This window comes from Cupriavidus sp. KK10 (assembly GCF_018223725.1).
Classification (GTDB): domain Bacteria; phylum Pseudomonadota; class Gammaproteobacteria; order Burkholderiales; family Burkholderiaceae; genus Cupriavidus; species Cupriavidus necator.
Window position 1 is genome coordinate 1 of sequence record NZ_CP073677.1, and the last position, 57,671, is coordinate 57,671.

The following is a 57,671-nucleotide window of genomic DNA, read 5'->3' on the forward strand; positions in this document are numbered from 1 at the left end:
ATGCAAGATTTCTGGCAGGCGGCAGCAGCGCAATTAGAGCGCGAGTTGACGCCGCAACAGTTCAAAACGTGGATCAAGCCGCTGGCGCCCGTTGCGTTCGATGAAGAAACGCACGCGCTGCGCATTGCCGCGCCCAACCGTTTCAAGCTGGACTGGGTCAAGAGCCAGTTTTCGGGGCGCATCACCGCACTTGCCTGCGAGTACTGGGAAGCGCAGGTCAGCGTCCAGTTCGTGCTGGATCCCGCCGCGTCGGGCCGTGCCGCTGCCTATATGCAGCCGGCCCAGCCCGGCATGGGCCCGGGCGGCATGGACGGCCACGCAGCACCGGGTACGGGCATGGCCGGCTATCCCGGCGCCCAGCCGATGGGCGGCCAGGCCCCGTTTGCCATGCCCGGCCAGCCTGGCTATGGCGAGTACCCCACCCCAGCCGCGTACGGCATGGGCCAGCCGCAGTACGGCAATCCGGTCGGCATGCCCTCCGCAGCCCCGGTCCCGGCCGGCGCGCGTGCGCAGGCCCCAGGCATGGGCGGCCAGCACCCCGGCCAGCATCACCCGCAGCACGGCGCCGACATGGGCGAGATCGACGTGGTCCACATGGACCCCGCCGAGGCCAGCGCCCGCTCCTACCGCGTGCAGCCGCAGCAACCCCAGCAGCCGCACCCGTCCCATCAGCCCCACCAGCAGATGGGCGGCGCCACGCCGATGCCCGGCCACCAGCCCAGCGACACGGTGCATGAGCGCTCGCGCCTGAACCCGATCCTGACCTTTGACAACTTCGTCACTGGTAAAGCCAACCAGCTGGCTCGTGCCGCGGCCATCCAGGTGGCCAACAACCCGGGCAAGTCGTACAACCCGCTGTATCTCTATGGCGGCGTGGGCCTGGGCAAGACTCACCTGATCCACGCCATCGGCAACTACATGCTGCTGGAGAACCCGCGCGCGCGCATCCGCTACATCCACGCCGAGCAGTACGTCTCCGACGTGGTCAAGGCGTACCAGCGCAAGGCGTTCGACGAGTTCAAACGCTACTACCACTCGCTGGACCTGCTGCTGATCGACGATATCCAGTTCTTCTCCGGCAAGAACCGCACGCAGGAAGAGTTCTTCTATGCCTTCGAGGCCCTGATTGCCAACCGGGCGCAGGTGATCATCACCAGCGATACCTACCCCAAGGAAATCAGCGGCATCGACGACCGCCTGATCTCGCGCTTTGACTCGGGCCTGACCGTGGCCATCGAGCCGCCCGAGCTGGAAATGCGCGTGGCCATCCTGATGAAGAAGGCCGCCGCGGAAAGCGTCAACGTGCCCGAAGAGGTTGCCTTCTTCGTCGCCAAGCACCTGCGCTCAAACGTGCGCGAGCTGGAAGGTGCGCTGCGCAAGATCCTGGCGTTCAGCAACTTCCACGGCAAGGACATCACCATCGAGGTGACGCGCGAAGCGCTCAAGGACCTGCTGACCGTGCAGAACCGCCAGATCTCTGTGGAGAACATCCAGAAGACCTGCGCGGATTTCTACAACATCAAGGTCGCTGACATGTACTCGAAAAAGCGGCCTGCCAATATTGCACGGCCGCGCCAGATTGCGATGTACCTGGCCAAGGAGCTGACGCAGAAGAGCCTGCCCGAAATCGGCGAGCTCTTTGGCGGCCGCGACCACACCACCGTGCTGCACGCCGTGCGCAAGATCGCCGACGAACGCAGCAAGGACGCGCAGCTGAACCACGAGTTACACGTGCTGGAGCAAACGCTCAAGGGCTGATGCATGGCCGATGCCCGGGGTACCCCCGGGAAGGCGTTTTGAAGGGTCGGCCCCTCGGGGCTGGCATACTGTAGGGTGCGCGCCACGGACATCCCGTGGCGCCTGGGGAATTAACGTCAGCGTCGCCGGGGCAAGTGTCCGGAAAATGGCCACTGATAAGGCTTTGCGGTGAGTCGGGACGGGATGGCAAGTGCGGTTTGCGCCAGCGTGGCTTTTTGTGCACAGCTGGCCCGCCGGCCGGTCCCGCCCCGCTTCACCGCAGCGGCTTATCCTTGGTACAATGGCACATTAACTCCTTGATTCCTAAGTGAATTTGGAGTTGTTTGCGTTCTGCGGTCGCCGATTACAAACGACGAAGGATAAATTCAATGCAATTGGTCAAAACCTCGCGAGACAATCTGCTGCGTCCGCTGCAAATCGTGAGCGGCATCGTGGAGCGCCGCCACACCCTCCCGATCCTGGCCAATCTGCTGATTCGCAAGTCCGGGTCCAACGTATCCTTCCTCTCGACCGACATCGAGATCCAGATCACCACGCACGCCGAATGCGGCGTTGGCAGCGACGGCGTTGCCACCACCGTGGCCGCGCGCAAGCTGCTGGACATCCTGCGCGCCATGCCTGACGGCGACGTGGCCCTGTCGCTCAACGACAAGCGCATGACCGTGCAATCCGGCAAGAGCCGCTTCGCACTGCAGACGCTGGCCGCAGAGGAATTCCCGACCGTTGCCGAAGCCAGCGAATTCAACGCCAGCGTCAGCCTGCCGCAGAAGACCTTCAAGCACCTGCTGGCAATGGTCCACTTCGCCATGGCGCAGCAGGACATCCGCTACTACCTGAACGGCATGCTGCTGGTGGTGGAAGGCAAGAAAGTCATGGCAGTCGCCACCGACGGCCACCGCCTGGCGTACTGCGGCGTTGAGCTGGAAACCGAAGCCGTCGGCGTGGGCGCGCGCCAGGAAGTCATCATCCCGCGCAAGACCATCCTGGAACTGCAGCGCCTGCTGGAAGACAACGACGATCCGGTGCAGGTGCAGTTGGCCGCCAACCAGGTCAAGTTCACGTTCGCCAATATCGAACTGATCTCAAAGCTGGTGGAAGGCAAGTTCCCCGACTTCCAGCGCGTGATCCCCAAGGGCTACAAGAACGCCTTCGCCATCGACCGCGTGCGGCTGCAGCAGGCGCTGCAACGCACCGCGATCCTGACGACCGACAAATTCAAGGGCGTGCGCTGCATCCTCGACACGCACATGCTCAAGATCAGCTCCACCAACGCCGACCAGGAAGAGGCGCAGGAAGAGCTGGAACTCGATTACTCGGGCGACGCGCTCGATATCGGCTTCAACGTGACCTACCTGCTTGACGTGCTTGCCAACCTGAAGAGCGAGCAGGTGCAGGTCAGCCTCGGCGACTCGAATTCGAGTGCGCTGATTACCGTGCCGGAAGACGACAACTTCAAGTACGTCGTCATGCCGATGCGCATCTGATGATCCGGTAACAGGACCAGACCAGACAAGAACCGGAGCAGCAAACGGCACGCAACGACACCTGGCCCAGGCCGGGACGTCCTGGGGATGACCATCCCGCAGCGGGGGCAGGATCGAAACGACGATCCGCCCCTTTTGCCGTTTTTAGTAACCCGCCATGCGGACCCTTTCGCGCCCCGCCGCTATGCCGGCCCGGCCCGAATTCCGCCATTGCCGTGAGTAGAAAGACATGACCGAACAGCAGAACCCGCAGCAGGAAAACACCTACGGAGCCTCTTCGATCCAGATCCTGGAAGGCCTGGAGGCGGTACGCAAGCGCCCGGGCATGTATATCGGTGATACCTCCGACGGCACCGGCCTGCACCACCTTGTCTTCGAGGTGCTGGACAACTCCATCGACGAAGCGCTGGCCGGCTACTGCACCGAGATCCAGGTCACCATCCACAGCGACAACTCGATCTCCATCGTCGACAACGGCCGCGGCATCCCGCCCCTGGTCAAGTTCGACGACAAGCACGAACCCAAGCGCAGCGCGGCGGAAATCGCCATGACCGAGCTGCACGCCGGCGGCAAGTTCAACCAGAACAGCTACAAGGTGTCCGGCGGCCTGCACGGCGTGGGCGTGTCCTGCGTGAACGCCCTGTCCAAGTGGCTGCGCCTGACCGTGCGCCGCGACGGCCAGGTCCACCTGATCGAATTCGCCAAGGGCGACGTACAGAACCGCATCGTCGAGACCGTGACCGGCCCCGACGGCCAGCCCGTTGAAGTCTCGCCGATGAAGATCATCGGCGCCACCGACAAGCGCGGCACCGAAGTGCACTTCCTGGCCGACGAAGAAATCTTCACCAACGTCGAGTTCCACTACGAGATCCTCTCCAAGCGCATCCGCGAGCTCTCGTTCCTGAACAACGGCGTGCACATCAAGCTGGTCGACCAGCGCACCGGCAAGGAGGAAGACTTTGCCTTCTCCGGCGGCGTGAAGGGTTTTGTCGAGTACATCAACCGCTCCAAGAGCGTGCTGCACCCTACCATCTTCTACGCCAACACCGAAAAAGACGGTATTGCCGTGGAAGTGGCCATGCAGTGGAACGACGGCTACAACGAGCAGGTGCTCTGCTTCACCAACAACATCCCGCAGCGGGATGGCGGCACCCACCTGACCGGCCTGCGCGCCGCGATGACCCGCGTCATCAACAAGTACATCGAAGAGAATGAAGTCGCCAAGAAAGCCAAGGTGGAAACCACCGGCGACGACATGCGCGAAGGACTGTCCTGCGTGCTCTCCGTCAAGGTGCCCGAGCCCAAGTTCAGCTCGCAGACCAAGGACAAGCTGGTCTCGTCCGAAGTGCGCCTGCCCGTGGAAGAACTCGTCGGCAAGGCCCTGAGCGACTTCCTGCTGGAAACCCCGGGCGACGCCAAGATCATCTGCAGCAAGATCGTAGACGCCGCCCGCGCCCGCGAAGCCGCCCGCAAGGCCCGCGAAATGACCCGCCGCAAGGGCCTGATGGACGGCATGGGCCTGCCCGGCAAGCTGGCCGACTGCCAGGAAAAAGACCCCGCCCTGTCAGAACTCTTCCTGGTGGAGGGCGACTCCGCAGGCGGCTCCGCCAAGCAAGGCCGCGACCGTAAGTTCCAGGCCATCCTGCCCCTGAAGGGCAAGATCCTGAACGTAGAGCGCGCCCGCTTCGACAAGATGCTGTCCAGCCAGGAAGTGCTGACGCTGATCACCGCACTGGGCACCGGCATCGGCAAGGACGACTACAACCTGGACAAGCTGCGCTACCACCGCATCATCATCATGACCGATGCTGACGTGGACGGCTCGCACATCCGCACCCTGCTGCTGACGTTCTTCTACCGTCAGATGCCCGACATCATCGAGCGCGGCTATGTCTATATCGCGCAGCCGCCGCTGTACAAAATCAAGCACGGCAAGGAAGAGCGCTATATCAAGGACGATGTCGAGCTCAATGCCTACCTGCTGAAGCTGGCGATGGAGAAGGCTGTGCTGGTGCGGCCGGATGGTACGGAGATCAATGGGGATGCGCTGACTGAGTTGGCGCGGCAGTATCAGCTGACTGAAGGCGTGATCTCTCGCCTGTCACGTGTGGTTGATACCGATGCCCTGCGCGCGATTGCTGATGGGGTGGCGCTGGATCTCGATAGCGCTGCTGCCGCTGAGGCGTCTGCCGTGGCGCTGAAGGCTAAGCTGGCTGAGATGCATGCCAAGACGTTGATTGGGGCTGCCGTGAATGACGACGGTACCGCTGACGTCTATGCGCAGTTTGATGAGAAGACGGATAAGCATCGGTTGATGATTGCGCGGCGCCATCATGGCAACGTGCGGCTGTCGCATCTGGATGCGGACTTTGTTCATGGTGCTGATTACGCCGCGCTTTCCAATGCTGCTAAGACTTTCCAAGGGCTGACTCCGGAAGGGACTAAGGTGCAGCGGGGTGAAGGCGAAAAGCTGCGCGATCAGACTGTCAACGACTTCCACGGGGCCATGCAATGGCTGCTTGCCGAAGCTGAGCGTGGCGTTTCGCGTCAGCGCTATAAGGGTCTTGGTGAGATGAACCCTGAGCAGCTGTTTGAGACTACGCTTGATGTTACCCAACGCCGTTTGCTGAAGGTGCAGATTGAGGATGCTATTGCGGCTGACCAGATCTTTACCACCCTTATGGGGGATGAGGTGGAGCCGCGGCGGAATTTCATCGAATCTAATGCGTTGGTGGCGCGGAATATTGATGTTTGAACTGCCTGTAGATAGACGCATAACCTGAAAAAAAAAGACCCATAAGATTAGAAACTTATGGGTCTTTTTTATTGATAGTTCGGATATATGGCGGTTCGTCCCGCCGCCTTCCGCGGATTCCCGCGAGCACGTGCACAATCTGAACTCAAAAACCAAATCGACGCTATCTGGAACGCTTTCTGGTCTGGAGGCATTTCCACCCGACGGAGGTGCTGGAACAAATCACCTACCTGTTGTTCATTCGCCGCCTCGACGACGCCCACACGCTCGAAGAGAACAAGGCGGCTAACCGTCCGACGGGTGCGGGCATCGAAGGCCGGCTACCGAACGGCGGCCATACCTTACGAATTCAAAGGAGAGTTGAAACTGGCACAGCATGTTGACTGCAGACAATTCCAATCTGCGCCCTGAAGCGAACGTCCGACACGACCTGAGCATCGCCCGGAGCAATAGAAGGGGCCGGTATAAGTGTAGCTGGCACTAGCACAATCGATGCTGTCGCAGACGCCACATCAAACGCTTGCCACTCGGTCGACTCAGCGTCGTCGCCCAAGGTCTCGATAACCAGTTGCCACAGCTTTGCTTGCCCCGCGTCTGAGAGTTGCGGCGAGATGCGTCGGGCAAGGTCTAGGACCGATAAACCGTCTGCGCTGCTGCGAAGAACAACACTGGCTATGAAGTCATCGGGCCGTTCGGACCGGACCTGCCGCAGCGAAAATTCGTGCTCTCGAAGTGTGCCGGTCGTCGATTTCACCTCAATCCGGAAACCGTCAGTGGCGAAATCGAAATCGTCGGTTGGCGCGACATGCCACGCGTCCACCATCCTTTGTGGTGACGACGAGGCATTGATGAGAAGCAACTCTCCCCAGAGCCGCGTCATGGATGCCCGTGAGGGCGTCGCCATTTTTCGGAACAGTTCCATCAGCGCCTCGACGGCCTCATCAACCGCTGAGTCATCGAGTTGACCTGGAAGAGAGTTTGCTGTCGCCGCAAGTAGTTCGACAAAGTAGCCATGCAACGACGCGCTGCCGGCATCACACGCGACCTTGCAAAACCATTCGCTCGACGATTTCCCGGTGTCAGTGGCGGTCACCTCGTAGCGAGCATCAAACTGGATGCTGACGTGCTTAAGCCTGATAGGCGCCCTGGGCGAGCGCCTTTGTGCAGTCGCGAGCAAAAGAATCGGTTCGTCACGCTCGCCTTTCAGCAGGAGATGCCGTTGTCCGGCACCGCACCGGATTGTCCTCGATGCCTCTCCCTCATTAGATTTTCCAAGCGCCTGAAACTGTTGCCACAGAGAAGCCTGCACTTACACGCCCTCCGCTTGTATCAGCAGTCGCTTCTTGAGCGATTCCGGCACGTGCATGGCGAACCATGGCACGCCCTGCTCCTCCGGCGTCTTCGTCTTTGCGTTCAGCAGATTGAAAGCGCGAAGATGCAACGAAATGCGGCTTGCCGATGCAAAGTCTCGGTCACCGCTATACAGCAACTGTGAGCGGTCCGTAGTGTCGGGATTCTTGCCCTGGAAAACCTGGTTAATAGCGCCAGCCTTCGTCTTACTACGAGTTTGCGCCACGAGTTCGCCGATAATAAAGACATCAGCGTGAGTCTGTCCGTCCTTTATGAGTTGTCGCAATGCGAGAACGCAGCCCACCCTCAGCACGGCGTCATCTCCGTCGCCCATTCGCAGCCGCTCAAGCAGTCCATCGATGACTGTCTCAATAGGCACATTTTCGAACAGGATGTTCTTCTTGCCTGAGCGCTTGTCGATGTAGCGGTCGGGGTCTACATCGTTGGCGGCCGCTCCGTTGTCGAGACCGCCAAGCTGCGATCTTATCCGTCTTCACGCGGGCTTCAGCGATCAGGCGGACTTGCAAGGGGTTGGCGACAAATCACCTTGCCGACATGACCTGTCAGCACGTTCGCGATGGCGATCGTGTTGCCGGTCGCCTCGGCGGCCAACTACTAACACGAGCTCGCAGCTCAACGTATATGAACGGCCTGCCCACCCGAAGTGCTCCCCGGTGCCCCTTGTCCCGGATGGTCGAACCATACACCAAGTTACGCGGTGAGGAGAGGACGGGCACCGGTTCCTATCATGCCGGTTACTAACGCCATCGAGAGCATGCACATGCAGCTGCGCAAGATCGTCAAGAACCGGGGCCACTTCCCCAGCGACGAAGCCGCCAGCAAGCTGCTGTACCTGGCCTTGCGCAACATCGAGAAAGATTGGAAGATGCCGCCCATCACCTGGAAACAAGCGGCCAACCAGTTCGCCATTCTCTTCGGTGACCGCTTCACCAACGCCCTACGCTGAGATTTATTTAACCGACCTCAGCACACAGAATTCCTGACACCTCCCTCGCGTCGCAAATGCCCCGCACGGCCTCGCGACTGAAGAACTAACACCGCGCCGGTGATTTAACGCTGCAACGGTGCACGGGACGAAGCTATCAGTAGTATCCTTTCGTCCGTGCGCCATGCGCCCTCTTCGGGCGGGCCTTGGCGGGGGAGCTCTCGCGGAGGCCGTCACCCTAGAGGGCCGCATCCTCGAAGCCACTGACGACATCCTGCGCGTCACCGCCGGCCTTCAGTCCTTCCTGACCTTGCTGGAGCTGCAGAGCGACATCAAGCATCGGCCTCCACGCCCTGCTTTTGCCGCTCAGGCAACAGCTGGTCGACACCGCCGACCGCCTGCAGGCATTGGTCTGACGAGGGAGAGCCTGCTTACCCGCCCAACGGATGAGCAGCGCTGAAAAGCAAACGGCGCGAGTCAACTGGTCTCGCGCCGTTTGTATCCTGGTACGGTGGCGTTCCATAAGCCCGGAGCTTCACTCGAATAGGGCGAGTCCGATACGGCGCCGGCGCGTCATTGTGTTTACTTGCCGCAGGGCATTCGTTGTTCCTACCTAGCGACGAACACAGCCCCAGCAGGTCCATTCCCCATCGTCATACACCCCGTCGCCAGGCGCCATTGGCTGGCTGCAGCGTGTACATCGCAGGCCCGATCTTGATCCTAGTGTGACGGGCCGAAACCTGATTACTGATTTTGCTCGTGCGCCGCTATCGCGTAGTGTGCTCGACGGCAACTGTCGCTGATCTGGCGGTGAGGCAAAGCGGCCGCAGTACGTACACCATCTGCCGCCGTGATGTTCGATCGTGCTTGCGCGTTTGCACTTAGGGCAAACGGTTCGTTCCGGATCTGCAGGGGATGGTGATGTGTCTTTGGTTGGGGGTATCGCGAGTTCATCAAGACTGCTGATCCGCCGGCAACTGAGGCCATTCTGGTTGAGGTAGCTCAGCAGCGGGTCATAGCCTTTGTCGTTTGAGAGCACGAAGCACACCCTGTCACGTGCGGTCTCAAAAGTCCGGCCCAAATGAAATGCAATATGGAAGTCCAGCGCATTGCGACCGCTCCCTTCGATCTTCTGAAAGTCGATTCGGCAGAATTTCCCATTTTGTCTGGTGAGCCGTTTTGGTGGCTGCTGCTTGTTTCCTACGAAGATCAAAGTCTCGTAGCTATCGTCGAGCGGAGATAGGTCGAGTTTCGATACATTCTCGAAATCGACGAGGAGCAGATGTTTCGCCATGGCCTCTGCCAGTATCAACGAAGGGGGTGAGGGGATCGTATCTGAAGTGTACGACGAATCGCACGTGGTCCATCACACCCCACTCCAGTTGGATTGCAAATAGGCGGTCCTTCACTTCGCCCTCAAGGCGGGTGGTGAATATCGTGGCGGATAAGCTCGCCTGCTACGCAGAAAAGCGACTGGCCCAGTATACTTCCGCGAAAGCAGTCGTCGATGTCGAACGGTCCGCCCCCAGGGGTGCCACGTTAGTGATCTCGAATTACCGGCAGTACACAACAATAATTCTGTGCCCCCAAATGAACGAGCCAATAGAATCTCGCAATGCGCAATGGGATGCATTTCTCAACCGGTGGCCTCTGGAAGAACTCTCCAGTATGAGCTTGCAGCAGTACAGCGAAGCAGGAAACCAAGACTGCTTTGTTTACTGGCTTGAGGCGAAAACCGAAGCGCTGGGATCGGTGTGGGGAGGGTCCGCATTCAAGTTTGGGATCTACTCACGAAAGAAGCCTGGCGAGGCAAAACGAGACGGGGACCGATACTACGGGGAACAATACGCGTGGTACGCCAAGTATGGCGATACGCCTGAGGCAGCTTTTGCTCAGGTCCTCAGCAAAGTTGTTCAGGTTGCCAACGCCGCCAGCACAGGTAATCTCGAGGCAATCGATGAAGTTGACCTTGGGCAGGTCGTCAAATGGAAGCTCGCCTTCCTTTATCAGGATCGACAGCATCCGACCATTTTGCCCGTGCTAAAGCTGGAGTACCTGCAGGCTGCAGTGGGAAGTAAGCAGAAGAAGGTCTCCACGCTCCAGCGGGAACTCATGGAGCATGACAACGGCTGGGGCATCTTCGAGTACGGTGATTCGGTGTGGGCGAATGTCCAAGACAAGCTTAGCACCGAGCTCACCACTGACGAGGCCAAGGCATTTCTGGATCAGTCTGACCGTTTTACGCCGGTCAAGCCAGCAACCCAGAAGATGGCTGGATATTCGACGTCCAGTGGGCGTCAAATCGCCCTCGCGCTCGATAACAAGAAGACAACGATCTATCTCGGTGCCGGCTCCTGGCTTGCTTCAATTCGGTCGCAACTACGGGACGTGGAATCCTATTCGGAGACTAGAACGCGGAGCAGCAATATTGCCGCTAACGCGCCGACGCTTGCTGTGGGCAGCGCCATGGTTAAGGTCGTGGTGCCCGACATGGAGGCCCTCTTGGCTCTATGCGATGCGTATGACAGTACAGACGAAGCGGATGTAGTCGAACACTCAGCGGATACACACAAGAATATGAATCAATCGCTCCCGCTCAACCAGATACTTTTCGGTCCTCCAGGTACAGGAAAGACGTACGAAACGATCAACACGGCGTTGGAGATTCTTGCCCCGGAATTTCTCGCTGCGAATCGCTCCGACCGCGCTGCCATCAAGCGACACTTCGATTCGCTGGTCGAGGCTGGGCACGTGCGGTTCGTCACTTTTCATCAGAGCTTCAGTTACGAAGACTTTGTGGAAGGCATACGTGCAGAGAATACTGAAGACGGGCAGCTAAGCTACTCGATCGTGGATGGCGTCTTCAAAAGTCTCTGTGAGGCGGCAGCCGCGAAGGTGACAAAGGCAGCAGAGGCGCCTCTTGATCTCAAGGGCCGAAGGGTATGGAAGATGTCCTTAGGCAACACGCTGGGAAGCGATGCGTACATTTTCGATGAGTGCATCGACAAGGGCTATGCCCTGCATGGTTACGGTGGGACGATCGACTTTGGCGGGAGCAAGACGCGAGACGACATCATCAGGTGCTTCCAGGAAGCCGGTACCGTCCTCGCTGAGGATGCCTACGCAATTACCGCCGTCTCCACATTCGTACTCAAGATGAAGATCGGAGACCTAGTCGTGGTAACGGACGGCAATACTAAGTTCCGCGCGATTGGCGAGATTACCGGGAACTACCAACGCCTGAAGCGCGACGAGCAAGGTGACAATTACGGGCAGTGCCGTGCAGTCCGGTGGTTGCGCGTCTATAAGCCGTCGTTGCCGCTGGATCAATTGATGGCAAATCAGTTTAGTCAGATGACACTGTATGAGCTTCGTCCGGGCGCAATTGAAATGGAGAAGCTGGAAGCGCTGCTTCAGACGAAGCCAGCTAGTGGTGTGCGTGTACCTAGCGGTGCACCATACCACGTGGGTGAGGTGTTTGGACGCGCCTACAGCGTCACGAACGCATCGGCAGACGTCCTGGAGTTGAAGAAGCCAAACGGAAATGAGTTGGCATTCAGCATGCGGATGCTCAAGATGCTTGCGGACTATGTGCGCCGGGGTGAGCTAACCATCGAAGACATCAAGGAAAAGCGGGTGTTCGAGAAGGTGTCCGAGTCATCTCTGGAGCCTTACCTAGTCAATGGCTACAACAACATACTCCCTGCGCTGGTCGAACGCCTAACCCGTGCTCGGTCGACTTACCCCGCCGACGATGAAGGTCCGGCGCCGCGAGATGCCAAAGTCCTGATCATCGATGAGATCAACCGCGGCAACGTATCACGTGTCCTAGGCGAGCTAATCACGCTGATCGAGCCTTCGAAACGTGCAGGTAATGCGGAAGCCCTTGAGGTGATCTTGCCCTACTCTAAGGAGCGCTTCAGCGTACCAGCGAACCTTTACTTGATCGGCACGATGAACACGGCGGACCGCTCACTGGCTGGGTTGGATCTTGCGTTGCGGCGCCGCTTCAGCTTCCGCGAGATGCCGCCGAGACCGGAACTGCTGGATGCGGTGGAGATTTCCGGCGTGAATGTGGGTGCGATGCTGCGCGTCATGAACGAACGGATTGAGCTCTTGCTTGACCGCGACCATTGCATTGGCCACGCATACTTCATGTCTCTGGTCGACACACCGACGATAGAGGCTCTGGGTGAAGTGTTTCAGTCGAAGCTCATCCCATTGCTTCAGGAATATTTCTTCGAGGATTGGCAGCGTATCCAATGGGTCCTCAACGATCATCGGAAGGTGGCAGCACACCGGTTCATTCAGAAGCCTGCAAGTAACGTAGCGCAGCTCTTTGGCGAGGGCGTAAGCGTCACGGATCAGAACCAGCGCTGGATGATCAATGAGGCTGCGTTCTTGCTCGCTGAAGCGTATGCGGGGGTCATTGAGCATGGCGGAGTCATGGCTGAGTGACCACTTTTGTCACGGTGCGGGAGTACGCCAGGCTGACGATGGCGCCTCTTGCGGCAAACTCTCTGGATCGGGCTCAGGTATCTGCCACTGCCTTTGAGTGGCTATGCCGCTTGAATGCGGAACTGAGTCCATCAGGCTCGTCGCTGCTGCAAGTTGAGGATCGTCGCTGGTTAAGGCTCGACAACTACGTCGGCGTTGTCGAGACGCCCTGCGGCACCCGAGTGGAGATTCTTCCCAAGCATGACGATGGAACCTGCGACGTCGGCAAGAGCCGGGCGCTGTTGCGCCGAATGATTGCAGGCGCGATGGACCTTCCCGTTCGCGAGGTAGGTGAGACTTCACTTCAACGGTTTGATTCCCCGTTGACGGAGTGGGTGATCGCACAATTCTTGTCCGCGTTGGACCATCTAGTGAAACGCGGTGTGCGGTCTGACTATTTGCGCGTTGAGGCGGAGGAGCGCCATCTACGCGGCCAGTTGGATGCCGTTCGACAGATGCGTCAGCCTCTGGGGCGCCAGCACATTTTCCAGACACGTCACGACGTCTTCTCGCCAGATCGCGCGGAGAACCGCCTGCTGAAGCAGGCCGTTGAGTTCATCTGTCAGCAAACGCAAAACCCAACAAGTTGGCGGCTTGCGCAGGAGTTGCGAGCACTATTTCAGGACGTTCCTAGAAGCGCGAGCATTGACGAAGATTTCAAGCGCTGGCGGACAGACCGCCTGATGGCGCACTATCAGGCGGTTAAGCCATGGTGCGAACTGGTGCTGTCGCGCCAGATGCCATTCTCTGTCGTTGGAAAGTCGTACGGCATCAGCTTGCTGTTCCCGATGGAAAAGCTGTTCGAGCGATATGTTGCGGCGCGACTCCAACTTGACTTGGCAGCGGGGGCGCGGCTTACTGCCCAGGCCTCCCGCCAATCACTATGCGAGCACGATGGCGCGACCATGTTCCAACTGCGCCCGGACTTGCTGATAGAGCATGAGGGGGAGCGTTGGGTGCTGGATACGAAGTGGAAGTTGCTGGATGCCGGGAATAAGGCAGGTGCCTACGGCCTGAGCCAGGCGGACTTCTATCAGCTCTATGCCTACGGTCAAAAGTACCTCGCGGGGAAAGGAGAGTTGGCGCTTATCTATCCTCGCCGCCAGGCCTTTCAACATCCATTGCCGGCCTTTCGGTTCAGTGCTGACCTTAGTCTTTGGGTGCTGCCCTTCGACCTCGAGTTGGCGCGCCTGGTTGATGGAGGGGTGACTGGGCTTCCGTTGAGAGCAGCTCCTAGCTACATAGGATTCAATACTCCTTCAACACCCATCCACTGATCGCAGCGAAATACTCACGGAGCCAGGCGAAAGGCCACCAGCGAGATCCTGACAAACGGCCTTAGCGCCGCGCTAAAGCTGGTGGCTGGTACCGGCGTGTCGGCAGGCTTCTCCGTGGTCATTGCCGCCTATTCGACGCTTCAGCTGCTTTCCGTAGCAACGGGCATCCGCGTGCAGAGCCTGCCGGCGCCGATAGCGTCTGCGATTCTGCCCGTCGTTACGAAGGTCTGCGCCACGGCAAAGGGGCTCTTCCGCAGGGCCGTCGACGCAGTCAAAAGCACTTCTCCCGCGTGTTGGAGATCGCCTACAAGAACTCGCGGCTGGAGACGCAAGCACGAAGCTCAGACGAGCCCCGACCAAGGCACCGAAGGACGCCGCCCGCCTCAAGTCACGGCGCTCACGTAGGCCTCGAACGCGCTGGCCTCCACCGGCGGACAGAAGTAGTGGCCTTGCCCGTAGTCGCAGCCGGCAGCCACCAGGATGTCGCGCTGCGACTCGGTCTCGACGCCCTCGGCAATCACGCGGATGCGCAGCGCATGCGCCATGCTGATGATGGCGCGGCACAAGGCCACGTCGTCCGGGCCCCGCGTCAGCGAGCGGACGAAGGACTGGTCGATCTTGATGTAGTCAATGTCCAGGCGCCGCAGGTACGACAAGGACGAGTAGCCAGTGCCGAAGTCGTCGAGCGCGATCTCGATGCCGGCCGCCTGGAAGCGGGAGAGCTGGTCCATGACATCGGCGTTCTGCTCCATCAGCGAGCCTTCGGTGATCTCGATGACGAGGCTGCCCACCGGCACGTTCCTGCGCTCGATCATGCTGGACCAGGACTCGGGCCCGCTCGCAGGCGCGCAGAACTCCACTGGTGATTTGTTGACCGAGATCTGGAAGCCCTTGCCCAGCAGCACCTGCCAGCGCGCAAGCTGGTCCAGCGCTTCGGTCAGCACCCAGCGGCCGATGTCGATGATGAGGCCGGATTCCTCCGCAACGGCAATGAAATCGGCCGGGTGGATCGGCCCGCGCGCCGGATGGTCCCAGCGGATCAGGGCCTCGGCCTTGCAGACCTTGCCCGTGCGCAGATCGACAATGGGCTGGTAGTGCAGCGCGAACTGGCCGGACGCCAGCGCCGTGCGCAGGTCCTGCGTGATGCGCAGGCGCTCCCTCTCCGCCTGCAGCAGCGCCTGGGTGAAGACCTTCCAGCGATTGCGGCCCTCCTCCTTGGCGGCAAACATCGCTTGGTCGGCGCACACCAGCAGGTCCTCGGCGTTGTCGGCGTCCTTGGGGTAGGTCGCCACGCCGATGCTGGCCGACACCACCACCAGCTCGCCGGCCAGGTGGTAAGGCGCGGCAATCCGCTCCAGGATGGCCTCGGCAATGCCCCCGGCAACGCCGGCATCGCCCACAGCGGACAGGATCACGGTGAACTCGTCGCCGGCCAGCCGCGCCACGGTATCCGACGCGCGCACCGATGCCGCAATACGCCGCGCCGCCTCCAGCAGCAACAGGTCGCCCTGGTCGTGGCCGAGGGTATCGTTCACCTCCTTGAAGCGATCCAGGTCGATGAACAGCAGCGCCAGCACATCCTGCGTGCCGCGCGAACGCTCGATCTCCTGCCTCAGCCGGTCGAAGAACAGGCGGCGGTTGGGCAGATCCGTGAGCGCATCGAAATTCGCCTGGTGCCGGATGACTTCCTCCGCCTGGCGTTTCTCGGTCATGTCATGGATCAGCGCAACGCGGCGGCGCTCGCCATACGCGTGGGCCAGGTAGGTATCCACGGTCAGGTAGGCGGGAAACTCGCTGCCGTCCTTGCGGCGGATCGAGAATTCGCCGCTCCATCTGCCCTTGGCTGCCACGGTGGCCCGCAGGCGCTCGACCAGCCCTGCCACATTGCCTGCCCCGCTGACGATATAGCCCGGGCGGCCCTTGACCTCCTTGGCTGTATAGCCGGTGGCGGCGGCAAAGGCCGGATTCACGTCGATGATGGTGCCATCGAGCGACGTCACCACCATGGCCTCGCTGCTGGACGAATAGACCAGCGAAGCCAGCCGCATCTCCTCCATATGGCGCTGTCGCTCCCCCATGGAGCGGCGCAGGCTGTAGTACAACAGGCCAAGCAGCAGCGTGGAAGCAATGGCACCGGCCAGGGCAACGCGGCGATAGACCTCGTAGGGCGCCAGCACCAGGCCGACCGACTCGCCCACCACGAAATTGAGCCCGAACTCCGGCAAACGGTAATAGCCGAAGACCCGCTCCACGCCTTCGGAGCCCGACACCGCCCGATAACTACCAGACTGGGGCGACCCGCTGGCGAGGTACGGCCTGTTGCTGACCGCCCTGGCCAGCGTGCCCTCCATGGCCGGCACGCGCGCAAGGACCTGGCCGGAAGTCTTGATGACCGACGCCACTTCGCCATCGCGGTTTGTGAACGACTGCGCAAAGCTGGCGAACTGCTCCGGACTGACCGAGACCACGATGACCCCGTCGAAGCTGCCCGCGCGCAGGATGGGGCGCGTGAACTGGATCGACCATTTGCGCGAGACCTTGCCCTTCACCGGGTCGCTGATGAACAGCATGTCGCGCCCGCCCGCGTTCTGATGGACCCGGAAATGCTCGCGCCCGCTCAGGTCGACCTTCTGGCCGGGCGCGGGCGGGGCGATGGACGAGTAGATGAGCAGGCCATGCTTGTCGATCACCGACACCTGGAACGACAGGTCCACCACCAAGTTCTCCCGCTCACGCACCATGTCGATGAATCCCGGCTGGCCGACCAGCCAACTGGCCCGCAGGTCGAGGAGGAACTCGGACAGCCGCAGGATGCTGGATCTCGAGTACGCGCCGAACGCCTGGGCCTGCGCCTGGGTACGCTCCGCGGCGTCGTGCAGCAAGCGGTCCCGCTCGCTCACGAGCTGAAACGCCGCGAACGCCCATGTTGCAATCAGCCACGCCGCCGCCGCCAGGTTCAACGGGGAAAAGACCTGGTGCAGGCGCTGCAGCGCCTTGCCATATCGGGTGGTCGAGCGTTCTGGCATCAAATGGGTATCGCAGCGCAGCGAAGAATCGACATCGATAGCAGGCTAGTCGAGGTCAGCGAACCCGACAAGCAGCAGCACTCCAGTCCCGTGCTCACCGCGCGGAGCCGGGCCGGCGTGTGCCGAAAGCGGCACGTCGTGATCATGCCCCGCTCGACTCGTGGGCACGTGGGCGACTATGTGCCATTCTGGCCTGATTGACGCCCCCCAAAAGGGGGCTAAGGCATTTTCGCCACAGACATTTCGGCGCCGCTGTCGGAGCCAGGGCGCATACGGCGATAGCCTGATGTCGCTGGCAGACGTGTTGCGCCAGAGGCTCGCTGGACCGCACGCGGCGCAAGTGGTCGAACTGTCGGAACTGGCGATTGCCGGCGCGGAAAAAAGTCTCGAGCAGATTGACGATTCCGGCGGCGGGGTGATGCCTGCCATCCTCGCGCTGGCGTCTGTCCATCTCGACGCATGCAAACAGACCGGCCCCGATCCGATGAAGCTCGCGGAGCGACTCTTCCGGCTGCAGGCAGAGGGAGGATGGGACACCTTCTAGGATGTCCTGCCAGCGTATGCAGAACCTCTGGGCGAGAGCGGGTTGCGTCGCTATCGTCAACTGGCTATCAGCAGCTACTGCCCGTCGCTGTAGATAGCGGTGCACGCAACGCGCGCTATGACGAAGCACTTGAAATCGTACGCGCTATCGGCAGTCTGCGGATAAAGCTGAGGGAGCGAGCGGAATTCAGCCGCGAGCTGGAGCGCGAGACCTATCGCGCAAAACGCAACTTCAACAAGTTGCTCGCCACATTGTCTTGAGGGCCGGGCTGCGCAGGAGTCAATACTCCCTCAACACCCATCCACTAATAGCCGCGAAGTACTCACGGAGCCAGGCGTTATACCGAAGGTAGAGTGGTGTTCCAGCCCCGGCTCCGGCGACCTCCCCGAATCCTGCCTTCCGGGCAATCCGCACCGCCCGCTGTACATGGAAATCGCTGGTCACCACCACAATGGGATCGGTGGCGGCGACGCCCTGCTCTTCAAGCAAGTGCCGGCTGAACATCAGGTTCTCCTCCGTGCTGGTACTGCGCCCTTCCCGGATGACCCTGTCTGCTGCGACACCGCGGGCGATCAGATACTCAGCCATGATGTCCGCTTCCCGGCACCGCAGCCCGAAATCCTGCCCGCCACTGACCGCGACCTTCGCCTGCGGCCACTGCTGAGCGTGCTTCAAGCCCTGATCCAGCCGCGCAACCAGCGTTGGCGAGGCGACGCAGTTTGGTGTGCCGGAGCCGAGGATGATGATGGCTTTTACGGGGGAGTTTCCTGGGATGGCGACTTCGGTGTTGTGGTGGATGTTGTAGAAGAAGACGGCCACTGTCGCCAGCCATAGGGCGAACGCGATCCATGCTGCTTGCCATAGTTGCTGGCGCCTGTGGCTGGCTGCTCGCCAGTGGGCTACGAGGGGCCACTGCCATGCAAGGAGCAGGAATGACGCGCCGATGCAACCTGGCAGGACGATGCCGAAGTTGAACAGGCCTATGGTCATTAAGGCGATGGCGTCGGCGAGAAGGACGGCGCCGAATAGCGCCAGGGCGATGCGGCGCCAGCGCGCGCTTGTGTTCATTTCCTGCATTGCAGTCATTGAGTCGTTGGGAGAGCGCCGTGACGCGAAGCGATGCATGTGCTGACCTCGCGCGGCGACCAGCAACATGCGGCGCAAATTGTACCGGCGTCCGTGTGCGGAAGAAGGGCAACTTTAAGGATTGCCTTAGGGACGCGCGCACAAGAGTTCGATACATCTTGGTACTTGCCAGAGCTGTGCGTGGCGTCGGACTGGAGACCATGATGAGGCATTTCATCGCGATCGGAGTACTGTTTTTCACAGCTACGTCGGCCAATGCATGCCGACCGCCCTACCTGGAGTTCAGCACTGTATTCGAGCCCGGCTCAGCCACGCTATCCGGTGCGGAGGTGAAGCGCCTTGCCGACTGGCGCATCAATTCCCGTCGGGCCTTTCCGGCCGGGTACACCGTCTACATGTACCTGCGTCAGAACGAAATCCTCGGTATTCCACGCCAGCTTGCCGAAGCGCGGCGCGTTCAATGACAGGCTTACTTGAACACCTCGGAATCAACAAGAAGGACATCGAGAGGCCAGAGGTACGTTCCACCGCGAGTGGGCATGTCGCTTCTGAAGTGGAGGGAAGGTTCTTCAATGAAGCAGGCATCTCAATCAACCCCCGTTGCCCGCACGTCTGCTGTGAGAGCTAAGGCTATGCAAAGGACTCTGACCTCGCGTTCACGCATCAAGTGGGTGGCGTGCGGCGTGCTTCTAGCGGTAACGGCAATCATCGCGATTGACGCCTGGCAGGCATGGAATTCACCCCAGCACTATCCATTTGGTGCAGAGGGGCCGGTGGCAAATCTCTGGGCGTACCAGACGCAGCGACACTACCTGATTGCAGCAGGACTTGCGCTAGCTGCCTGCTGCCTCGCGATAATGGGAATCTGGTTGCGCTACGCGTCGAGACGGCTTCGTTGGCTATGTGTTGCACCACTTCTCGCCATGGCGATGCTTACGGTCTATGAGTGGCTCATCGCGTTCGACTGAAAACTCCGACCACCGCATATATCACCAAGTAGAGCGAAGCCGTGCCTGCATGGAGTGAGCCCCAGCAATTGGATCCCACATAGGCTTCGCATTGAGTTCATTCCAACCCCACCGAAGCATGGCCCGAGGAGGGTTGGCACAAGCCAGGCCGATCACTACCATTGGCCGCCGGGTCACCGCCCTTCCCATGTTCTCGGATAACGCACCCGTCGCGTTCGCAGGTGCATCCGCCCCTAAAGTTTCCGCAATCGCTGCCGATACTGGTGTGGCGTGCCATTGCGCCTGTCGTTGGACATGGCCGGGCGCTTCAGGAAACACAGGTCGATGCACAACGAGAATAAGACAACGGTCGGCGCGTCACGACGCGCAATAGGGAAGGCAGCGAGGCCTGCTGCAAGCGGCGTGTGGCGATGGACCAGCCTTGCGGTTGCATGTTCGATGGTCACCGGATGTGCCACCGCTCCAGGCGCGTATCTGAAGGAAACGTTCGCCAGTGACGATCCTTGCTCAAACAATGCCCGCAATATCGGGATCGCAGCGGGTGTCATCGCCGGCGCGGTCCTGGGCAATGTCGTGTCTAGCAACAAGAAGGTCGGTACGCTGCTCGGCGCGGGTGTGGGTGCGGCGCTTGGCGGGCTGATCGGGGCGGACATGGACCGCCGCCGTTGCGAGTTGTCGCGCATTGCAAAGAAGCACGGGTTGGATGTCACTGTGGTCGACATCGCCGCGGACGGCAGTGCGTTGGCGCCTGCAACACGCGACCGCGAACAGGGCGGCCTCGGCATGTCTGTGTCGGTACGAGACGCTGGCACTGGCGGCAGTTCTCAGTTTGCTTCCGGATCCAGCGTGTTGGCGCCGGACGCCCGTGTCGCCTTCACGGAGATCGCCCAGCAGTACGCTTATGCGGCGCAGGCCAGGATGCTTGGCCCGAAATCCACGACACAAGAACGGCAGGCCGTTGAGGCACTGAAGTCGCGGCGCATCCTGCTGATCGGGCATACCGACGATACAGGCAGCTCCAGGCTGAACGCAGAGCTGTCGGAGCAGCGTGCGCGTGCCGTCGCTGCACTGTTCCGCGATGCGGGCGTGACGGAGTCGCAGCTCTACTATCAGGGCGCGGGTGAAACGATGCCGCTGGCGGACAACCGCGACGAGACGGGGCGGGCGAAGAATCGTCGTGTCGAGATCGTGGATGTGACCGACGAATCGGCCTTTGCAAAGTATCTTGCCGCTCGCAGACCCAACGTGGCGTTCTATCGCGAGTCTGCCGCTGACAGGACGCAATCCGGCAGGGACAGCGGTGAGGCGAATGGCGCCGCGCAGAAGAAATCGGCAACGACCGCCCGTGCCGGTGACCGGCCTAAAACACAGTCGCCCGTGCGTACCGCTTCCGCAGCGTCGCCGCGCCAAGGCGACGCGCGCAGCGATGCAGTGAAGGTACCGGCTGGCGACCGACCAGTCACGTCCGCTTCCGCTACTGCCTCGCCTGCCCCGGCGCAGAAGCAAGGCCCCGTGACACAGACACGTATCGTCAGCGCCCCGTCGATCGACTTCGGTGGCACGCCTTCCGGGCGCAGCGTGATGGTGCCAGATCTCGGCAAGCTTGATCGGCCCACTGGCTTTGCCTTGATCTCGTCCGCTGTAGCGGACACGCCGCTGGCCCGTTGCGACCAGGACCGGCCGCGTGAGGCGCGTGCCGTGAAATCGCTAAGCGACGACAAGGCCTATCGGACAGCCGATTACATGCCTGGCCTGTACAACACAATCTGGACCGATACCGTCAACGGCCATCTCGTGGCACTGAAAGGTGTAGCGGTGTTGCGCGATGGCGGTGCGCCGGCGCGCAGCCCTGAAGTGCTTGTATATCGCGACTACCACGATGCCGGGCAAGTCGCCGACTTGCGCACCGAGGCACAGGTGAATACCTATCGTGGCGACAAGGGCCTGCTCTACCGCGTCTTTGTCAACAAGGCGCCGCTGCAATGCCTCGATATCGTGATCCCGCACGCCACGCCGGACCAGGCGCGGGGGTCGTGGCTGCGCTACGACAAGGACGGCAATAGCTACTCTGCTGCATTCAGCCCGCGGATGGCAGGCGGCGGCAAGATCTGATCAACAACGAGAAAAGAATAATACGATGAGTCACTGGATCAACGAGAACCTTGCGGCGCTGAATTCTGCGCTCGCGCTTGCCGTGTTGCTGATTGTGTATCTCGGCAACAAGTTTCGGATCGACTTTGCATTGATGAACCTTTGGTACAGCTTGCCGTTGATCGGCAAGATCGCACGGCTGTCCCGCGACACCACACGCTTTGCCAAAGACAAGTCCTGGACGTTGTCCGAGCGCACGCTGTGCGATGACTACAAGCAGTTCATCCATTTCACCACTGAGGACGAGTTCAACAAGCGGCTAACCTATCTATCCAAGGCGCACGACCTGGGGCGCTCGCCGACGCCAGGATGGATGATGGGTCTGCTTTGCGTGCTGGTGCTTGCCGAAGGCCTGGGCTTCTCATACATGCTGGGCACGTGGATGGCAGGCGAAGGCGGCAGCGAAAACGCGCGCCAGTTGCTGATGTGGGCAATCGTGTTCGTACTGTGCGTCATCTTCGTGTTCGTGATGCACAGTGCCGGCCACCAGCTCTATCGCAGCAACCTGATCGCCAAGGCGGACTCGGAGTGGCGCGGCGAGGGGCAGCCGGGCAAGTTTGCCAGCCACAACATCAAGCTGAATGACCCGCAAGACAAGGATGACGCTGAGCCCGAGTACAAGCAAAGCGTGAATCGTGTCGGAACCAGCCGCAGCTATTTCATGGTGGGGGTGGCGGTGGTCATTATCGTGTTTGTGTCGATCGTTTCGACAGTGATGCGCGTCAAGCACCTGGAGACGGAGCGTACTGCACAAACCGCGTTGGTTGCGGAAGGGCCAGGTGCCGGCAATCCGTTTGACAAGCTTGGCCAGGCGCTGCCCGCGGAGCTTGCCCAGGAGCAACAGAAGGCAGACGACAAGGCCAAGGCCGACGGCCACGCCGCCTATGCCGATGAAGGCCTCGCGGCCTTCCTGATGCTGGCCTTCATCTTTGCCATCACGCAGCTGGTCGGTATTGCCGGCGGCTACAAGTGGGGGTTCGCCGGGAAGGAAAGCAAGGCCGCTTATCGCGGTACGCGTGGGTTCTCTACCTATGACGACTACCTGGCCTTCTTTACGCCGCTGATGCAGGTGGCTCAGTCGAAGCTGCAGACCCTGCAGCAAAAGATGAGCGAACGGCGCGCCAATGACGGGCTCCGGCTGGAACACGCCTTTGACGACTACCTGATGGAGGCGAGGGAGTCGCGCACGCGCGTAGCGGCTGCCCGCAATGTTTCGCAGGCAGACATCGCCGCGGCTGTGGAGAGCCTGCCCGCGACCGACACCGCGAGCGTGCTTGCACGTATCGATGCGATGACGGCTGCCGGCCGAAAGGCGGATGCCGTTGCACTGCTGCAGAGCCTGCCGGACAGTGTGCGCAATGACGTCACGGCGCAGCTTGCCGAGCGCAAGGCAGCGCAGGAAGCAGCGCGGCTTGCCGCGGAACAAGCCCGCAAGGCCGAGGAAGAACAGGACAAGGAGGCTGAACGTGCGCGCCTGGAAGCCCTGCTCTGATATGGCAAGTACGCCTGCCGGCCGGCCCGTGTCAGACTGGCGAGCCGCCGGTTTCGGCAAGCGCTGCGCAGCGTGGTTGGCTGTGGCCACCACAATGCTCTGCGGGCCCGCGTTCGCCGCACCGGAAATACCCAGCTGCTACGTCGCCAATCAGCTCGGCTCGCCGACAGCGGCGCAGCGCGCGCTGTTTCTGATGATCGACCAGACCACGGTGCTGGACGACAAACTGGTTTCGGAGCTGGGCCGGCATCTGCAGGGCTTGCTGCGGCCGGGCACAACATTCCGCGTATACAGCTTCTCGGCCTATGCACAAGGGCGCTACTTGCAGCAGCGGGCCGCCGGAACGCTGGAGGCACCGCTGGTCGACCAGTCGCTGCGCGATGCCACTGCGGTCAAGACGCTGAAGAACTTCGATGCATGCCTGAAGTCGCAATATGCGTATGGCACGAAGCTGGTGGCTGAATCGGTGCGGGAAGCCCTTCAGGGCAGCAGCGAAGCGTTGGCCCGCTCCGACGTATTGGCAAGCATTGCTGCTGTATCCCAGGCGGTACGAGATACAGCAGCGCAGCAGAAGACGGTGCTAATCGTGTCGGACATGCTGGAGAACTCGTCGATCTCGAGTTTCTATAGCCAGGAACGTATGCGGCAGATCGACGCCGCGCAAGAGTTGCGCAAAGTCGAGAAGGCGAATGTGCGTGCTGACTTTGGTGGGGCTTCAGTCTATGTGATGGGCGCTGGGATTGTTCCGGAACCGAAGGGGGCGCGGAGTGCTGCTGCCTCGTATCGTTCGCCACAGAGCATCGAGGCCCTTAGAACGTTCTGGGATGGGTTCTTTGAGCGCAGCAATGCGAGGCTGGTTGGGTTCGGAGCGCCTGCGTTGCTTACACCAATACGTTAGTCCTCGTCCCAGGCCCGTCGTTCACGGCGGCCGCCGACAACTGGAGCGCTTCAACGCGGCAGGCGTTCTTCAAGATGTTGAACAGCGTCTCTGTTTCCCAGTGCGCCCGGTTCCAGTCGATCAGTTGGATCGCATCGTCCAGACTGGCTGCGCTGCGATTTGTCAGCATGCGCCACCCGATTGGCTTGACGCCGGCAGGCGCATCAAACTCGCGACCGTCTTGCCCTTACCTGATCGGCAGATCAACCCGTTGCACCCAGAGTTGCTGACATACGGTGCGGGGCATCCCGCACGCTGAGCGCATCTGCTCTCTCACAACCGTTCTCAACCGGCAAGGTGGGACGGCGAGACGCCCCGCTGGCCGAGGGGATGCGCTGACCCAAAGGCTGACCCGGCCTAGAGGGCCCTTTACCACTTGCCCCTTCCGGGGTGGAGCCGTAGGCACATTGCCCCTTCTGCGTGGCGTGATTGGACTTTTGAACAGTTCCATTGGCACGTTCACCTTAATCCGGCTGGGGCACCGCTACTTGCCAATAGACACCGAACGCTTGCGGCCCGGCTTCAGCGGTACCACCGGCTCCGTCGGTTCCACGAACAATTCCCCAACCGCCACGCCAAGCGCGCTAGCAAGCAGGACCAAGTTGTCGAGAGAGACATTAACGATTTCGCGCTCCACCTGACTGATGTAGGTGCGATGCAAGCCTGCGCGGCTGGCCAGAGCCTCCTGCGATACCCCCTGCTTGCCGCGTAAGGCTTTCACATTAGCAGCCAAGTGCGCCCGTATTGTGCGCTGGGCAGAATTGATGGTCTCGTCCATGGAGCGAGAGCATCACCTTAAGAATCTGATGAATCTACAGAGATAGAATCTACAGTTTATAAATCTACAGACTTTACATCTCTAAAATATGCTTCTACACTGATCTCTCGATGAGAAATGACGTCAGTGCGGTGAAGTTGCTCGTCGGCGGCGGCCGCTGCTCGGATGCATCTCGCTGCGCCAACGGATCATGCGCCGAGGCGCAGTGAGCTTTGCGACGCAGCGAGTTCGCCAAACGCTGCGCGGGCGCCCGCCATTTTTCGCGGCGACCTGCTATGGCTTCCCAAGGCGAGCTCTTCGGATGTGAATGCTTACAGTGCAGCACCTACTTGAGTGCACGGACGCGGCTTGGTGCTCCCGCGCGCGCCCGACAGGGCTCTTCCTTTTCCTCGGATTCGTGCACGGCCACGACGATTTACGCCCCTGCGGAAAAGTGCTCAACGCTAGCGCACGCCGCTAGCCGTCAACCCCGGCCCGCTCCCGCTCCGGACGGGGCCGGCGTGTGGACACCGGGCTTTGGGCGTGCGCCCAATATCGTCTCGCTCTGCCGTGGAGTGAACCTTTCAGGAGGCAACGAACATGATCCAACCTCTCATCACCGCCGAACAACGCGAGCAGCTGCTCGCAAACGGCCACGCATATGCAACCGGAAAGGCCAGGGATCCACTGCCCGTGGTGCGGCTGTTTACCCCCGATGCGCATGCGACCTGGCTACTGGCCGCGCTCGACCCGGCCGACGGTGACACCGCCTACGGTCTGTGCGACGTGGGTATCGGCATGCCCGAACTGGGCCATGTGAAGCTGTCCGACCTGGCATCCATCGTTGGGCCGCTCAAGAGGCCGATTCTTCGTGACCGGTACTTCCGGCCAACGCGGTCGTTAGGCGAGTACGCCCGGCTGGCACAGTCCAGTGGCTCGATCGTCGATTGATCGAGTGGGCAATCTGCAGAACCCCGTTGTTCGCGTCAATGCGATGCGGCATGCCGCATTTGGGGTCAGACGACCGCGGCTTGCTGGAACGCCAGCGGCGGTCAATTTCCATGTCATAGGAGCACCAGCGTAGCGGCTCATATAGGTCGCGCTTCACCTAGGAGAGAGACATGAACCCGTCAGGGAAAGGGCTGAGCCATGGACTCAAGGCGCGTCACGTCACGATGGTTTCGATTGCAGGCGTCATCGGCGCCGGACTGTTTGTAGGCTCCGGGCGAGCTATCGCCGAGGCCGGCCCGGTCGCGCTGCTGGCCTATGCCATGTCCGGGCTGCTGGTGGTGCTGGTCATGCGCATGCTGGGCGAGATGGCTGTGGCACAGCCGGATACCGGATCGTTTTCGACCTACGCGGACGGCGCCATCGGACATTGGGCCGGTTTCACGATTGGCTGGCTGTACTGGTGGTTCTGGGTCCTCGTGATCCCGATTGAAGCGACTGCGGCGGCGGCCATTCTGAGTGCCTGGTTGCCCGCCATACCCCAGTGGACGTTTGCGCTGGCGATCACGCTCGCGCTGACCGGCACCAATCTGTTCTCGGTCAGGAACTATGGTGAGTTCGAATTCTGGTTCGCGCTCATCAAGGTGGTCGCCATCGTGGCGTTCATTGCCGTAGGCGGTCTGGCGGTGCTGGGTTTGCTTCCGGGGGCTCAGGTATCGGGCGTGGCGCGGCTGGTTGACTATGGCGGGTTCATGCCGAATGGCGCACATGCTGTCATCGCTGTCGTCCTGACAACGATGTTCGCCTTCATGGGGGCGGAGATCGTCACCATTGCGGCGGCCGAAGCGGAACACCCGGCCCGGCAAATCGTGCGCGCGACGCGCTCGGTGGTGTGGCGCATTTCGCTGTTCTACCTGGGCTCGATCTTCATTGTTGTTGCACTGGTGCCGTGGAATGACCCGCTGCTCGTCACCCATGGGGCGTACCAGCGCGCGCTGGAGATCCTCGGCGTGCCGCACGCCAAGGCGATCGTCGACGTCATCGTTCTGACAGCGGTAATGAGCTGCCTGAACTCGGCGCTCTACACCGCCTCACGCATGCTGTTCTCGCTGTCGACGCGGGGCGATGCCCCGAGCGGCCTAAGCCGGACTGCTGCGTGTGGCACACCGCGCGCCGCGGTACTGGTGTCCACCGCATTCGCTTTCGTGTGCGTGCTGGCGAACTACCTTATGCCAGAACGCGTCTTCGTCTTCCTGCTGGCTACCTCTGGCGCCGTGGCGCTTCTGGTCTACCTCGTGATCGCAGTATCGCAGCTGCGCATGCGCGCAGTACTGGAACGACGCGCGGCAGAGCTGCCGCTGCGTATGTGGGGCTACCCGTGGTTGACGTGGTCGGTCGTCGTGGTGATTCTCGGTGTCCTCGCGGCGATGGTCTGGCATCCCGCCCATCGCATGGAAATTCTCGCGACAGCGATGCTGCTTGCCGGCGTGCTGGCTGGTGCCTGGCTAAATTCGCGTAACCGAAGCGCAGACGGGCAAGCACTGGCGATGGATGACCTGTGAACAGGTACGTTCGGCCCACGCGGTGGTTACGTGAGTACACAAGTCTGGCGTGGGTCAATGGCTCGAAAGTCGACTGAGCGGACCGCTGAGCGAACCGGCTCGCCCATTGTGGCGGGCCCGCCAGACCCACACGAAGCCGGGCTCTGACCGACGGTGTACATACCACTATGCAAAGAAACCTGAACATGAATCCACAACAGGAACCCCATGTGAATCCCCTGAGCGTACCGGGCGGCGTCTTGCCCGTTCCGGCACGCACGCTGGCTGCTCGCGACTACAAGACCTTGGGTCTTGCCGCCCTCGGCGGCACGCTCGAGTTCTACGACTTCGTCATCTACGTCTTCTTCGTCACGGTGCTGGGCGCGCTATTCTTCCCACCCAACATGCCTGATTGGCTGCGACAACTGCAGACGTTCGGCATTTTCGCCGCCGGCTATCTGGCACGCCCGCTGGGCGGCATCGTGATCGCCCACTTTGGTGACCGGCTTGGCCGCAAGCGCATGTTCACGCTGTCGATCTTGCTGATGGCAGCGCCCACGCTGATGATCGGCCTGCTGCCAACCTACGCCAGCATCGGCGTCGCGGCGCCACTGTTGCTGCTGGCGATGCGCGTGCTGCAGGGCGCGGCCATTGGGGGCGAGATGCCCGGTGCCTGGGTGTTTGTCGGCGAACACGTGCCGAGCCGGCACTACGGTCTCGGCATCGGGACGCTGACCTCGGGCATCACGGGCGGCATCCTCCTGGGTTCGCTCGTTGCGGTCGCCATCAATCGACACTACACGCCTGAACAGGTGAGCGATTTCGCCTGGCGCATTCCCTTCCTTCTGGGCGGCGTGTTCGGACTGGTGTCGGTGTACCTGCGCCGGTTTCTGCACGAGACCCCCGTGTTCCGCGAGCTGGCTGACCGCAGCAATCTGGCGCGCGAACTGCCGATCCGCACCGTGCTGCGCGAGCACCGCTCGGCCAGTCTGTTCGTCGCACTGCTGACCTGGGTACTTTCGACCTCCATCGTCGTGGTGGTGCTTTACACCCCAGCCTACCTGCAGAAGATCCACCACATACCCGCTGCGCTCGCGCTCGAGACCAATGCGTTCGCCACCCTCACGCTGACCATCGGCTGCGTGATTGTCGGGTGGGCATGCGACCGCATCGGCACCCGTGCCGTCATGCTGATCGGCTGGGGCGGACTTCTCATGACCGCCTACCTCTTTTACGGCAGCGTGCCCGGCACGCCTGGCACGCTGTTCTGGCACTACGGACTGCTGGGTCTGTTCGTCGGCACCATCGCCACCGTGCCGATTGCCGGCGTGCGCGCCTTTCCGGCACCAGTGCGGTTCACCGGTCTCTCGTTCGCCTACAACATGTCTTACGCAGTTTTTGGCGGCCTCACGCCGATGATTCTCACGCTGTGGCTGCAGCACGACGCAATGGCGCCGGCTCACTATGTGGCAGTGCTGGCCGCTGTCGGATTCTTGCTTGCGTTCTGGCCCCTCGCCAGGTGCGGCCATGCCATGCGCAATGGCGTGGCCAGCACGGCTGGCCACGTCAGTCGATAACGAAGGAGCAACGAAATGAATACGACGGAAAACACGCCACCAGTACGCCTGCTGACCCCCGCCGAGCTGGCTGTCTGCATCAAGGTGTTCCGCGACGCCCGGCAATGGACTCAGGAGCAGTTGGCCGTGATCGCCGGGCTCAACGTGCGAACCGTTCAGCGCGTCGAGCGAGGCTGGCCGGCCGACGCCGACACCTGCCGGGCGCTGGCCAGCGCGTTCGATTTCCTGGACATCGACACGCTTAACAAGCCGTTCGCGATTCCACCAGAAGACGAACTCAAGGCAGCGCAGGAACAGTTCAACCTCGAGCACGTCACCTTCGCGGCGATTCGGCTGACCACGGGTAAGCAGTTGGCGGAGCTGGCGCAGACCAGCACAATGGACATGTCGGAGCTGGCCTTCGAAATGGGCGGCGAAGCGGACAAACGCTTCGCCGCACTGATGGAATATTTCCGCAACTACCGCGATGCCCTGGACGCCTATACCGAAGCAGAGAAGCGCGAGGCGTCGGACACGATGCAAGCCAACATCGATGTGCTCAAGACCCTTGGCGTTTCGCTCTGCTATGCCGAGCGCCAAGTGCTGCTGAAGGGAAGCTCGGACCCGGACAGGCCAATGCCAGCTAACGTCCTGTACGTGATCGGGTTTCCGCTCGGCAAGGAACCCAAGCTGTTCGCCACGCCAACTTCCGTTGATATCCGTCTGTAGGCTAAAGGGGGCGTTGTTGCATAAATCCGGGCGTCTTGTCGACCGTGATGGTGGACTCGATGGCATCCAGCTTGTGCCTGGCGGCCAGTTTCCGGCGGCCACCGTCCAGCACCCGGTCGACCACGGCAATCGCGGGCCGCGGCCAGGTTCGTTCGAGCAGTGGCAGCACGGCCTGGCCGATGCAGCCAAGGCCGACGATGACGATTTGTTCGATCACGCAGACCCTTCCGCCCGTAAGCGGCGACGGGCGCCCCGGGGGCGCGGCAAGGCGGCCGCGCCAGCGCAGGACTGCCCTCGCATCGCTTTATCAATTCTGATCAGAATCGCTCAGTCTAGCGAAGGCAATACTATCGCCGGGCGCCGCGGTTGCCAACTGCGGAGCGGGGGGGGACGTGACCTGCTGGTCAGCCGAACAGGCGCCAGGCCAGGCGCGCCGCCACGCGCGCGCCCTGGTGGTCGCGGTCGTACTGCGGGTTGTACTCGGCCAGGTCGGCCACGCGCAGCTTGCCGCTGCGGCGGGCAAGCAAGGCCACTTCCTCCACCACCGGCAACGGCACGCCGTAGGCGGCGGGTGCCGACACGCCCGGCATTACGGCCGCGGGAAGCGCGTCGAGGTCGATGGTCAGGTACAAGTGGTCCGTGGCATCGATGCGTGCCGCCAGTTCCGCGAGGCGCGATGCCAGGTGACGCTCCTGCATGTCCACGTCTTCCACGTAGCAGACACCCAGCGCATCGGCGCGGCCGAACAGCGCCGGCGTGTTGCTGAGGCGGCTGACGCCCAGGCAGATATAGTCGAACGGCTGCCCGCGCTCGGCGCAGGCATTGGCGATCTGGTCGAACGGCGTGCCGGAGCTGGCGGGCCGGCTGGTGCGCAGGTCGAAGTGGGCGTCGATATTGATGATCAGCACGCGTCCGCCATCGTCCTGCGCATCCAGGTGCGCGCGCAGGCCTTGCCACGTGCCCCAAGCCACTTCATGGCCGCCGCCCAGCACCAGCGGCAGCCCGCCGCGCGCCAGCACGCCGCGCACGGTGCCCGCCAGCGCCAGCTGGGCGGACTCCAGGTCGCCGTCGTCACAGCTGACATTGCCGGAGTCGTATAACGCGGCCAGCCCGTGCGCCGGCACGTTGGCCAGCGCCTGGCGGATGGCGTCGGGGCCGTGCGCGGCGCCGGGACGGCCCTGGTTGCGCAGCACGCCGGCGTCGCAATTGAAGCCGAGCAACACCGGCGCGCCGTTGAGGGGCGTCACGTCTGCCGCTTCCAGCGCATGCACGATGCGGAACAGGCGCGTGGTGTCGCCACGCTCACCGTCGTCGACGCGGCCCTGCCAGAGGTTCTGGGTCCCAGCCATCGTCACGCCCGCGTCAGCACGGCCTGCAGGAAGCCGCGCGTGCGTTCCTGCGTCGGCGCCGAGAAGATGACCGACGGCGGCCCGGCCTCGATGATGCCGCCACCATCCATGACGACGACCACATCGGCCACTTCGCGGGCGAAGCCCATTTCATGGGTGACCACGACCATGGTCATGCCTTCGGCGGCCAGCACCTTCATCACCTGCAGCACTTCGCCCACCAGCTCGGGGTCGAGCGCGGAGGTCGGCTCGTCGAACAGCATCACGCGCGGCTCCATGGCCAGCGCACGGGCAATGGCCACGCGCTGCTTCTGGCCGCCGGACAGGCTGGCGGGCATGGCGTGGGCCTTGTGCGCAAGGCCGACTTTCTCAAGCAGGCCCATCGCCTTGCGCTCGGCTTCCTCGCGCGAGGCGCCGCGCAACATGCGGGGACCGACCGTGACGTTGTGCAGCACCGACAGGTGCGGGAACAGGTTGAACGACTGGAACACCATGCCCACTTCGGTGCGCAGCTGGTTCAGCTCGTGCTCGCCGATCAGCTGGCCGTCGGTCACCAGGCGCTTGCCGACGATGTCGATGGTGCCGGCCTCGGGTTGTTCCAGGCCGTTGCAGCAGCGCAGGAAGGTGCTCTTGCCCGAGCCGCTGGGGCCGATCACAACCACGACCTGCGACGGCTCCACATCGAAGTCGATGCCGCGCAAGACGGTATGGCCGCCGAACGATTTGCCCAGGTTCCGGATCCGGATGATTGCGGAATCGCTCATTGCACCATGCCTCCCATGCGCAGCCGTTGTTCGGCGCGCCGCAGGATCAGCCCAGCCGCGCTCGTCAGGATCAGATAAACCAGCGCGATCGCCAGATAGACTTCCAGCGACCGGTACGACACGCTGATGATCTTCTGGCCCTCGTGCATCAGGTCGGCAATGGTCAGTAGCGACACCAGTGCCGAGTTCTTGATGAGGGCGATGAACTCGTTGCCCAGCGGCGGAATCATCCGCACGATGGCCTGCGGCAGGATCACCGCGCGCATGGCCTGGCCGGAAGACATGCCGATCGAGCGGGCGGCTTCCATCTGGCCCTTGTCCACGGACTGGATGGCGCCGCGCACGATCTCCGACACATACGCGCCGGAATAGATGCCCAGCCCGATCACGCCGCACACAAAGGCGGGCAGCAGGATGTTGAACTGCGGCAGCCCGAAGAACAGCAGGAACAGCTGCACGAGCAGCGGCGTGCCGCGGATGAAGGTCACGTAGGCCGTGCAGATGCTGTAGATGACGCGGCGATTCGGGTCCAGCCGGCCGATGCCGACCAAGAGGCCCATGACGCAGCCCAGCACCAGCGCGCAGGCCGTCACCTCCACGGTGATGACGGCGCCGTGGAGGATGTCATGCCAGCCGGCAAAGACAGGAGAAAAATCCAATTCCATGATGATGATCCGCGCGGCTTACTTGGCGGCCGTGCCGAACCATTTCTGGGTCAGCTTGGCATAGGTGCCATCGGCCTTTACCTTGGCGAGTGCGGCATTGAGGGCACGGGTCAGCTCGGGCGTGTCCTTGCGCACGGCCATGCCGTATTCCTCGGTGGTCAGCGGCTGCTCCACCATGCGCAGGCCGCCGCGCGTCTTGACGTATTGCATCGCGGCCGGCTTGCCGGTCACGGCGGCATCGGCGCGGCCGATCTCGACCAGGTTGAACATTTCCTGGTTCTTCTCGACTTCCACACGCTGCACCTGCGGGTACGTGTCACGCAGGAAGCTAACCGACTTGGTGCCCACCTGCACGCTGACCTTCTTGCCGTTCAGGTCGGCCGGGGCGTGGACGGTGGTGTTGCCGCTCTTGACCAGCGCCACCAGGCCGCCGGTGTAGTACGGCTCGGTGAAGTCCACCACCTTGCTGCGCTCGGGGGTGATGTAGATGCCGGACACTGCCATGTCGAAGCGGCGCGAGACCAGCCCCGGGATCAGGCCCTTGAAGTCGATGTCGGTCCATTCGACCCGCTTGCCCATTGTCTTGGCCATGGCCTCCACCAGCTCCACGTCAAAGCCGGTGCGCTTGCCGTTCTCGATAAATTCCATCGGCGGGAAGGTGGCGTCGGTGGCCACGCGCAGCACGGCATTGTCCTGCGCGTGCGCGGCGGTGCCGAGGGTCAGGGCGGTCAGGGTTGCCAGGCCGGCCATCAGGCATTTGCGACGAAGGTTCATGGAAGTCTCCTATTCTCGGGAACGAGGGATCTGCCGTCGCATGGGTGTGCCGACGGCGGCGGTAACGATTTGCTTGGTATTCAGTAAGACTGCAGCCGGGCGGAAATCCGCATCGCCGCTGCCACGGTCATGTCGATCAGCGCGGTCTCGCGCCCTTGCCGCCGCGTGGCCGGCACCATCAGCGTGATGGAGCCCAGCGCATAGGCCTTGCTGCGCCGCGAGAAGAGCGGCGCGCTCACGCCCCACACGCCCGGATCCACCTCGCCCTCACTGACGGCGTAGCCGGTCTCGCGAATGGCGGTCAGCTCGGCCAGCAGCCGTTCGGCTTCGCCTGGCTCGCACTGGGCCCGGACCAGGCGCTCGCGCGCTTCATCGCGCATGAATGCAAGCAGCGACTTGGCCGACGCACCGGCGCGCAGCGGCACGCCGCGGCCTTTCTCGAATGAGCAGCGCAGCGACTGGCGGCTCTCCACCATCTCCAGGCACACCGCGTGATCCTTGACGGCGACGACCAGGCCTACGCTTTCATCGGACTGCTGCGCCAGCAGCTGCATGTCGGGCAAGGCTTCGCGCGCCAGGTGCGAGGCCATGTCAAAGCCAAGCGCCAGTTGCAGGCTGATCGGGCCCGGCGCGTATTCGCCGTCGGACTCCAGCACAAAGCCCCAGCGCTTGAGCATCATCAGCTGCCGGTAGAGCGTGCTCTTGGGCAGGCCGGTCTTGGCAACCAGCTCGCGCACCGTGATTGGCGCGCCGTGCTGCGCCAGCGCCGCCAGCACGAACAGCACGCGATCGGCACCGCCCGCGGGCTGGCCGGGTTCGGCAGGCGTGGGTGTCGCGGGCTTCACGGCGGTGGGGTTGTCGACGGCATTCAACATAGGGCCCAAGAATAGGACCTGATTCCCAGAAATCAAAACCGAGAGTCCCGGAAAATGGGAATGAATGACTAGGGATAACCCTTGATGACTGGCAATTTAATCGGCCAAGTGCGTGGGGCGCCGCTGCGCCGCGATCAGTAGATGCCTGGCAGCATCCGCCAGGTCCGGTCGCAGTACGACGCGTACTCGTCGCCAAACTGGTCGCGCAGCAGCGCTTCTTCCGCCCGGATGCGCGCCAGCAGCACTGGCACCATCAGCAGCGTGAGCACCACGCCCACGCCGGAGCGGAACGCCAGTACCCATCCCAGCGAACTGACCAGGAAGCCGAGGTAGCTCGGATGCCGGATCACGCTATAAATCCCGGTGGTCACCAGCGTATGACCCGGCTGGATTGCCACCAGCCCGCTGAAGCGCCGCCCCAGCACAAACACCGGCCACAGCCGCAGCACGCCGCCGCCGGCAAACAGCGCCACGCCGATCCAGCGCATGGTGTCGCCATCGAGCGTCCAGAAGCCGATGCGGTCGGTAAAGGGCGGCAGGTACGCCGCCAGCAGCCCGAGCACGCCAAAGACTGCCAACACCCAGCGGTTGCCGCGGTCCTCGCGCATGCCGCTGCTGATGTTGCCGCCGGAGAAGAGTGCAGCGACGGACAGGGCGAACAGGACCAGGGTCAGGGCCACGCGCGCCGGGTGCGCGAAAAAGGGGGCGATGCCGCCCCAACCTGCGATGGCGATGGCCAGGTAGGCGAGCGTGCCGGCCAGGGTGGCAATCGCCATGCCGGGAGTCGGGCGCATGGGGAACCTCCGTTGAGACGGTGGATGCACAAGCGAAGGGTAAGCCTCAGGCGGCCCGGGTGTCGAGGGCGGCCGGGTCGTGATTAAATCTGCGTTTTGCGCCGGCGTATGCCGGGGCGCAGTGAACCGCTTTCGTCACACCACCATGCCCCTGATCGACATCAAGAACCTCCAGCAAGCCGCCCAAGACTTCGGCAAGGCCCGCAACTGGGGCAAGTACCACAGCCCCAAGAACCTCGCGATGGCGCTGAGCGTGGAGGTGTCGGAGTTGGTCGAGATCTTCCAGTGGCAGACCGATGCGGAATCGCGCGCCATCATGTCTACCGACGAGCGCGACCATGTGGAGCAGGAGCTTGCCGATATCACCATCTACCTGGCGCAACTGGTGACGGCGCTGGGCGTGGACCTGGACGCGGCGATCCGCGCCAAGATGGAGATGAACGCCAGGAAGTACCCGCTGCCGGAATGAGGCGCCCGGCGACGGCGTGAGCTCACGACAATGGCCGGCTTCCCGCCAGGACGCACAACAGCAGCACTCCGTTCAAAGCGAGCAGTCCGCTCACCACAAGCACGATGGGCGGCGCATCCCGTGTCCGCTCGCGCAGGCGGGTGACCCCCGGCAGCCACTCGCCGCGCGTACGCCGGGACCAGCAGGCGACGCCCGCGCTGCACATGCCCAGCCACGCCAGCGTGCCCAGCGATGTCCAACCGCGTGATTGCGGCGCCAGCGTCGGACGGATGGACGCCTGCTGGGGCGTCGGGCCGGAGGCTCTTTGGATCACGACAGGGGGCGCTTGCATCCCCGGTTCGGCTAATGGCTCTGCCGATGGCAGGGCTGGAGGCTGCTCCGCTACTGGTTGAGTTGCTGGAGGTGGCGCGACGGCTGGCCGCGAGGCCTCGACCGTGACCGCAGATTGCTTGTTCCTCGACGCCTCCCGCGCCCGCGCCGCCGGCAGCGTTGGTTGCGGCGCGGCAGCCTGCGGCGGTTTCTTGCCTGGCTGCCGGCGCCAGCTGGCAAAGACCCTATCCAGGCATTTCACCGACGTGCACGCGTCCCGGCGCTCCCGCCAGGCGGCGATGTCCCTCCCATGGATCGCACCGGCGCGCAGCCGGCGCTGCTGGTCCGCATGGATGCGCTCGTGTTCGCGCTGGAGCATCGCGTGATCGCAGATCAGGTCGGCGGCGTGCGGCACTGACTGCAGGCAGGACGTGCCGGCGGCGAGCGGATCGTCGCAGCGGGAAGGACGCAGCGTGGTCTTGCAGGCTATATCCGACGCCTGCGCACTGGCAGCCAGCAGAAGACCGAACGCAATGCACGCGGCCAGACGGCCCGAAAGCCTTGTCATCCTGTCGCCCCGTGATAGTGGGGATCGTCCGGCGCTGAAGCGGGCGCCGATGGACTTCTATTCTGGTACGGCGCCATCCATCTACGGTTCGCTATCCCACAGAACCGTGCAGCAAACTTTGGGCGCGGCCTCGGATGCGTGGCCGAGGCCACAGATCCGGAAGACCGCGGCTATACCTTCTTGCCTTCCCCATCGTCCCCCGCGTGCGCAGGGGCGACATGCCAGATCGATGGCCAGGCACTCACCGTGCTGGTCAAGCGCGTCGGCGCTGCAGCGCCGACGGGATCGACCGCACAGCCGCCTGCCGCCGCGAACGCGCCGACACGCGCCGCGGAGCCGCCGAAGCCAACTGAGATGCCGCCTGCCGCGGTGCCAGGCTACCCGCGCTGCGGCAGCGCCATGATCCAACGCATCGCCAAACAGGGCGCGAACGCTGGCAATCCGTTTTGGGGCTGCGCCACGTTCCCCAAATGCCGCGGCGTGCGTGGCCTCTGACTCTCCCTGGTTCGGACAACGGCAGTCTGCTGTTGTACCCGTTTGTCAGATCGCGACCAGGCTCACAACCCAACCTGCCACATAGAGCCCCAGCCCGAACACCGCATGCGTCACCAGGCTATGCGCCCGTGCCACATTTGGCCGTGGCGTGCGGCTCGCGGCGATGCCGGCACCCATCGCCGGCTGCATCAGCAGGAACGGTGCCGCCACACTGCCGATGCCGACGTTCAACGCGGGTGCCAGCGTCGGATGACGCGCCCAGTCGAGTCCCCATAGCCCCAGCAGGATGGCCGCGAACACGATGCCGGTCAGGTAATGCGCGATCCAGCCGATCCCGCGCTCGCCGCGCACCGGTGGCGATGCCGCGATGGGATGGTGGCAAAGGCGTCCTCGCGGCAGCCACGCGAGCCAGCGGCCTACCAGTCCATAGTCCAGCGCAGGAACGCCCAGCAGCCGCTTGCGCAGGATGGCCCAGGCGTCCATCACCAGCGTTGCGCCAGTGCCGATCACGACCGCATTGAGCAGGAGCGCCATCGCTGTATCAGGCATGGGCAGTCTTCCCGGCCGTCAGTGATGAAGCCGAAGCCCGGGCGGTGATCATCCAGCAGGCAGCGGTGTAGCGCACGGTTGCGCCATGAACGTAAGGCTCGAATGCTGCGCGGACGGTTTCGATGACGCTGGCGCGTGCGCTTGCATCAGCCTCGCGCAGGGCCAGGCCGACGGGACCCAGGCGGGACAGGTAGTCCACCAGCGCAGGCTCCGGCAGCGTGCAGACGAGGTCGATCGGCTGGATATTGATCCCGGTCCAGCCGCCCTCTTCCAGGATGGCCTGCACGCGCTGGCGGTCGCCGAAGGCGAACTGCCCCGGCGCACCCGGCTGCCGCGGCGGCAGGTTGGACAGCAGCGGCGCTGCCGCGCGCTCGGCGGTGGTCATGAACGGATTCTCTGCGGCGCTGCGCCAGGCGATGCATTGGAGCGTGGCATCCGGTGTTGCGGCCTGGTGCAGGTTGGCAAAGGCCCGGACCGGATCGCTGAAGAACATCACGCCCAGGCGCGACACGATGCTGTCGAAGCTTGCTGGCGCGAAGGCGTAATCCTGCGCGTCGGCGCGAATAAAGCTGGCGGTCGAGCCGTCCTGTTGCGCGCGTGCTCGTGCAGCGGCGAGCATCGGCTCGGAAATATCGATGCCGGTGCATCTGCCCTGCGCGCCGAGCTTACGCGCCAGCGCGATCGTAGTGCTGCCGGTGCCGCAGCCGACATCGAGCACATGCTGTGCCGAGGTCTTGCCGACCGCATCGACAAGCAGGCTTTCCAGCGGCCGGAGCATGTCGTCGAGCACCGCCTGCTCCGCGACCCAGGCATGGCCAGACGGGCCGTTCCACAGTGCGGCCTGGTCGCCGCCGTTGATGCTGGTCTGTTGTTGCTCACCCATGGTCATATCCCCTTGCACGCCGTACTGGCTTGGAAGCTACACTGTGCCAGTTCAAGTGGACTTGAGGTCAAGCGGTGACAAGCCTGGATATTGCGGAAGTGGCCCGGCACGCAGGCGTGCCGGCCTCGACGCTGCGGTACTACGAGGAAAAGGGGCTGATCGCTTCCATCGGCCGGCGCGGGATGCGGCGCGTGTTCGATGCCGGCGTGCTGGAGCGGCTGGCGCTGATTGCACTGGGGCGTGCCGCCGGTTTCTCGCTGGATGACATCGCGCAGATGTTCTCGCCACAGGGCCAGCCGAACATCGACCGGCAGGTGCTGGCGGCCAAGGCGGATGAGCTGGACCGGACCATCCGCAAGCTGACGGCGATGCGCGACGGGCTGCGGCATGCGGCGGTTTGCCCGGCGCCAAGCCATATGGAGTGCCCGACGTTCCAGCGGATTCTGCGCGCGGCGGCGTCGGGGGCGATTGGTGGGCGGCGGGATCACGCCTCGGGGCCTCCCGGTGGCCCCCATTAGGTGTCGAAAGATCCTCGTGCTGGGCGTATGCGGAGATTGCATTGATATTCCCCGCGGAATTTGCGGTGAATAATTGGCGCATACGGAGATAGCTGCCATAATCTCCGCATGAAACGCGGAGAATGGCTCTATATCTGGCAATCGCCTGACTGGCCACAATTCCACTACGACCTGGCAGCGCTGGCTCGGCCGCTGGCTGATGTGACACGCGCCCAGGGCATGCTCCTGGGCCGCCTTGCCGATGTAGGAATGGCCTTGCGGGGCGAGGCCAGCCTGACCGCGCTGACCGAGGACGTCGTCAAGACCAGCGAGATCGAGGGCGAACGGCTCAATGCCGATTCAGTTCGGTCTTCGCTTGCGCGCCGGCTGGGCGTGGACATCGGCGCGCTGGCAGCGGTGGACCGGCATGTGGAAGGCGTCGTGGAGATGGTGCTGGATGCAACCGGCCGCTGCAACGAGCCACTCAGCAAGGAAAGGTTGTTCGGTTGGCACGGGGCGCTATTTCCTACGGGGTATAGCGGCATGTCGCAGCTACGTGTCGCGGCATGGCGCGACGATGCCAAGGGGGCGATGCAGGTCGTGTCCGGCCCCTACGGGCGCCAGCGCGTCCATTTTGAAGCGCCGCCGGCAGACAGGCTTGAGCCAGAGGTCGCGCGATTTCTCGATTGGGCCAACACCGACCAGGCAGATGCGCCAGTACTGAAGGCCGGCCTGGCGCATCTGTGGTTCGTTACGCTGCATCCGTTCGACGACGGCAATGGCCGTATCGCACGGGCAATCGGTGACTTGCTGTTGTCCCGGGCAGACGGTAGCCCTCAGCGGTTCTATAGCCTGTCCGCGCAGATCCAACGCGAACGCAAGGACTACTACGACATCCTGGAGCGTACGCAGCAGGGCTCGCTGGACGTCACCGAATGGCTCGCCTGGTTCCTTGATGAGCTGTTGCGGGCCGTACAGAATGCACAGCACACGCTGGACGCGGTCCTGGCCAAAGCGCGCTTCTGGCAGCGCTGGGGCGCGACGCCACTGAACGAGCGACAGACGAAACTGCTGAACCGGCTGCTCGATGGCTTCGATGGCAAGCTCACGTCCAGCAAGTGGGCTGCGATTGCCAAGTGCTCGCCGGACACAGCGCTGCGGGATATAAATGAGTTGGTGGCGCTGGGGGCGCTGCGAAAGTCTGGCGCTGGCGGGCGTAGCACGTCATACGAACTGACTGATTGGAGCCTGTCAGATTTCTTGTGTGTTGAGGTCATGAGACGATATCGAAAGAAACGCCCTTATGACCGAAACAAAAAGCATGACCAAGAAGAGCAAGAAATCGAGCGCGCCGAAGCTGTTTCCGGATGAGTTGATCGATCAACTACTGGCTCAGGTACAGAACAAGGACGCCGAGTCGATTCTCGGTGAATCAGGCTTGGCCGGCCTGCTCAAGAAGCAGTTGGCCGAGCGTATGCTTGCCGCCGAACTGACGCACCATCTGGCCAGCGAGGCCAAGCAAGGCAAGAGCGGCAATCACCGCAACGGCAGCAGTGCAAAGACCGTCATCACGCCCAACGGCGAGCTGGAACTGGACATTCCGCGCGACCGGCAAGCCACCTTCGAGCCGCAACTGGTCGCCAAGTACCAACGCCGGCTGTCCGGCTTCGACGACCACGTAATCAGCATGTATGCACGCGGGATGAGCGTGCGTGAGATTCAGGGCCATTTGCAGGAACTGTATGGGCTGCAGGTCTCGCCCGACCTGATTTCCACCATCACCGACGAAGTGCTGGCCGAGGTCGAACAATGGCAGCAGCGCCCGCTGGAGGCGATGTACCCCATTGTCTACTTCGACGCGCTGCGCCTGAAGATCCGCGACGAAGGCACCGTCAGGAACAAGGCGGTGTACCTCGCGCTGGGCATCCGCGCCGATGGGCGCAAGGAAGTCCTCGGCCTGTGGATCGAGCAGACCGAAGGCGCCAAGTTCTGGCTCAAGGTCTTCAACGAACTGAAGAACCGCGGCCTGGAGGACATCCTGATCGCCGTGGTCGATGGCCTGCGCGGCTTCCCCCAGGCCATCGAGGCCGTCTACCCGGCCGCGCAAATCCAGACCTGCATCGTCCACCTGATCCGCAACTCGCTCAACCTGGCGAGCTGGAAGGATCGCAAGGGCCTGGCGGCCGCACTCAAGCCGATTTACCAGGCTGCCACGGCCGATGCCGCTGCCACTGCGCTGGATGCCTTTGCCGGCAGCGACTGGGGCCGCAAATTCCCGACGGTGGCCGACATGTGGCGGCGGCAATGGGAGCAGGTCATCCCGTTCTTCGCCTATCCGCCGGAAGTGCGCAGAATCATCTACACCACTAATGCCATCGAGAGCATGCACATGCAGTTGCGCAAGATCGTCAAGAACCGGGGCCACTTCCCCAGCGACGAAGCCGCCAGCAAGCTGCTGTACCTGGCCTTGCGCAACATCGAGAAAGATTGGAAGATGCCGCCCATCACCTGGAAACAAGCGGCCAACCAGTTCGCCATTCTCTTCGGTGACCGCTTCACCAACGCCCTACGCTGAGATTTAATTAACCGACCTCAGCACACAGAATTCCTGACACCTCCACTGATTGATATCGATTATCAAAGCCTGACCTGCTCGAAGCGCCCTTTGCCAGAAAAGTTGTATGCCACCTTATTCGGCTATTGCTCGGCAGCCAGCCGCTCTCGCTCCCGAAGCTGTTCCCCGGAAGACCAATCTCACCCCAACCTGAACTGCCCCACCGCCCCCGCCAGGCTCCCGGCCTGCGTCTGCAGCGCCGCCGCAGCAGCCGTGGATTGCTCAACCAGCGCCGCATTCTGCTGCACCATCTGATCCAGCTGGCTCACTGCCATATTCACCTCTTGAATACCGCGGGTCTGTTCCATGGCTGCGTGAGTGATCTCGGAAATAATGCCGGTCACCTTGGAGACGTTGCTGACGATCTCGCTCATGGTGTCGCCGGCGCGGCGGACCTGGCCGGAGCCGGAGCTGACGCTGTCCACGGTGGATTCGATCAGGGTCTTGATTTCCTTGGCGGCCTGGGCGCTGCGCTGGGCCAGGGCGCGCACTTCGCCCGCCACGACGGCGAAGCCGCGGCCCTGGTCGCCGGCGCGGGCGGCTTCCACCGCGGCATTGAGCGCCAGCATATTGGTCTGGAAGGCGATGCCTTCGATCACGCCGATGATGTCGGAGACCCTGACCGAGGCGTTTTCGATCTGGCCCATGGTGGTGATCACCTCGCCGATCACGACGCCGCCGTCGGCGGCCACGCGCGAGGCAGCGGTGACGGATTCGTTGGCGTGCTGGGCAGAGCTGGCAGACTGGCTGACGGTGGCGGTGATTTCTTCCATCGAGGCCGCGGTCTGCTGCAGGCTGGCGGCGGCGGATTCGGTGCGGCGCGACAGGTCCGCGTTGCCGGCGGCGATCTCGTCGGAGGCGGCGCGCACGGATTCGCTGGCGTCGCGGATCTGGCGCATGATGGTGCAGAGCTTGTCGGCAAAGGTGTTAAAGGCGCGCGCGATCTGCGCGACTTCGTCGTTGCCGTCGGCGGGCAGGCGCTGGGTCAGGTCGCCGTCGCCGGAGCCGATGGCGTCCATGGCATCGCGCACGGTTGACAGGCCGCGCAGCGACATCGTTGCCACGCCCCAGACTACGGCGGCGGCCACGCCTGCGATCAGTACCAGTGCGATCACCGATGCGATCAGCACTGAGCGCATGCCGGCGGTGGCCTCGGCCTTGTCCAGGGCGACGATGACCATCCAGTCGGTGCCGGGGATGGCGCGCGCGCCGAGCAGCTTGGCGCTGCCGCCGACTTCGACTTCCAGCGGCGTCCTTGCGCCGGCCAGTGCGGCGAGCTTGTCGGCGTTTAGCACGGGCACGAGTTCGGTCACCGGCTTGAGGGTGAGCTTGTCTTCGGTGTGGGCGACGATGTCGCCGTTCCTGGCCACCAGCATGCCGAAGCTTGCCGGCGTGGGGCGGATCGCCTTGACGTTGGCGATCACGGTGTCCATTGCCACATCGCCGGACACCACGGCCTTGACCTCGCCATCGCGGATCACGGGCGTGGCAAATGTCACCACCAGCTTGCCGGTGCTGGCAGCGACATAGGGCGGCGTAACCACCGGCTTGCCGGCTGCTGCGGCCTGCTTGGTACCAGGGCCGGGCGGTCGGGTCGTAGCCGGGCGGGACGCCCTTCGGGTCGGAGAATCTGGAGGTCTTGTCGGCATAACCGACGTAGACCTTGGTGAAGCCGCCGGCGGCGGCCACCTGCTTGAGCGCAGCATCGGGTTCGGGCTGCAGCACGGTATCCTGCAGCGAGTGGATCATCTGGCTGTGCGAGGCCACCCAGTCGACAATGGCGCTGGTGTGGCCGCTCTGCACGGCCGCCAGGCTGCTGTCGATGGCGTCTTCGTTATGGCGGTTGGCGACGAACTGGTTCAGCGCCGTATTGATGGCGAGCGCGGCGATGACGATGGCCACGCACAGGGCCACGATCCGCGCACGGATGGTAATGAACGTCAGGGGAGATCCTTCGTAGGGAATCGTTGGGGGGCGTTTTATGTGTGGGATTTCCATCCCGCTGTATACGGAGCGGGTGCGCCCGACTTTGAGGCAGGCAGGCGAAATCCCGTCGAATGCGATCAGGTTGACGACACAACGCGCCAATTTGGTGCGCGATAGTGCGCTTGCGCGGCTCGGGAATGCACTGGTGGATCTGAAATTCGTAACGTGAATGCACGCAGGAGGGGGTTCGGCGTGATCAGACGCCTCATCCGATGCGTTGCAATACAAGCGGCGTTGCAATGCAGCGGTGATTGCCGATGCGGGCGTTCATGAGTGTGATGGCAGTCGCAGCAGAACGCTTGCCGCGTCGCATCCGACGGCGGCTTGGGCGAGAGTACATCTGTCGTCAAGCCTTGCTGATCAGTCATGCAGACAAGCTAACGACTTTTTCACAACGTATTACAAAGATTTACAGCCGTTATGCGATTAGCAACATATCCTCCGATCAACTCACAAATAAACCAAACGGAGAGCCTATCGTGTCAGTCCTTTCTTTGACTTCCGCGCCGATGCGCGTGCTCGCTCTGAGCGGTGCCCTGGCGCTGGCCGCCTGCGGTGGTGGTGGCGGCGATGATGGCGGCGGGCAGGGGACGCTCAAGGTCTCGATGACCGATGCGCCGGCCTGTGGCTTCAACAATGTCTTCGTGACCGTCAACAAGGTGCGCGTGCACAGCAGCGCCAGCGCCGAGGCGAGCGCCGGGGGCTGGGTCGATATCGACGTCGTGCCCGCGCGCAAGATCGACTTGTTGTCGCTGACCAACGGCGTGCTGACGGTGCTGGGCCAGACCGCACTGCCTGCCGGCAATTACCAGCAGGTGCGCCTGGTGCTCGATGCCAACCGTGGTGGCGGCGCCGGTGCGCTGGCCAACTCGGTGGTGCCCGTCGGCGGCACTGAGCAGGCGCTGGACACGCCCAGCGCGGTCCAGTCGGGCATCAAGATCAACCGGCCGTTCACCGTGGCAAAGGATACGTTGACCGACCTGGTGCTGGACTTTGACGCGTGCAAGTCGGTGGTCACGCGCGGCAATGGCACCTTTGGCCTGAAGCCGGTGGTGACGGCGATCCCGACGATCGTCAGCGGTGAAGTGAACGGCGTGGTCAGCGGGGCACCGGGTGCGCGCGTGTATGCCGAGCGCAACGGCGTGGTGGTGAAGGCGACGGTGGCGGACGCCAACGGCAACTTCAAGCTGTCGCCGATCGAGCAGAGCAGCACGGCCGGCCCGGTTGACGTGGTGGTGGTGCCGGGCTCTGCCAATGGCAAGGCGGCGGGCATTGTGCGCGGCGTGCCAGTGGTGGTGGGCACGCCCACGGCGATCTCGACCGCGGCGGCGCCGATGTCGCTGCCGGCGTCGACCTATCGCCGGGTTTCGGGTACGGTCACGCCGGCTTCGGCCGAAGCGACCCTGCGCGCGCTGCAACTGGTCAGTGGCGGCAATTTCGAGATTGCGGCGACGGCTGCCGCCAGCGATACCGGCGCCTACAGCATGTTTGCAACCGAACCGGCACTGCCGGTGGCCGCGCCGCTGATCGGCACCTACCAGGCCGCGCTGCCGATTCCGCTGCAAGCGGACGGCGCCGCCGCGGGCAAGTACAGCGTGCAGGCCACCAGCGCCACGGGTACGGTGCAGACCAAGCCGGCGGACGTGAACGTCGCCGACGCCGTGGTGAATTTCTCGTTCTGATTCCGGGGGACCGGGAACGAAGCCGGAAGAGGGCCTGGCCCTCTTCCGGCTTTTTTTGTTGGCCAGGGGCCCGGTTGCGCCGCCACCGTCTGGCGCAGTTTCCCGCTAGACTGCCAGTCTCGCGTTTCGGGAGATCGCGCCATGGCAGCACGCACCGCGGCGAAGGCCGCATCCAAGCCTGCAGCAACGTCTGAGGCCACATCCAGGGCCAGGTCACGCAAGGCCTCCACGTCCGCCGAGCCGGTGCGGGTTGGCATCGGTGGCTGGAATTTCGCCCCGTGGCGCGACAACTTCTATCCCGCCGGCTTGGCACAGGCACGTGAGCTGGCCTATGCCAGCCGCCACCTCAGCGCGATTGAAATCAACAGCACCTACCACGGCACGCAGAAGCGCACCTCGTTCGCCAAATGGCGCGACGAGACGCCGGATGATTTCGTGTTCGCGGTGAAGGCCTCGCGCTTTGCCACCAACCGGCGCGTGCTGGCCGAGTCCGGTGAATCGATCGAACGCTTTATCGACAGCGGCATTGCCGAGCTTGGCCGCAAGCTGGGTCCGGTGGTGTGGCAGTTCGCGCCGACCAAGCAGTTCGATGCGGAAGACTTCGAGGCCTTCCTGCAACTGCTGCCGGACTCGGTGGAAGGGGTGAAGCTGCGCCACGTGCTGGAGGTGCGGCACGACAGCTTCCAGGCGCCGGACTACCTCAAGCTCGCGCGCAAATACAAGGCCGCCACGGTCTTTACCGATTCGCCCAAGTTTCCGTCGATGGCGGATCTCACGGCAGACTTTGTCTATGCTCGGCTGATGGCCAGCAGCGAGAAGCTGAAGGCCGGCTACGCGCCCAAGGACCTGGATGCGTGGGCTGAACGGGTGCGCACGTGGGCGCAGGGCCACCAGCCAGCCGACCTGCCGACGGTGGAAGACCGCAAGCCCGCCGCGCGCAAGCGCGAAGTCTTTGTCTTCTTTATCAACGGCGCCAAGGAACGCGCGCCGGCCGCGGCGCAGGCGCTGCTGGAGCGGCTGGACTGGACGCCGCCGGCCGATGACTGACGGATCGACATCCCTGGATCGCTATAATCGCGCATGAACTCGACCCCCGCCCAGCCGCAAGCCGGCACCGCTTTTTCCACCCTGCCGCTGTCGCCCACCATGCTCGCCACGCTGGCGCAGCTTGGCTATGACGAAATGACGCCGATTCAGGCGGCCAGCCTGCCGATCACATTGGCGGGCCAGGACCTGGTGGCGCAGGCGAAGACCGGCAGCGGCAAGACCGCCGCCTTCGGGCTGGCGCTGCTGCACCGGCTCGATCCGCGCCGCTTCGACGTACAGGCGATGGTGCTTTGCCCCACGCGCGAACTGGCCGACCAGGTCACGCAGGAAATCCGCCGCCTGGCGCGCGCCGAAGAGAACATCAAGGTGCTGACGCTGTGCGGCGGCTCGCCGATGCGCCCGCAGGTCGACAGCCTGATTCATGGGGCACATATCGTGGTGGGCACGCCCGGACGCATCCTGGATCACATCGACCGCGGCAGCCTGGACCTGTCCGGCATCAACACGCTGGTGCTGGACGAGGCCGACCGCATGCTCGACATGGGCTTCTTCGACGACATCGCCTATGTGGCCAGCCGTTGCCCGAAGGACCGGCAGACGCTGCTGTTCTCTGCCACGTATCCGCCCGGCATCGACAAGCTCAGCCACCGCTTCCTGCGCAACCCGCAGTCGGTCAAGCTGGAGGCTACGCATGACAACAGCACCATCCGCCAGCGCTTCTATGAAGTCGAGGAAGGCGAGCGCCTGAACGCAGTGGGGCGCCTGCTGGACCACTTCCGGCCGGTCAGCACGCTGGCGTTCTGCAATACCAAGGCGCGCTGCCGGGAGCTGGTGGAACTGCTGCGCGCGCAGGGCTACCAGGCGCTGGCGCTGCACGGCGAGCTGGAGCAGCGCGAGCGCGACCAGGTGCTGGTGCAGTTTGCCAACCGCAGCTGCTCGGTGCTGGTGGCCACCGACGTGGCCGCGCGCGGGCTGGATATCGCGCAGCTCGAGGCGGTGATCAATGTCGAGATCACGCCCGATCCTGAAGTCCACGTGCACCGCATCGGCCGCACTGGCCGCGCCGACCAGGAAGGCTGGGCCTTCAGCCTGGTCAGCATGGACGAGATGGGCCGCGTGGGCAATCTGGAGCAGCACCACGGCGGCGAATTCGAATGGCACCCGCTGGCCGACCTGAGGCCCGCCAGCAACGAACGCCTGCTGCCGCCGATGGTGACCTTGCAGATGCTGGGCGGCCGCAAGGAGAAGATCCGCCCCGGCGATATCCTGGGCGCGCTGACCGGTGATGCCGGCTTCACCAAGGAGCAGATCGGCAAGATCAATGTGCTGGAGATGTCGACCTATATCGCGGTGGAGCGCAGCATCGGGCGCGAGGCGGTGAAGCGGCTCAATGCCGGCAAGGTCAAGGGCAAGAAGGTGAAGGTGCGGATGCTGACGGAGTGAAAGACGGGCCCCATGCGGGGCCCGTTCTGCTTTTACCCCACGACCACCACATACCCCTCCTGCGGCGCGCCGCTACCCGCCGCCAGACGCGCGATCCGTGCCTGCGCGGCTTCGAACCCCCGTTCCTCCACCAGCGCCAGCCAGCGATTGGCCGGATCGCGCGCATGGTCGATAAAGCGGCGCTGCGCCGCGTTGAAGCGCCGGTTCACTTCCTGCGGTCCCCAGTCGGCATTGCGCTTGCGGATCTGCACCGGCGCGAAATAGAACTCGGGCCTGGGCCCGGGCAGGTGCAGGTCGCGCAGGAAGCCGGTGTTCTGCGCCGAGCCCGCAAAGCAGTCGTACACCAGGCTGTCACCGAAATGCGCATGCACGCGCGCGCGCAGCGATTCATCGCCGGAGAAATCGATGTAGAGCGTTGGCACGTCGGCCGGCATGGACGACAGCTCGTCATAGGTGACGGTGCTGTCGTAGCACCCCAGGCCTTCGACAAAGCCGCGGTTGCGCGCCGAGGTCAGGCCCGCCAGCGTGATGCCGTCGAAGTCGCGCAGGCAGAAGGCGGTGCCGTACGCCGTCTTGCTCGACGCGCTCGACACCACCAGCCGTTGCGCACCGAAGAAATGATTGTCCTGCAGGAAGTCGGCCAGCATGAACGAAGTGATGAACAGCGGCCGGTACAGCATCTGGTAGTGCTCCAGTTCCGGCGCATAAGCGGCGTCGTTCTGCACGCGGGTGTACTGATTGTAGGCCGAGGTCAGCTTTGCGCGGTGCTCGGCGGCATCGTAGAAGCCGCGTGCGGTCACGCGCTCGGGTTGCATGCGGAGATGGCTGGCGATGGGGAAATAACCGTAGAAGCGCTCGCCGGCCGCGATGCCGTCAACGCCGGACGCCACCACATCGGCAAAACCCCACACCGGCATATGCCCCCACTGTGGCTGGCCGGTGGGGAAGAACTCCCAGTACTGCATGGCTTCGCCGAAGGCGGCGTAGGTGATGTTGTTGGTGGTCAGGGCAAAGCGGTCCAGGCGCAGCAGCACTTCGCCGGGCGCGGCGCTGGCGGGTTCGTGGGCGGCTTCCAGCCGGCTTTCGTTTAGGGCATCCTTGCGGCTGAACAGCCGCGTGATGGCAAGGGTCGGTTCAGTTGCTGCCATGTCTTCTCCTGGTTCGCGGCCCGTCCGTCCGGCGTGCAATGTTCGCCATGACTTCCGTGAGGCCGATGCCAAGAATCTATCGCCGCGCCAACGCCGCTGGGTTCGGAAATGAAGCGCCCGCCGCCGGCGACCTGAAACGGCCCGCCACGCCGCGCAGCAAGCCGCTCAAGCGCCCTTCGCAGCAGCGCGCGCACTTCACCGTCAACGCCATCTACGACGCCTTTGTTCGGATCTGGCGCCGCGATGGCTGGGACGGCGTGACCACGCGCGCGGTGGCGCTGGAGGCGGGGTTCTCGGTGGGCACGCTGTACGAGTACTTTCCCAGCAAGGAAGCGCTGGCGTCGGGCTATGTGCGCCACACGGTCGAGAGCATGCTGACGCGCATCGACACCGAGGTTACGCAGCGAACCGATGCCGACTGGCGCACCCGCGTGCGGCGGCTGGTCGCCATCGCCTGCGGTGCGGACGACGAGGCCACGGGCATCGTCTTCGATGCCGACATCATCGGGCTGGAGCCGCGCATCGCCGAGCCCAAGCACCACCGGCGCGTGTTCGAAGAGTTCTGCGAGGCCTGGCGCCGGGCGCTGTGCGCTTGTCCCGACTTGCCTACGGCCCCGGATGCCGCGAAGGTGCAGGCACTGGTGCTGGCGGTCTGGGGGGCGCGCCGCTATCGGCTGCTGCTTCAGGGCGCGGCGCTGCAGCCGGCGCAATGGGTGGCCGAGATGCAGGCGCTGTGCCTGGCGGCACTGGACGGAAAAGAGACCGATGCACAACTTTGACCAGACGCCTGCCATGCGGGCGTCACAACCTTGCTTACAAAGATTCGCGTAAGTCACCCTGTAACGGCGGGCGTTACTTTGCTACTCTGATTGCATTGGCGCCCAAGCAGGCACCGCCAGCCGCATTGCATTGTCGACCGAAAAGGAGTTGGTGATGAAAACCGCACGCCAGGTTCTGGAGTCCAAGCCGAGTCAGGCCATTTACAGCGTCCCGCCCACGGCGACCGTCTATGCCGCGCTGCAGCTGATGGCGGAGAAAGGCATCGGCGCGCTGCTGGTGATCGAGCATGGCGCGATCCAGGGGATCGTGAGCGAGCGCGACTACGCGCGCAAGGTGATCCTGATGCAGCGCACCTCGCGCGAGACGCTGGTGCGCGACATCATGACCAACGCGGTGATCTACGTCGGCGCCAGCCAGACCACCGACGAATGCATGGCATTGATGACCCGGCACCGGCTGCGCCACCTGCCGGTGATGGAGGGCGAGGAGCTGATCGGCATGCTGTCGATCGGCGACCTGGTGAAGGACATCATCTCCGAGCAGCAGTTCATCATCGAGCAGCTGGAGCATTACATCACTGGCGGCGGGCGTTAGGCCTGTCGTGTTCGGGGGCCAGGTCGCACGGGATGCGCCCGCCCCGTCCACTAGCCCAGCGTGCCGAACTTCACCCCGTGCGCCGCCAGGTAGCGCCGGTACGCACCTGCCAGCTTGTCCGCCGGCTGCGGCACCTCCACGCCGGTGCGCAACGGCAGGCGGCGCGGCTGCTGCGATTCCACGATCGGCTTGTCCTGCAGGAAGATGGTGTCCTGGAATTCGCGCAGGCTGGCGTCGTCATCCTCCGTCACCAGTGACATCACGAACCACACGCGGCTCGATTCCTCGTCCCGCGGGCCGATAAACAGCGCGATGGCGCCGCGATGGTTGTCGCCAAGGTCGGGCATCTTGGTCAGGATCGCGGCATAGGGCGCGACCACGCGGTATTCATACTCGACCATGGCTCCGCCGGCGGCGCTGGCGTGCGCGCGCGGCTGCCAGGCGCGGCAGCCGATTGCGCGCAGCGCGTCGGGCTTGCGCGCATCGTCGATGGCTTCCACTTCATAGGGCGGCACTTCGGTGTGCGCCGGGTCGCCCAGGTAGCCGTCGTGGACATAGCCGAAGTGCGCCATGTCGAGGAAGTTCTCCACCAGCCGTGGTGCCGAGGTGGCAACGTCGTAGGGGCCGCAGACCACGTGGCGGCATTCGGCGTCGTCGTACTCGGGGAAGGGCGGCAGTTCGGGCACGGCCTCGGTGCCGTCGCCGCCAAGACGCACCCATAACACCCCGTAGCCCTCGCGCACCGCGTGCGTGGTGGCGCAGGCGCGCGGGGCGGGCACCAGTTCCGGGTGGGCGGGATAGCGCGTGCAGCGCCCGCCGGATGCAAAGCGCCAGCCGTGATAGCCGCAATGCAGCAGGCCGTCGCGCACGGCGCCCAGCGTGAAAGCCGCGCCGCGGTGCGGGCAGCGGTCATCCCAGGCGTGCCAGCCGTCGGCGTTGCGCCACAGCACCAGCGCGCGGCCAAAGAGCCGGGCTGGGAAGGGGCCGTCACCGCGGGCCTGTTCGATCGCCAGCACGGGGTGCCACTGGCCCAGTTCGGGCCCGGCCGCATCGGGGGCCTGACCTGTTGCTTGTCGTGGGGTCTCGGTCATGACGAAATCTTACCTTCGATAGCGGTGATGTGATCTTGCATCGACTGTGGTGCCCTGATCGTGTCGCGCAAGTGACGTTTCAATCGCCCTGCGTCGCAAGCACGATATTTGCTGGCCGCATATAATTATGCGTTCGCTGAATTAGGCCTCCCGCGATGGCGCCACGCCCCTCTCACGCGGTTCCTGGCCGATATTCCCTGCATTTGACGTTGCTTTCACCGCACACCGCTGCGGTCTCGTGCCTGCCCATGTCTTCCCCCTCTTCTGCCGCATCCGCCCGGGACACCACGCCGGCCCTGCCCGCCCACGACCATCGCGCCGTGATGCGGGTGATCGGCGGCATCGTGCTGTGCATCCTGCTGGCCGCGCTCGACCAGACCGTGGTGATCCCGGCGGTGCCGGCGATCGCCAATGACCTGAACGGCTTCAGCCACCTGTCGTGGATCGTGACGGCGTACCTGATCGTGTCGACGGTGACCACGCCGCTGTACGGCAAGCTGTCGGACAGTTTTGGCCGGCGGCGCCTGCTGATGGTGGCGATCACGCTGTTTATCGGCGCCTCGGTGGCATGCGCGCTGGCGCAGACGCTGGGCCAGCTGATCCTGTTCCGCGCGCTGCAGGGCGTGGGCGGCGGCGGCCTGATGTCGCTGGCGCAGGCGGCCATTGCCGATGTGGTGGCGCCGCGCCAGCGCGGGCGTTACCAGGGCTACCTGGCCACGGTGTGGGCGGTGGCGTCGATCGCCGGGCCGCTGGTGGGCGGCTGGGTCTCTGACCATATGTCGTGGCGCTGGCTGTTCTGGGTCAACGTGCCGCTGGGCCTGCTGGCGATGTTGATGTGCTACCGCGGGCTGGCCATGCTGCCGCCGCGTGGCGGGCGTGCGCGCGTGGACTGGCCGGGGGCGCTGCTGCTGGCGGTGGCCATCGTCGCCTTCCTGCTGGCGATGAGCTGGGGCGGCGACGTCTACGACTGGCTCTCGCCAGAGCTGGGCGCCCTGCTCCTGGCCGCCGTGGCCGCCGTGGTCCTGCTGACCTGGCAGGAGCGCCGCGCCGCGGACCCGATGCTGCCGCCGCGCCTGTTTGCCAACCGTGCCTATGTGATGGGCGTGGCCGCCTCGGCGCTGGCCGCGCTCGATATCTTCCTGTGCATCTTTGCCCTGCCCCTGCACTTCCAGCTGGTGCGTGGCGCCGATGCATCGACCTCCGGCCTGCTGGTGATGCCGTTCCTGCTGGCCACCGTGGCGGGCAACTTTATCGTCGCGTGGTTGGCGCCCCGCGTGGGCCGCATGCGCGGCATCCTGACGGGCGGCTATATCGCTGCCGCGCTGGGGCTGATCGTGCTGGCGCTGGTGACCCCCGCGATGCCGTTGGCCGTGGTGCTGGCGGCGATGACGCTGGCCGGCGTGGGCCTGGGCATGACCATGGTGTCGACGCTGATCAGTGTGCAGAACGTGCTCGAGCGCCGCGATACCGGCGCCGGCACCGGCGCGCTGCTGGTGCTGCGCTCCCTAGGCAGTGCGATCGGTGGGGCGCTGGCTGGTACGCTGCTGACGCTGGAATTCCGCCATGCGCTGGCGGCATCGGGGGTCACGCAGGCGCTGGACCTGGGCGCGCTGCGCCACGGCAGCGAGGCCTTTGCGCAACTGTCGCCGTCCGTGCGCGCGGTGCTGGCGGGCGGCGTAGAGTCGGGCTTCCACCTGATCTTTGCCGCGGGCGCGGCGGCGGCGGTGCTGGCACTGCTGATCGTGCGCCGCATGCCGGACCTGGAGCTGCGCGGCAGCGTCACCGAACACGCCGCCACGCTGGCGATGGATTGAGCCGGCCTGCCGGAAAGCCGCTACCGGCGTAGACTATGGCGTACCCGATACAGCGAGCCGCCTTCCGGAGCCTCATCGCCATGACTCGTCGTTTCCCCTCGTCCGCCACACTCCGACAACTGCGCCCGGCCGCCCTCGCCGGCGCGCTGGTGCTGGCCGCAGCCGGCGCCGCGCTATTGCCGCACCCTGCCCGCGCCGCCGACAAGCCGGCCGCCGCGCCTGCACCGCAGGCAACAGGCGCCTGCCCGGCGTCGCTCAACTTCAAGTTCCCGCGCCTGCAGGATGAAGCCCCGCAAAACCTCTGCCAGTACGCGGGCAAGGTCGTGCTGGTGGTCAACACCGCCAGCTACTGCGGCTTCACGCCCCAGTACGAAGGGCTGGAGGCGCTCTACAGCAAGTACCGTGACCGCGGCCTGGTCGTGCTGGGCTTCCCGTCGAACGATTTCTCGCAGGAGCCCGGCTCGGAGAAGCAGATCGCGGACTTCTGCTACAACACCTACGGCGTCAAGTTCCCGATGCTGGGCAAGTCGCACGTGCGCGGCAGCGAGGCCAACCCGATGTACGCGCTGCTGGCGAAGGAAACCGGCACCGCGCCCAAGTGGAACTTCTACAAATACCTGATCGGTCGCAACGGCCAGGTGGTGGGCAGCTACAACAGCAAGACCACGCCTGACGACAAGCAGTTCGTCGCCATGATCGAAGAACTGCTGGCCAGCCCGCGCTGACGCGCGCGACGCCCGGCCGGGGTGTACACCCCTGACGACAGTCCGGCCGCTGGGGGGCGCGTGTTCCCTCCCCCATTGATTTGCATCAAGTTTGCAACGGGATTCGCTGAGTAACGTCGCCGCTTGCGACGAGCGGAGCGAGGCAATGGGAATCACGTTGTACGACGGGGACGGGCACACCTGCCTGATGTTCACCGACCTGGTCGAGGAAGCGCATGGCGAAGCGGTGCAGACCAACCAGTTCCTGGTCGTCGACCACGGGCATGGCGCGCTGATCGATCCCGGCGGGCAGATGACCTACAGCGAGCTGTATCTCACCATCAGCCGCTACTTTCCGCCCAAGCAACTCGACTACGTGCTGGCTTCGCATGCCGATCCGGACATCGTCGCATCGGTCGGACGCTGGCTGACGGGCTCTGACTGCCGCATCTTGATTTCCAGCGTGTGGGCGCGCTTCCTGCCGCATTTCTGCCAGGCCGGCAAGACGGCAGGGCGCATCGTGACGATTCCCGATGCGGGCATGCATATCCCGCTCGGGCACAGCTCCCTGGTCGCGGTGCCAGCGCACTTCCTGCATTCCGAAGGCAATTTCCAGTTCTACGATCCGATCAGCAAGATCCTGTTCTCGGGCGATCTCGGCGCGGCCATGACAGGCGCCAAAACGGCCGGCACCACGGTGACGGATTTCGATGCGCATACTCGCCTGATGCTGCCGTTCCACCAGCGCTACATGAGCGGCAGCCGCGCGTGCCGGCTGTGGGCAGCCATGGCGCGGTCGATGGATATCGAATGGATCGTGCCGCAGCACGGGCCGTCGTTTCGCGGCAAGCACATGGTGGCGCGCTTTATTGACTGGATCGACGCGCTGGCGTGCGGGCTGGACCTGCTGACGCAGGACCACTATCGCGTGCCCGCACCCGCCATGCGCTGATCAGTCGCGCACGAGCCCTTCGGCGCGCATGGCTTCCTGCACCGCCGGCCGCGCGGCGATGCGCGACAGGTAGTCCTGTAGAGTGGGGTATGCCGTCAGCGGCATCATCAGCATGCGGGCCCAGCCTAGGATGGTGAAGCAGTAGGCGTCGGCCACAGTAAAGGTGTCGCCGGTCAGGTACTGGCGGCCCTGCAGGTGCTTGTCGAGCTCAGCAAAGCGCAGTTGCAGCTTGGCCTTGCAGGCCTCTACCGTGCTCTGCGCGGTTTCCTTGTGCCACAGCCACGGGCTGAAGACCTTGTGCAGTTCCGTTGAGACCAGCGTGATCCAGCCGGTGGCTTCCAGCCGCTCGCGCGTGCCCGCGGCGGGCAGCAGCGCGCGTTCGGGCACCAGGTCGGCGATGTATTGCAGCAGCGATGCCGCTTCGGTATGGCGCGAGCCGTCGTCGAGCTGCAGCAGCGGCACGTAGCCGCGCGGGTTGATGGTGTAGTAGTCGTCGGTGCCGTTTTCAGGCACGGCCAGCTTGTGGTGGAGCAGGTCGACTTTGGCCAGCGTGACCGGCAGGCCGGCTTCGCGCAGGGCGATATGGACGGCCATCGAGCAGACGCCCGGAGTGTAGTAGAGCTTCATTGCGATCCTGTAGTGGTATGCCTGGCCGCCACGCCATGCGGCGGCCGTGCAGGCAGTCTAGGATCGCCCCCCTTATGCAGCAATGCGCGTCCTTGCGGACGCGCATTGCAGATTTGCACAGGGCTCAGTTTGCGCTCGGTTGCGCTCAGTCGAGCAGCTTTGCCAGCGCCGGCGGCAGGCCGGCATTGGGCTTGCGCGGCGGCCGCGCGAAGCTGCCCTGCGTGGCGCTGCCGGCGCGCAGGGCCACCAGCGATTCGCAATGCCGCACCGCGCTCGACACGCCATCCACCACCGGTACCGGGATGCGCCCTTGCAGCGAGCGTGCCAGTCCCGCCAGCGGCGCGCCGGCGACGATGATCACGTCGGCGCCGTCCTGCTCGATGGCTTGCAGGGCCAGTTGTTCCAGCCGCGCGGCATGGTCTTCCTGCACGCTGCCGATATCGCGCAGGGGCTCCTGCAGCGAGCGCACGCTGGCCAGCCGCGACGACAGGCCGTTGGCCGCCACGCATTCGCGGTACCACGCCTGGATGCGGTGCGAGATCGCGATGATAGAGAAGCGCTGCCCCAGCAGGCAGGCGCTGGCCAGCGCGGCTTCGGTCATGCCGACGACAGGGACGTCGAACAGCTCTTTCAGGCCGGCCAGGCCGGGGTCGCCGAACGCGGCGACCACCAGGCCGTCGAACTGGCCGGCGTGTTCCGCGGCGGCGCAGGCGGTGGCATAGCCGCCGACCAGCGCCTCGAAGCGGGTTTCGATATAGGCCACGCCGAAGGCCGCGGTGGCCATCTGCAGCGTGGTGGTGGCGGCGGCGGTGCGCCGCGCTTCCGCCTCGATCAGCGCCGTAACGGATTCGCTGATATTGGGATTGACGATCAGGAGTTTCATGGTCGGAGTAGGTTGGCTGCAGGCTTGGCGATCAGCCCAGCATCGGCGCGCCCGCCGGCAGGAACTGCCCGCGGCCGGCCTGGGGTTCCTGGTACTGGCCATCGCGCACCAGCATCTCGCCGCGCGAGAAGCAATGCACCGGCCAGCCGGTCACTTCGATGCCTTCGTACGGCGTGTAGTCCACCGCGTGGTGCAGCGCGCTGTTGCGGATCTGCACGCGCTTGTTCGGGTCCCACAGCACGATGTCCGCATCCGCGCCGATGGCGATGGTGCCCTTGCGCGGATACAGGCCATACAGCCGTGCCGGCCGCCACGAGGTCAGCTCGACAAACTGGTGCAGCGACAGCTTGCCGCGCGCCACGCCGTCGAACAGCAGCGGCAGGCGCGTCTCGATGCCCGGCACGCCGTTGGGGATATGCTCGAACGAAGGCCGTTCGCCGCCCGGCTGCTTGCCTTGCGGGTCGTCATAGCGGAACGGTGCATGGTCTGACGAGAACACGCTGAACACGCCATTGGTCAGCGCGCGCCAGACCGCGGCCTGGTTCTCCGGGTCGCGCGGCGGCGGGCTGCACACGCACTTGGCGCCTTCGTAGCCGTCGTCGCCGGGCAGGGCCATGTCGTCTGCGGTCAGGTACAGGTACTGCGGGCAGGTCTCGGCCAGGATCTGCAGCCCCCTGCCCTGTGCCCAGCGGATCTGCTCGATCGCTTCCTTGCCCGAGACATGCACGATCAGGATCGGCACGTCGACCAGTTCGGCAAAGGTGATGGCGCGGTGCGTGGCCTCGCGCTCCACCGCGGCGGGCCGTGCCAGGCCGTGGAAGCGCGGTGCGATGCGCCCTTCCCCGACCAGCTTGTCGGTCAGCCACGAGATGCAGTCGGCGTTCTCGGCATGCACCATCACCAGCGCGCCGTTCTGTTTGGCGACGTCCAGCACCGACAGCATTTCGCGGTCGGACAGCTTCAGGTCGTCATAGGTCATGTAGACCTTGAACGAGCTGTAGCCCTTGCGGATCAGCGTCGGCAGTTCATCGGCCAGCACCGCCGGCGTGGGGTCGGCCACGATCAGGTGGAAGGCGTAGTCGATCACCGCGCGGCCTTCGGCGCGGCGATGGTAGTCCGCCACGGCAGCCTTGAGCGATGCACCCTTTTCCTGCGCGGCAAACGGGATCACGGTGGTGGTGCCGCCGCACACCGCGGCACGCGTGCCGGTGAAGAAGTCGTCGGCCATGCGCAGGCCGTCGGGCATGGGCTGGTCGAGGTGGCAATGGCCATCGACGCCGCCGGGCAGCGCCAGCAGGCCATCGGCATCGATCTCGCGCGCGGCTTGTGGCAGTGCGTGGCCGAGCGCGACGATCTGCCCGTTGCGCACGCCGATATCGCAGCGGAAGCGGTCAGAGGCAGTGACCACGTCCGCGCGCCGGATCACCAGGTCGAGGCTGTCGTGAGCGGACATCGGCTTACTCCACTTCGCGGAACAGGCGGCCCCAGCCGCGCAGCTCGCGCGTGTCCACTC

At 63.8% G+C, this 57,671-nt stretch carries 49 protein-coding genes and 4 pseudogenes (1 of these 53 running past the window's edge); 29 read left to right on the plus strand and 24 right to left on the minus strand.

The window, feature by feature from the left end; translation table 11 throughout:
* The 4 genes from dnaA to KB879_RS39180 all read left to right on the plus strand — a co-directional run bounded on the left by dnaA (position 1) and on the right by KB879_RS39180 (position 6,380).
* Positions 1–1,758 (plus strand): chromosomal replication initiator protein DnaA, encoded by a 1,758-nt coding sequence (dnaA, locus tag KB879_RS00005; RefSeq protein ID WP_153955238.1) that lies wholly within the window; start codon positions 1–3, stop codon positions 1,756–1,758.
* Between the two features lie 368 nt (positions 1,759–2,126).
* A complete protein-coding gene (dnaN, locus tag KB879_RS00010; protein WP_153955239.1) occupies positions 2,127–3,242 on the plus strand; it encodes a DNA polymerase III subunit beta in 1,116 nt (371 codons plus the stop codon).
* Positions 3,243–3,471: 229 nt separating this feature from the next.
* Entirely contained in the window at positions 3,472–5,997 is a 2,526-nt protein-coding gene (gene gyrB, locus KB879_RS00015) for a DNA topoisomerase (ATP-hydrolyzing) subunit B (protein WP_035817900.1), read from the plus strand.
* Between the two features lie 209 nt (positions 5,998–6,206).
* Complete coding sequence (locus tag KB879_RS39180) at positions 6,207–6,380, plus strand: type I restriction-modification system subunit M N-terminal domain-containing protein (protein WP_249221221.1); 174 nt, start codon at positions 6,207–6,209, stop codon at positions 6,378–6,380.
* Here the strand turns inward: KB879_RS39180 and KB879_RS00020 are convergent.
* Complete coding sequence (locus KB879_RS00020) at positions 6,347–7,306, minus strand: PD-(D/E)XK motif protein (protein ID WP_249221222.1); 960 nt, start codon at positions 7,304–7,306, stop codon at positions 6,347–6,349. The genes KB879_RS39180 and KB879_RS00020 overlap by 34 nt on opposite strands.
* Positions 7,307–7,681 (minus strand): hypothetical protein, encoded by a 375-nt coding sequence (locus KB879_RS00025; RefSeq protein ID WP_249221223.1) that lies wholly within the window; start codon positions 7,679–7,681, stop codon positions 7,307–7,309.
* Positions 7,682–8,092: 411 nt separating this feature from the next.
* Between KB879_RS00025 and KB879_RS00030 the strand changes: the two are divergent.
* Positions 8,093–8,314, plus strand: a pseudogene (locus KB879_RS00030) (transposase); the annotation flags it as partial.
* A gap of 163 nt (positions 8,315–8,477) precedes the next feature.
* Positions 8,478–8,709 (plus strand): annotated as a pseudogene (locus tag KB879_RS40340) (DUF1484 family protein).
* A gap of 197 nt (positions 8,710–8,906) precedes the next feature.
* Here KB879_RS40340 and KB879_RS40345 read toward each other — a convergent pair.
* A complete protein-coding gene (locus tag KB879_RS40345; protein WP_211980483.1) occupies positions 8,907–9,587 on the minus strand; it encodes a PIN domain-containing protein in 681 nt (226 codons plus the stop codon).
* 143 nt (positions 9,588–9,730) lie between these two features.
* On the opposite strand from KB879_RS40345, the gene KB879_RS00045 reads away from it, so the two are divergent.
* Both KB879_RS00045 and KB879_RS00050 read left to right on the plus strand, forming a co-directional pair.
* Positions 9,731–12,751 carry an AAA family ATPase gene (locus tag KB879_RS00045; RefSeq protein WP_249221225.1) on the plus strand — a complete coding sequence of 1,007 codons (3,021 nt, stop codon included), beginning with the start codon at positions 9,731–9,733 and terminating at the stop codon, positions 12,749–12,751.
* Complete coding sequence (locus KB879_RS00050; protein WP_211980484.1) at positions 12,748–14,067, plus strand: McrC family protein; 1,320 nt, start codon at positions 12,748–12,750, stop codon at positions 14,065–14,067. The genes KB879_RS00045 and KB879_RS00050 overlap by 4 nt, the downstream gene beginning before the upstream one ends.
* A 383-nt stretch (positions 14,068–14,450) precedes the next feature.
* Here the strand turns inward: KB879_RS00050 and KB879_RS00055 are convergent, their stop codons facing one another.
* The gene (locus tag KB879_RS00055; protein ID WP_211980485.1) at positions 14,451–17,093 is read right to left on the minus strand and encodes an EAL domain-containing protein; all 2,643 of its coding nucleotides are present in this window, start codon (positions 17,091–17,093) and stop codon (positions 14,451–14,453) included.
* Between the two features lie 286 nt (positions 17,094–17,379).
* Between KB879_RS00055 and KB879_RS00060 the strand changes: the two genes are divergently transcribed.
* Positions 17,380–17,637 carry a hypothetical protein gene (locus KB879_RS00060; RefSeq protein WP_371827382.1) on the plus strand — a complete coding sequence of 86 codons (258 nt, stop codon included), beginning with the start codon at positions 17,380–17,382 and terminating at the stop codon, positions 17,635–17,637.
* Between the two features lie 279 nt (positions 17,638–17,916).
* Here the strand turns inward: KB879_RS00060 and KB879_RS00065 are convergent, their stop codons facing one another.
* Positions 17,917–18,705 carry an ElyC/SanA/YdcF family protein gene (locus KB879_RS00065; RefSeq protein ID WP_035817984.1) on the minus strand — a complete coding sequence of 263 codons (789 nt, stop codon included), beginning with the start codon at positions 18,703–18,705 and terminating at the stop codon, positions 17,917–17,919.
* Between the two features lie 218 nt (positions 18,706–18,923).
* Between KB879_RS00065 and KB879_RS00070 the strand changes: the two genes are divergently transcribed.
* From KB879_RS00070 to KB879_RS00085, 4 genes are all read left to right on the plus strand, one after another.
* Complete coding sequence (locus KB879_RS00070) at positions 18,924–19,187, plus strand: hypothetical protein (RefSeq protein ID WP_211980486.1); 264 nt, start codon at positions 18,924–18,926, stop codon at positions 19,185–19,187.
* Between the two features lie 828 nt (positions 19,188–20,015).
* The gene (locus KB879_RS00075) at positions 20,016–21,803 is read left to right on the plus strand and encodes an OmpA family protein (RefSeq protein ID WP_211980487.1); all 1,788 of its coding nucleotides are present in this window, start codon (positions 20,016–20,018) and stop codon (positions 21,801–21,803) included.
* A 25-nt stretch (positions 21,804–21,828) separates the two neighbouring features.
* Complete coding sequence (locus KB879_RS00080) at positions 21,829–23,334, plus strand: hypothetical protein (protein WP_211980488.1); 1,506 nt, start codon at positions 21,829–21,831, stop codon at positions 23,332–23,334.
* Positions 23,309–24,232 carry a hypothetical protein gene (locus KB879_RS00085; RefSeq protein ID WP_249221226.1) on the plus strand — a complete coding sequence of 308 codons (924 nt, stop codon included), beginning with the start codon at positions 23,309–23,311 and terminating at the stop codon, positions 24,230–24,232. The genes KB879_RS00080 and KB879_RS00085 overlap by 26 nt, the downstream gene beginning before the upstream one ends.
* 31 nt (positions 24,233–24,263) lie before the next feature.
* Here KB879_RS00085 and KB879_RS39190 read toward each other — a convergent pair.
* Together KB879_RS39190 and KB879_RS00095 are read right to left on the minus strand one after the other, a co-directional pair.
* Positions 24,264–24,512 (minus strand): annotated as a pseudogene (locus KB879_RS39190) (IS4 family transposase); the annotation flags it as partial.
* 243 nt (positions 24,513–24,755) lie between these two features.
* Positions 24,756–25,049, minus strand: a complete 294-nt coding sequence (locus KB879_RS00095) for a helix-turn-helix domain-containing protein (protein ID WP_211980490.1) — start codon at positions 25,047–25,049, stop codon at positions 24,756–24,758.
* A gap of 579 nt (positions 25,050–25,628) precedes the next feature.
* On the opposite strand from KB879_RS00095, the gene KB879_RS00100 reads away from it, so the two are divergent.
* The 4 genes from KB879_RS00100 (at position 25,629) to KB879_RS00115 (ending at position 29,802) form a co-directional block, all read left to right on the plus strand.
* Entirely contained in the window at positions 25,629–25,979 is a 351-nt protein-coding gene (locus KB879_RS00100; RefSeq protein ID WP_013955135.1) for a DUF2958 domain-containing protein, read from the plus strand.
* Between the two features lie 170 nt (positions 25,980–26,149).
* Positions 26,150–27,538, plus strand: a complete 1,389-nt coding sequence (gene gabP / locus KB879_RS00105; RefSeq protein WP_211980491.1) for a GABA permease — start codon at positions 26,150–26,152, stop codon at positions 27,536–27,538.
* A 185-nt stretch (positions 27,539–27,723) separates the two neighbouring features.
* Positions 27,724–29,094, plus strand: a complete 1,371-nt coding sequence (locus KB879_RS00110; RefSeq protein ID WP_211980492.1) for an MFS transporter — start codon at positions 27,724–27,726, stop codon at positions 29,092–29,094.
* A 15-nt stretch (positions 29,095–29,109) separates the two neighbouring features.
* Entirely contained in the window at positions 29,110–29,802 is a 693-nt protein-coding gene (locus tag KB879_RS00115; protein ID WP_211980493.1) for a helix-turn-helix domain-containing protein, read from the plus strand.
* Between the two features lies 1 nt (position 29,803).
* On the opposite strand, the gene KB879_RS00120 is transcribed toward KB879_RS00115, so the two are convergent.
* From KB879_RS00120 to KB879_RS00150, 7 genes are all read right to left on the minus strand, one after another.
* Positions 29,804–30,019: a saccharopine dehydrogenase NADP-binding domain-containing protein gene (locus KB879_RS00120; RefSeq protein WP_249221227.1), complete on the minus strand. Its 216-nt coding sequence runs from the start codon at positions 30,017–30,019 to the stop codon at positions 29,804–29,806.
* 187 nt (positions 30,020–30,206) lie between these two features.
* Entirely contained in the window at positions 30,207–31,151 is a 945-nt protein-coding gene (gene hutG / locus KB879_RS00125; RefSeq protein ID WP_211980494.1) for a formimidoylglutamase, read from the minus strand.
* 2 nt (positions 31,152–31,153) lie between these two features.
* Positions 31,154–31,915: an amino acid ABC transporter ATP-binding protein gene (locus tag KB879_RS00130; RefSeq protein WP_013955141.1), complete on the minus strand. Its 762-nt coding sequence runs from the start codon at positions 31,913–31,915 to the stop codon at positions 31,154–31,156.
* A complete protein-coding gene (locus KB879_RS00135) occupies positions 31,912–32,580 on the minus strand; it encodes an amino acid ABC transporter permease (protein ID WP_013955142.1) in 669 nt (222 codons plus the stop codon). Before KB879_RS00135 ends, KB879_RS00130 begins: the two co-directional genes overlap by 4 nt.
* Positions 32,581–32,598: 18 nt before the next feature.
* On the minus strand, positions 32,599–33,354 hold the full coding sequence (locus KB879_RS00140; RefSeq protein ID WP_013955143.1) for a glutamine ABC transporter substrate-binding protein: 756 nt from the start codon (positions 33,352–33,354) through the stop codon (positions 32,599–32,601).
* An 80-nt stretch (positions 33,355–33,434) separates the two neighbouring features.
* Positions 33,435–34,229, minus strand: a complete 795-nt coding sequence (locus KB879_RS00145; RefSeq protein ID WP_211982072.1) for an IclR family transcriptional regulator — start codon at positions 34,227–34,229, stop codon at positions 33,435–33,437.
* Positions 34,230–34,363: 134 nt separating this feature from the next.
* Positions 34,364–35,023 carry an isoprenylcysteine carboxylmethyltransferase family protein gene (locus KB879_RS00150; RefSeq protein ID WP_211980495.1) on the minus strand — a complete coding sequence of 220 codons (660 nt, stop codon included), beginning with the start codon at positions 35,021–35,023 and terminating at the stop codon, positions 34,364–34,366.
* A 145-nt stretch (positions 35,024–35,168) separates the two neighbouring features.
* Here KB879_RS00150 and KB879_RS00155 point away from each other — a divergent pair, with 145 nt between their 5' ends.
* Entirely contained in the window at positions 35,169–35,492 is a 324-nt protein-coding gene (locus tag KB879_RS00155; RefSeq protein ID WP_013955146.1) for a nucleotide pyrophosphohydrolase, read from the plus strand.
* 22 nt (positions 35,493–35,514) lie between these two features.
* Here KB879_RS00155 and KB879_RS00160 read toward each other — a convergent pair whose 3' ends face one another.
* The 3 genes from KB879_RS00160 to KB879_RS00170 form a co-directional block, all read right to left on the minus strand.
* Positions 35,515–36,369 carry a hypothetical protein gene (locus tag KB879_RS00160; RefSeq protein WP_211980496.1) on the minus strand — a complete coding sequence of 285 codons (855 nt, stop codon included), beginning with the start codon at positions 36,367–36,369 and terminating at the stop codon, positions 35,515–35,517.
* A gap of 540 nt (positions 36,370–36,909) precedes the next feature.
* Complete coding sequence (locus tag KB879_RS00165) at positions 36,910–37,413, minus strand: DUF2938 domain-containing protein (protein WP_211980497.1); 504 nt, start codon at positions 37,411–37,413, stop codon at positions 36,910–36,912.
* The gene (locus KB879_RS00170) at positions 37,406–38,296 is read right to left on the minus strand and encodes a class I SAM-dependent methyltransferase (RefSeq protein ID WP_211980498.1); all 891 of its coding nucleotides are present in this window, start codon (positions 38,294–38,296) and stop codon (positions 37,406–37,408) included. The genes KB879_RS00165 and KB879_RS00170 overlap by 8 nt, the downstream gene beginning before the upstream one ends.
* 74 nt (positions 38,297–38,370) lie before the next feature.
* On the opposite strand from KB879_RS00170, the gene KB879_RS00175 reads away from it, so the two are divergent.
* The 3 genes from KB879_RS00175 to KB879_RS00185 all read left to right on the plus strand — a co-directional run bounded on the left by KB879_RS00175 (position 38,371) and on the right by KB879_RS00185 (position 41,368).
* Positions 38,371–38,814, plus strand: a complete 444-nt coding sequence (locus tag KB879_RS00175) for a helix-turn-helix domain-containing protein (protein WP_211980499.1) — start codon at positions 38,371–38,373, stop codon at positions 38,812–38,814.
* A gap of 108 nt (positions 38,815–38,922) precedes the next feature.
* Entirely contained in the window at positions 38,923–40,164 is a 1,242-nt protein-coding gene (locus KB879_RS00180; RefSeq protein WP_211980500.1) for a Fic family protein, read from the plus strand.
* A complete protein-coding gene (locus tag KB879_RS00185; RefSeq protein WP_211980211.1) occupies positions 40,115–41,368 on the plus strand; it encodes an IS256 family transposase in 1,254 nt (417 codons plus the stop codon). The genes KB879_RS00180 and KB879_RS00185 overlap by 50 nt, the downstream gene beginning before the upstream one ends.
* Before the next feature lie 179 nt (positions 41,369–41,547).
* On the opposite strand, the pseudogene KB879_RS00190 reads toward KB879_RS00185, so the two are convergent.
* Positions 41,548–43,405, minus strand: a pseudogene (locus KB879_RS00190) (methyl-accepting chemotaxis protein).
* Positions 43,406–43,872: 467 nt separating this feature from the next.
* On the opposite strand from KB879_RS00190, the gene KB879_RS00195 reads away from it, so the two are divergent.
* The 3 genes from KB879_RS00195 to dbpA all read left to right on the plus strand — a co-directional run bounded on the left by KB879_RS00195 (position 43,873) and on the right by dbpA (position 47,565).
* Entirely contained in the window at positions 43,873–45,075 is a 1,203-nt protein-coding gene (locus KB879_RS00195) for a DUF4382 domain-containing protein (protein WP_371827383.1), read from the plus strand.
* Between the two features lie 141 nt (positions 45,076–45,216).
* The gene (locus KB879_RS00200; RefSeq protein WP_211980501.1) at positions 45,217–46,122 is read left to right on the plus strand and encodes a DUF72 domain-containing protein; all 906 of its coding nucleotides are present in this window, start codon (positions 45,217–45,219) and stop codon (positions 46,120–46,122) included.
* 33 nt (positions 46,123–46,155) lie between these two features.
* Positions 46,156–47,565 (plus strand): ATP-dependent RNA helicase DbpA, encoded by a 1,410-nt coding sequence (dbpA, locus tag KB879_RS00205; RefSeq protein ID WP_013955154.1) that lies wholly within the window; start codon positions 46,156–46,158, stop codon positions 47,563–47,565.
* Between the two features lie 32 nt (positions 47,566–47,597).
* Here the strand turns inward: dbpA and KB879_RS00210 are convergent, their stop codons facing one another.
* Positions 47,598–48,713, minus strand: coding sequence for a DUF2855 family protein (locus tag KB879_RS00210; protein WP_211980502.1), 1,116 nt, complete (start codon positions 48,711–48,713; stop codon positions 47,598–47,600).
* A 65-nt stretch (positions 48,714–48,778) separates the two neighbouring features.
* On the opposite strand from KB879_RS00210, the gene KB879_RS00215 reads away from it, so the two are divergent.
* Both KB879_RS00215 and KB879_RS00220 read left to right on the plus strand, forming a co-directional pair.
* A complete protein-coding gene (locus KB879_RS00215; RefSeq protein WP_211980503.1) occupies positions 48,779–49,492 on the plus strand; it encodes a TetR/AcrR family transcriptional regulator in 714 nt (237 codons plus the stop codon).
* A 154-nt stretch (positions 49,493–49,646) separates the two neighbouring features.
* Positions 49,647–50,087 carry a CBS domain-containing protein gene (locus KB879_RS00220; RefSeq protein WP_013955157.1) on the plus strand — a complete coding sequence of 147 codons (441 nt, stop codon included), beginning with the start codon at positions 49,647–49,649 and terminating at the stop codon, positions 50,085–50,087.
* 50 nt (positions 50,088–50,137) lie between these two features.
* On the opposite strand, the gene KB879_RS00225 is transcribed toward KB879_RS00220, so the two are convergent.
* On the minus strand, positions 50,138–51,178 hold the full coding sequence (locus tag KB879_RS00225) for an aromatic ring-hydroxylating dioxygenase subunit alpha (protein ID WP_211980504.1): 1,041 nt from the start codon (positions 51,176–51,178) through the stop codon (positions 50,138–50,140).
* Between the two features lie 248 nt (positions 51,179–51,426).
* Between KB879_RS00225 and KB879_RS00230 the strand changes: the two genes are divergently transcribed.
* The 3 genes from KB879_RS00230 (at position 51,427) to KB879_RS00240 (ending at position 54,648) form a co-directional block, all read left to right on the plus strand.
* Positions 51,427–52,992 (plus strand): MDR family MFS transporter, encoded by a 1,566-nt coding sequence (locus tag KB879_RS00230; protein WP_249221228.1) that lies wholly within the window; start codon positions 51,427–51,429, stop codon positions 52,990–52,992.
* 80 nt (positions 52,993–53,072) lie between these two features.
* Positions 53,073–53,717, plus strand: coding sequence for a glutathione peroxidase (locus KB879_RS00235; RefSeq protein WP_211980505.1), 645 nt, complete (start codon positions 53,073–53,075; stop codon positions 53,715–53,717).
* A gap of 145 nt (positions 53,718–53,862) precedes the next feature.
* On the plus strand, positions 53,863–54,648 hold the full coding sequence (locus tag KB879_RS00240) for an MBL fold metallo-hydrolase (RefSeq protein WP_211980506.1): 786 nt from the start codon (positions 53,863–53,865) through the stop codon (positions 54,646–54,648).
* On the opposite strand, the gene gstA is transcribed toward KB879_RS00240, so the two are convergent.
* The 4 genes from gstA to KB879_RS00260 form a co-directional block, all read right to left on the minus strand.
* Positions 54,649–55,275 (minus strand): glutathione transferase GstA, encoded by a 627-nt coding sequence (gene gstA, locus KB879_RS00245; protein WP_013955162.1) that lies wholly within the window; start codon positions 55,273–55,275, stop codon positions 54,649–54,651.
* Positions 55,276–55,420: 145 nt separating this feature from the next.
* Complete coding sequence (locus tag KB879_RS00250) at positions 55,421–56,158, minus strand: aspartate/glutamate racemase family protein (protein ID WP_013955163.1); 738 nt, start codon at positions 56,156–56,158, stop codon at positions 55,421–55,423.
* Between the two features lie 31 nt (positions 56,159–56,189).
* Positions 56,190–57,611, minus strand: a complete 1,422-nt coding sequence (gene hydA / locus KB879_RS00255) for a dihydropyrimidinase (protein ID WP_013955164.1) — start codon at positions 57,609–57,611, stop codon at positions 56,190–56,192.
* A gap of 4 nt (positions 57,612–57,615) precedes the next feature.
* Positions 57,616–57,671, minus strand: partial view of an aspartate/glutamate racemase family protein gene (locus tag KB879_RS00260; protein WP_041227670.1) — the 3' end only. 673 nt of this gene lie beyond the right edge of the window; the window shows 56 of its 729 coding nt (coding positions 674–729); its start codon lies off the right edge, out of view; its stop codon occupies positions 57,616–57,618.

Bases quoted from the DNA above. Each gene is read 5' to 3' on its own strand.
- dnaA (WP_153955238.1), top strand. From the start codon at position 1: ATGCAAGATTTCTGGCAGGCGGCAGCAGCGCAATTAGAGCGCGAGTTG.
- dnaN (WP_153955239.1), top strand. From the start codon at position 2,127: ATGCAATTGGTCAAAACCTCGCGAGACAATCTGCTGCGTCCGCTGCAA.
- gyrB (WP_035817900.1), top strand. From the start codon at position 3,472: ATGACCGAACAGCAGAACCCGCAGCAGGAAAACACCTACGGAGCCTCT.
- KB879_RS00025 (WP_249221223.1), bottom strand. From the start codon at position 7,681: ATGGGCGACGGAGATGACGCCGTGCTGAGGGTGGGCTGCGTTCTCGCA.
- KB879_RS40345 (WP_211980483.1), bottom strand. From the start codon at position 9,587: ATGGCGAAACATCTGCTCCTCGTCGATTTCGAGAATGTATCGAAACTC.
- KB879_RS00055 (WP_211980485.1), bottom strand. From the start codon at position 17,093: ATGCCAGAACGCTCGACCACCCGATATGGCAAGGCGCTGCAGCGCCTG.
- KB879_RS00060 (WP_371827382.1), top strand. From the start codon at position 17,380: ATGTCGCTGGCAGACGTGTTGCGCCAGAGGCTCGCTGGACCGCACGCG.
- KB879_RS00065 (WP_035817984.1), bottom strand. From the start codon at position 18,705: ATGAACACAAGCGCGCGCTGGCGCCGCATCGCCCTGGCGCTATTCGGC.
- KB879_RS00070 (WP_211980486.1), top strand. From the start codon at position 18,924: ATGATGAGGCATTTCATCGCGATCGGAGTACTGTTTTTCACAGCTACG.
- KB879_RS00075 (WP_211980487.1), top strand. From the start codon at position 20,016: ATGCACAACGAGAATAAGACAACGGTCGGCGCGTCACGACGCGCAATA.
- KB879_RS00080 (WP_211980488.1), top strand. From the start codon at position 21,829: ATGAGTCACTGGATCAACGAGAACCTTGCGGCGCTGAATTCTGCGCTC.
- KB879_RS00095 (WP_211980490.1), bottom strand. From the start codon at position 25,049: ATGGACGAGACCATCAATTCTGCCCAGCGCACAATACGGGCGCACTTG.
- KB879_RS00100 (WP_013955135.1), top strand. From the start codon at position 25,629: ATGATCCAACCTCTCATCACCGCCGAACAACGCGAGCAGCTGCTCGCA.
- gabP (WP_211980491.1), top strand. From the start codon at position 26,150: ATGAACCCGTCAGGGAAAGGGCTGAGCCATGGACTCAAGGCGCGTCAC.
- KB879_RS00110 (WP_211980492.1), top strand. From the start codon at position 27,724: ATGAATCCACAACAGGAACCCCATGTGAATCCCCTGAGCGTACCGGGC.
- KB879_RS00115 (WP_211980493.1), top strand. From the start codon at position 29,110: ATGAATACGACGGAAAACACGCCACCAGTACGCCTGCTGACCCCCGCC.
- hutG (WP_211980494.1), bottom strand. From the start codon at position 31,151: ATGGCTGGGACCCAGAACCTCTGGCAGGGCCGCGTCGACGACGGTGAG.
- KB879_RS00130 (WP_013955141.1), bottom strand. From the start codon at position 31,915: ATGAGCGATTCCGCAATCATCCGGATCCGGAACCTGGGCAAATCGTTC.
- KB879_RS00135 (WP_013955142.1), bottom strand. From the start codon at position 32,580: ATGGAATTGGATTTTTCTCCTGTCTTTGCCGGCTGGCATGACATCCTC.
- KB879_RS00140 (WP_013955143.1), bottom strand. From the start codon at position 33,354: ATGAACCTTCGTCGCAAATGCCTGATGGCCGGCCTGGCAACCCTGACC.
- KB879_RS00145 (WP_211982072.1), bottom strand. From the start codon at position 34,229: ATGTTGAATGCCGTCGACAACCCCACCGCCGTGAAGCCCGCGACACCC.
- KB879_RS00150 (WP_211980495.1), bottom strand. From the start codon at position 35,023: ATGCGCCCGACTCCCGGCATGGCGATTGCCACCCTGGCCGGCACGCTC.
- KB879_RS00155 (WP_013955146.1), top strand. From the start codon at position 35,169: ATGCCCCTGATCGACATCAAGAACCTCCAGCAAGCCGCCCAAGACTTC.
- KB879_RS00160 (WP_211980496.1), bottom strand. From the start codon at position 36,369: ATGACAAGGCTTTCGGGCCGTCTGGCCGCGTGCATTGCGTTCGGTCTT.
- KB879_RS00165 (WP_211980497.1), bottom strand. From the start codon at position 37,413: ATGCCTGATACAGCGATGGCGCTCCTGCTCAATGCGGTCGTGATCGGC.
- KB879_RS00170 (WP_211980498.1), bottom strand. From the start codon at position 38,296: ATGGGTGAGCAACAACAGACCAGCATCAACGGCGGCGACCAGGCCGCA.
- KB879_RS00180 (WP_211980500.1), top strand. From the start codon at position 38,923: ATGAAACGCGGAGAATGGCTCTATATCTGGCAATCGCCTGACTGGCCA.
- KB879_RS00185 (WP_211980211.1), top strand. From the start codon at position 40,115: ATGACCAAGAAGAGCAAGAAATCGAGCGCGCCGAAGCTGTTTCCGGAT.
- KB879_RS00200 (WP_211980501.1), top strand. From the start codon at position 45,217: ATGGCAGCACGCACCGCGGCGAAGGCCGCATCCAAGCCTGCAGCAACG.
- dbpA (WP_013955154.1), top strand. From the start codon at position 46,156: ATGAACTCGACCCCCGCCCAGCCGCAAGCCGGCACCGCTTTTTCCACC.
- KB879_RS00210 (WP_211980502.1), bottom strand. From the start codon at position 48,713: ATGGCAGCAACTGAACCGACCCTTGCCATCACGCGGCTGTTCAGCCGC.
- KB879_RS00215 (WP_211980503.1), top strand. From the start codon at position 48,779: ATGCCAAGAATCTATCGCCGCGCCAACGCCGCTGGGTTCGGAAATGAA.
- KB879_RS00220 (WP_013955157.1), top strand. From the start codon at position 49,647: ATGAAAACCGCACGCCAGGTTCTGGAGTCCAAGCCGAGTCAGGCCATT.
- KB879_RS00225 (WP_211980504.1), bottom strand. From the start codon at position 51,178: ATGACCGAGACCCCACGACAAGCAACAGGTCAGGCCCCCGATGCGGCC.
- KB879_RS00230 (WP_249221228.1), top strand. From the start codon at position 51,427: ATGTCTTCCCCCTCTTCTGCCGCATCCGCCCGGGACACCACGCCGGCC.
- KB879_RS00235 (WP_211980505.1), top strand. From the start codon at position 53,073: ATGACTCGTCGTTTCCCCTCGTCCGCCACACTCCGACAACTGCGCCCG.
- KB879_RS00240 (WP_211980506.1), top strand. From the start codon at position 53,863: ATGGGAATCACGTTGTACGACGGGGACGGGCACACCTGCCTGATGTTC.
- gstA (WP_013955162.1), bottom strand. From the start codon at position 55,275: ATGAAGCTCTACTACACTCCGGGCGTCTGCTCGATGGCCGTCCATATC.
- KB879_RS00250 (WP_013955163.1), bottom strand. From the start codon at position 56,158: ATGAAACTCCTGATCGTCAATCCCAATATCAGCGAATCCGTTACGGCG.
- hydA (WP_013955164.1), bottom strand. From the start codon at position 57,611: ATGTCCGCTCACGACAGCCTCGACCTGGTGATCCGGCGCGCGGACGTG.